Origin of the sequence: Brevibacillus laterosporus DSM 25 (genome assembly GCF_002706795.1) — a bacterium.
In the GTDB taxonomy this organism is placed as follows: Bacteria; Bacillota; Bacilli; order Brevibacillales; family Brevibacillaceae; genus Brevibacillus_B; species Brevibacillus_B laterosporus.
The window spans coordinates 2,170,001-2,227,671 of sequence record NZ_CP017705.1 but is presented as its reverse complement, the minus strand read 5'-3'; the positions used below and the strand labels follow the sequence as shown (position 1 = coordinate 2,227,671).

The 57,671-nt window shown below is 41.4% G+C and carries 56 protein-coding genes, 1 rRNA gene, 1 other RNA gene and 2 other annotated features (2 of these 60 running past the window's edge); of the genes, 5 read left to right on the top strand and 53 right to left on the bottom strand.

Annotated features, from left to right (window positions below; translation table 11 throughout):
- The 9 genes from BrL25_RS10560 to glmU form a co-directional block, all read right to left on the bottom strand.
- Positions 1–259, bottom strand: the 5' end (the start) of a protein-coding gene (locus BrL25_RS10560; protein WP_018672317.1) for a putative polysaccharide biosynthesis protein. The gene continues 1,391 nt to the left of window position 1, outside the view; 259 of the gene's 1,650 nt are visible here — the first part of the coding sequence; it begins with the start codon at positions 257–259; its stop codon lies off the left edge, out of view.
- Between the two features lie 195 nt (positions 260–454).
- Positions 455–994: a stage V sporulation protein T gene (gene spoVT, locus BrL25_RS10555; RefSeq protein ID WP_018672318.1), complete on the bottom strand. Its 540-nt coding sequence runs from the start codon at positions 992–994 to the stop codon at positions 455–457.
- Positions 995–1,346: 352 nt separating this feature from the next.
- On the bottom strand, positions 1,347–2,450 hold the full coding sequence (locus tag BrL25_RS10550; RefSeq protein WP_018672319.1) for a peptidylprolyl isomerase: 1,104 nt from the start codon (positions 2,448–2,450) through the stop codon (positions 1,347–1,349).
- A gap of 42 nt (positions 2,451–2,492) precedes the next feature.
- Positions 2,493–6,059, bottom strand: coding sequence for a transcription-repair coupling factor (gene mfd / locus BrL25_RS10545; protein ID WP_018672320.1), 3,567 nt, complete (start codon positions 6,057–6,059; stop codon positions 2,493–2,495).
- A 225-nt stretch (positions 6,060–6,284) separates the two neighbouring features.
- A complete protein-coding gene (locus tag BrL25_RS10540) occupies positions 6,285–6,515 on the bottom strand; it encodes an anti-sigma-F factor Fin family protein (protein ID WP_018672321.1) in 231 nt (76 codons plus the stop codon).
- Between the two features lie 76 nt (positions 6,516–6,591).
- Positions 6,592–7,164 carry an aminoacyl-tRNA hydrolase gene (pth, locus tag BrL25_RS10535; RefSeq protein WP_018672322.1) on the bottom strand — a complete coding sequence of 191 codons (573 nt, stop codon included), beginning with the start codon at positions 7,162–7,164 and terminating at the stop codon, positions 6,592–6,594.
- A gap of 150 nt (positions 7,165–7,314) precedes the next feature.
- The gene (locus tag BrL25_RS10530) at positions 7,315–7,938 is read right to left on the bottom strand and encodes a 50S ribosomal protein L25 (protein ID WP_018672323.1); all 624 of its coding nucleotides are present in this window, start codon (positions 7,936–7,938) and stop codon (positions 7,315–7,317) included.
- An 83-nt stretch (positions 7,939–8,021) separates the two neighbouring features.
- Positions 8,022–8,972, bottom strand: coding sequence for a ribose-phosphate diphosphokinase (locus BrL25_RS10525; protein ID WP_018672324.1), 951 nt, complete (start codon positions 8,970–8,972; stop codon positions 8,022–8,024).
- A 24-nt stretch (positions 8,973–8,996) separates the two neighbouring features.
- Positions 8,997–10,376, bottom strand: coding sequence for a bifunctional UDP-N-acetylglucosamine diphosphorylase/glucosamine-1-phosphate N-acetyltransferase GlmU (gene glmU / locus BrL25_RS10520; protein ID WP_018672325.1), 1,380 nt, complete (start codon positions 10,374–10,376; stop codon positions 8,997–8,999).
- Between the two features lie 158 nt (positions 10,377–10,534).
- On the opposite strand from glmU, the gene BrL25_RS10515 reads away from it, so the two are divergent.
- Positions 10,535–11,551, top strand: a complete 1,017-nt coding sequence (locus tag BrL25_RS10515) for a CobW family GTP-binding protein (protein ID WP_018672326.1) — start codon at positions 10,535–10,537, stop codon at positions 11,549–11,551.
- Positions 11,552–11,696: 145 nt separating this feature from the next.
- Here the strand turns inward: BrL25_RS10515 and spoVG are convergent, their stop codons facing one another.
- The 10 genes from spoVG to metG all read right to left on the bottom strand — a co-directional run bounded on the left by spoVG (position 11,697) and on the right by metG (position 21,147).
- Positions 11,697–11,984 (bottom strand): septation regulator SpoVG, encoded by a 288-nt coding sequence (gene spoVG, locus BrL25_RS10510; RefSeq protein ID WP_003343428.1) that lies wholly within the window; start codon positions 11,982–11,984, stop codon positions 11,697–11,699.
- Between the two features lie 176 nt (positions 11,985–12,160).
- Positions 12,161–12,991, bottom strand: coding sequence for a pur operon repressor (gene purR / locus BrL25_RS10505; protein ID WP_018672327.1), 831 nt, complete (start codon positions 12,989–12,991; stop codon positions 12,161–12,163).
- A 62-nt stretch (positions 12,992–13,053) separates the two neighbouring features.
- Complete coding sequence (gene ispE, locus BrL25_RS10500) at positions 13,054–13,932, bottom strand: 4-(cytidine 5'-diphospho)-2-C-methyl-D-erythritol kinase (RefSeq protein WP_018672328.1); 879 nt, start codon at positions 13,930–13,932, stop codon at positions 13,054–13,056.
- 138 nt (positions 13,933–14,070) lie between these two features.
- On the bottom strand, positions 14,071–14,253 hold the full coding sequence (locus BrL25_RS10495) for a small, acid-soluble spore protein, alpha/beta type (RefSeq protein ID WP_018672329.1): 183 nt from the start codon (positions 14,251–14,253) through the stop codon (positions 14,071–14,073).
- A 78-nt stretch (positions 14,254–14,331) separates the two neighbouring features.
- Positions 14,332–14,604 (bottom strand): biofilm formation stimulator Veg, encoded by a 273-nt coding sequence (veg, locus tag BrL25_RS10490; RefSeq protein WP_003333913.1) that lies wholly within the window; start codon positions 14,602–14,604, stop codon positions 14,332–14,334.
- Positions 14,605–14,806: 202 nt separating this feature from the next.
- The gene (gene rsmA / locus BrL25_RS10485; protein WP_018672330.1) at positions 14,807–15,685 is read right to left on the bottom strand and encodes a 16S rRNA (adenine(1518)-N(6)/adenine(1519)-N(6))-dimethyltransferase RsmA; all 879 of its coding nucleotides are present in this window, start codon (positions 15,683–15,685) and stop codon (positions 14,807–14,809) included.
- 3 nt (positions 15,686–15,688) lie between these two features.
- Entirely contained in the window at positions 15,689–16,246 is a 558-nt protein-coding gene (gene rnmV / locus BrL25_RS10480) for a ribonuclease M5 (RefSeq protein WP_018672331.1), read from the bottom strand.
- 182 nt (positions 16,247–16,428) lie between these two features.
- Positions 16,429–17,472, bottom strand: a complete 1,044-nt coding sequence (locus BrL25_RS10475) for a resuscitation-promoting factor (protein ID WP_018672332.1) — start codon at positions 17,470–17,472, stop codon at positions 16,429–16,431.
- A 717-nt stretch (positions 17,473–18,189) separates the two neighbouring features.
- Complete coding sequence (locus BrL25_RS10470) at positions 18,190–18,969, bottom strand: TatD family hydrolase (RefSeq protein WP_018672334.1); 780 nt, start codon at positions 18,967–18,969, stop codon at positions 18,190–18,192.
- 144 nt (positions 18,970–19,113) lie between these two features.
- Entirely contained in the window at positions 19,114–21,147 is a 2,034-nt protein-coding gene (metG, locus tag BrL25_RS10465; protein WP_018672335.1) for a methionine--tRNA ligase, read from the bottom strand.
- Positions 21,148–21,200: 53 nt separating this feature from the next.
- Positions 21,201–21,453 (bottom strand) — a binding site (T-box leader).
- Between the two features lie 442 nt (positions 21,454–21,895).
- Between metG and BrL25_RS10460 the strand changes: the two genes are divergently transcribed.
- The gene (locus BrL25_RS10460) at positions 21,896–22,165 is read left to right on the top strand and encodes an AbrB/MazE/SpoVT family DNA-binding domain-containing protein (protein ID WP_018672337.1); all 270 of its coding nucleotides are present in this window, start codon (positions 21,896–21,898) and stop codon (positions 22,163–22,165) included.
- A 73-nt stretch (positions 22,166–22,238) separates the two neighbouring features.
- Here the strand turns inward: BrL25_RS10460 and rsmI are convergent, their stop codons facing one another.
- From rsmI to BrL25_RS10390, 13 genes are all read right to left on the bottom strand, one after another.
- On the bottom strand, positions 22,239–23,117 hold the full coding sequence (gene rsmI / locus BrL25_RS10455) for a 16S rRNA (cytidine(1402)-2'-O)-methyltransferase (RefSeq protein WP_018672338.1): 879 nt from the start codon (positions 23,115–23,117) through the stop codon (positions 22,239–22,241).
- A 12-nt stretch (positions 23,118–23,129) separates the two neighbouring features.
- Positions 23,130–23,462: a GIY-YIG nuclease family protein gene (locus BrL25_RS10450; protein WP_018672339.1), complete on the bottom strand. Its 333-nt coding sequence runs from the start codon at positions 23,460–23,462 to the stop codon at positions 23,130–23,132.
- A complete protein-coding gene (locus BrL25_RS10445) occupies positions 23,416–24,183 on the bottom strand; it encodes a tRNA1(Val) (adenine(37)-N6)-methyltransferase (RefSeq protein WP_018672340.1) in 768 nt (255 codons plus the stop codon). Before BrL25_RS10445 ends, BrL25_RS10450 begins: the two co-directional genes overlap by 47 nt.
- A gap of 103 nt (positions 24,184–24,286) precedes the next feature.
- Complete coding sequence (gene yabA, locus BrL25_RS10440) at positions 24,287–24,673, bottom strand: DNA replication initiation control protein YabA (protein WP_018672341.1); 387 nt, start codon at positions 24,671–24,673, stop codon at positions 24,287–24,289.
- Between the two features lie 26 nt (positions 24,674–24,699).
- Complete coding sequence (locus tag BrL25_RS10435; RefSeq protein WP_018672342.1) at positions 24,700–25,515, bottom strand: PSP1 domain-containing protein; 816 nt, start codon at positions 25,513–25,515, stop codon at positions 24,700–24,702.
- A 3-nt stretch (positions 25,516–25,518) separates the two neighbouring features.
- Entirely contained in the window at positions 25,519–26,502 is a 984-nt protein-coding gene (gene holB, locus BrL25_RS10430; protein WP_018672343.1) for a DNA polymerase III subunit delta', read from the bottom strand.
- A 10-nt stretch (positions 26,503–26,512) separates the two neighbouring features.
- Entirely contained in the window at positions 26,513–26,956 is a 444-nt protein-coding gene (locus tag BrL25_RS10425) for a YaaR family protein (protein ID WP_018672344.1), read from the bottom strand.
- A gap of 33 nt (positions 26,957–26,989) precedes the next feature.
- Positions 26,990–27,319: a cyclic di-AMP receptor DarA gene (locus BrL25_RS10420; protein ID WP_003333929.1), complete on the bottom strand. Its 330-nt coding sequence runs from the start codon at positions 27,317–27,319 to the stop codon at positions 26,990–26,992.
- Positions 27,320–27,718: 399 nt separating this feature from the next.
- A complete protein-coding gene (gene tmk, locus BrL25_RS10410; RefSeq protein WP_018672345.1) occupies positions 27,719–28,342 on the bottom strand; it encodes a dTMP kinase in 624 nt (207 codons plus the stop codon).
- Positions 28,343–28,367: 25 nt separating this feature from the next.
- On the bottom strand, positions 28,368–29,852 hold the full coding sequence (locus BrL25_RS10405; RefSeq protein WP_026315221.1) for an aminotransferase class I/II-fold pyridoxal phosphate-dependent enzyme: 1,485 nt from the start codon (positions 29,850–29,852) through the stop codon (positions 28,368–28,370).
- Between the two features lie 108 nt (positions 29,853–29,960).
- Complete coding sequence (locus BrL25_RS10400; protein ID WP_081621625.1) at positions 29,961–30,143, bottom strand: sigma factor G inhibitor Gin; 183 nt, start codon at positions 30,141–30,143, stop codon at positions 29,961–29,963.
- A gap of 36 nt (positions 30,144–30,179) precedes the next feature.
- Entirely contained in the window at positions 30,180–31,280 is a 1,101-nt protein-coding gene (locus tag BrL25_RS10395) for a hypothetical protein (RefSeq protein WP_018672349.1), read from the bottom strand.
- Positions 31,281–31,307: 27 nt separating this feature from the next.
- A complete protein-coding gene (locus tag BrL25_RS10390) occupies positions 31,308–32,423 on the bottom strand; it encodes an alkaline phosphatase family protein (RefSeq protein ID WP_236847624.1) in 1,116 nt (371 codons plus the stop codon).
- A 535-nt stretch (positions 32,424–32,958) separates the two neighbouring features.
- On the opposite strand from BrL25_RS10390, the gene BrL25_RS10385 reads away from it, so the two are divergent.
- Entirely contained in the window at positions 32,959–33,483 is a 525-nt protein-coding gene (locus tag BrL25_RS10385) for a hypothetical protein (RefSeq protein ID WP_018672351.1), read from the top strand.
- Between the two features lie 3 nt (positions 33,484–33,486).
- Here the strand turns inward: BrL25_RS10385 and BrL25_RS10380 are convergent, their stop codons facing one another.
- The 8 genes from BrL25_RS10380 to ffs all read right to left on the bottom strand — a co-directional run bounded on the left by BrL25_RS10380 (position 33,487) and on the right by ffs (position 39,985).
- Positions 33,487–33,756: a pro-sigmaK processing inhibitor BofA family protein gene (locus BrL25_RS10380; RefSeq protein ID WP_018672352.1), complete on the bottom strand. Its 270-nt coding sequence runs from the start codon at positions 33,754–33,756 to the stop codon at positions 33,487–33,489.
- Between the two features lie 17 nt (positions 33,757–33,773).
- Positions 33,774–34,010: a DUF2508 family protein gene (locus BrL25_RS10375; RefSeq protein ID WP_018672353.1), complete on the bottom strand. Its 237-nt coding sequence runs from the start codon at positions 34,008–34,010 to the stop codon at positions 33,774–33,776.
- A 32-nt stretch (positions 34,011–34,042) separates the two neighbouring features.
- On the bottom strand, positions 34,043–35,008 hold the full coding sequence (locus tag BrL25_RS10370) for a CPBP family intramembrane glutamic endopeptidase (RefSeq protein WP_018672354.1): 966 nt from the start codon (positions 35,006–35,008) through the stop codon (positions 34,043–34,045).
- Between the two features lie 145 nt (positions 35,009–35,153).
- Positions 35,154–35,750, bottom strand: a complete 597-nt coding sequence (gene recR, locus BrL25_RS10365) for a recombination mediator RecR (RefSeq protein WP_018672355.1) — start codon at positions 35,748–35,750, stop codon at positions 35,154–35,156.
- 37 nt (positions 35,751–35,787) lie between these two features.
- Entirely contained in the window at positions 35,788–36,099 is a 312-nt protein-coding gene (locus BrL25_RS10360) for a YbaB/EbfC family nucleoid-associated protein (protein WP_018672356.1), read from the bottom strand.
- Positions 36,100–36,133: 34 nt separating this feature from the next.
- The gene (gene dnaX / locus BrL25_RS10355) at positions 36,134–37,915 is read right to left on the bottom strand and encodes a DNA polymerase III subunit gamma/tau (RefSeq protein ID WP_018672357.1); all 1,782 of its coding nucleotides are present in this window, start codon (positions 37,913–37,915) and stop codon (positions 36,134–36,136) included.
- 171 nt (positions 37,916–38,086) lie between these two features.
- On the bottom strand, positions 38,087–39,520 hold the full coding sequence (locus BrL25_RS10350; RefSeq protein ID WP_018672358.1) for a PAS domain-containing sensor histidine kinase: 1,434 nt from the start codon (positions 39,518–39,520) through the stop codon (positions 38,087–38,089).
- Positions 39,521–39,719: 199 nt separating this feature from the next.
- Positions 39,720–39,985: signal recognition particle sRNA large type (gene ffs, locus BrL25_RS10345), an RNA gene on the bottom strand.
- Positions 39,986–40,177: 192 nt separating this feature from the next.
- Here ffs and BrL25_RS10340 point away from each other — a divergent pair.
- Entirely contained in the window at positions 40,178–40,906 is a 729-nt protein-coding gene (locus BrL25_RS10340; protein ID WP_018672359.1) for a pseudouridine synthase, read from the top strand.
- A 14-nt stretch (positions 40,907–40,920) separates the two neighbouring features.
- Here BrL25_RS10340 and tadA read toward each other — a convergent pair whose 3' ends face one another.
- The 12 genes from tadA to guaB form a co-directional block, all read right to left on the bottom strand.
- Positions 40,921–41,421 carry a tRNA adenosine(34) deaminase TadA gene (gene tadA / locus BrL25_RS10335; RefSeq protein ID WP_026315223.1) on the bottom strand — a complete coding sequence of 167 codons (501 nt, stop codon included), beginning with the start codon at positions 41,419–41,421 and terminating at the stop codon, positions 40,921–40,923.
- Between the two features lie 239 nt (positions 41,422–41,660).
- A complete protein-coding gene (locus BrL25_RS10330; protein ID WP_018672361.1) occupies positions 41,661–42,452 on the bottom strand; it encodes a sigma-70 family RNA polymerase sigma factor in 792 nt (263 codons plus the stop codon).
- Positions 42,403–42,903 (bottom strand): anti-sigma B factor RsbW, encoded by a 501-nt coding sequence (rsbW, locus tag BrL25_RS10325; RefSeq protein ID WP_018672362.1) that lies wholly within the window; start codon positions 42,901–42,903, stop codon positions 42,403–42,405. The genes BrL25_RS10330 and rsbW overlap by 50 nt, the downstream gene beginning before the upstream one ends.
- The gene (locus BrL25_RS10320; RefSeq protein ID WP_018672363.1) at positions 42,900–43,256 is read right to left on the bottom strand and encodes an STAS domain-containing protein; all 357 of its coding nucleotides are present in this window, start codon (positions 43,254–43,256) and stop codon (positions 42,900–42,902) included. Before BrL25_RS10320 ends, rsbW begins: the two co-directional genes overlap by 4 nt.
- 173 nt (positions 43,257–43,429) lie before the next feature.
- Positions 43,430–43,756, bottom strand: coding sequence for a YflT domain-containing protein (locus BrL25_RS10315; protein ID WP_018672364.1), 327 nt, complete (start codon positions 43,754–43,756; stop codon positions 43,430–43,432).
- Positions 43,757–44,147: 391 nt separating this feature from the next.
- Positions 44,148–45,431: an isocitrate lyase gene (gene aceA / locus BrL25_RS10310; protein WP_018672365.1), complete on the bottom strand. Its 1,284-nt coding sequence runs from the start codon at positions 45,429–45,431 to the stop codon at positions 44,148–44,150.
- Positions 45,432–45,454: 23 nt separating this feature from the next.
- On the bottom strand, positions 45,455–47,068 hold the full coding sequence (gene aceB, locus BrL25_RS10305; protein WP_018672366.1) for a malate synthase A: 1,614 nt from the start codon (positions 47,066–47,068) through the stop codon (positions 45,455–45,457).
- 451 nt (positions 47,069–47,519) lie between these two features.
- A complete protein-coding gene (gene serS, locus BrL25_RS10295; RefSeq protein ID WP_018672368.1) occupies positions 47,520–48,803 on the bottom strand; it encodes a serine--tRNA ligase in 1,284 nt (427 codons plus the stop codon).
- 49 nt (positions 48,804–48,852) lie between these two features.
- Positions 48,853–49,092, bottom strand: a binding site (T-box leader).
- Positions 49,093–49,201: 109 nt separating this feature from the next.
- Positions 49,202–49,804, bottom strand: coding sequence for a pyridoxal 5'-phosphate synthase glutaminase subunit PdxT (gene pdxT / locus BrL25_RS10290; RefSeq protein WP_018672369.1), 603 nt, complete (start codon positions 49,802–49,804; stop codon positions 49,202–49,204).
- Between the two features lies 1 nt (position 49,805).
- Positions 49,806–50,690, bottom strand: coding sequence for a pyridoxal 5'-phosphate synthase lyase subunit PdxS (pdxS, locus tag BrL25_RS10285; RefSeq protein WP_018672370.1), 885 nt, complete (start codon positions 50,688–50,690; stop codon positions 49,806–49,808).
- 156 nt (positions 50,691–50,846) lie between these two features.
- Entirely contained in the window at positions 50,847–52,142 is a 1,296-nt protein-coding gene (locus BrL25_RS10280) for a D-alanyl-D-alanine carboxypeptidase family protein (RefSeq protein WP_018672371.1), read from the bottom strand.
- Between the two features lie 378 nt (positions 52,143–52,520).
- On the bottom strand, positions 52,521–53,981 hold the full coding sequence (guaB, locus tag BrL25_RS10275; protein ID WP_018672372.1) for an IMP dehydrogenase: 1,461 nt from the start codon (positions 53,979–53,981) through the stop codon (positions 52,521–52,523).
- 178 nt (positions 53,982–54,159) lie between these two features.
- On the opposite strand from guaB, the gene BrL25_RS10270 reads away from it, so the two are divergent.
- Positions 54,160–55,191 carry a YaaC family protein gene (locus BrL25_RS10270; protein WP_018672373.1) on the top strand — a complete coding sequence of 344 codons (1,032 nt, stop codon included), beginning with the start codon at positions 54,160–54,162 and terminating at the stop codon, positions 55,189–55,191.
- 99 nt (positions 55,192–55,290) lie between these two features.
- Here the strand turns inward: BrL25_RS10270 and BrL25_RS10265 are convergent.
- A 23S ribosomal RNA gene (locus BrL25_RS10265) occupies positions 55,291–57,671 on the bottom strand (it continues 548 nt past the right edge of the window).

Genomic DNA, 57,671 nt, shown 5'->3' with positions numbered 1-57,671 from the left:
TTCGTGCACCCAGATGGTCCTCGACTGCTAATCGTTCTGAGACGATTTTGGAAATGGCGATAGGAAAACCCGCTGTTGCCAAAATCAATAAGGCTGTGTACAACGGATACACCTGCATGTACACATATAACCCAACATCACCTGTGATATTTTGATAAGGTATGCGATAGATCGCTCCGAGAACCTTGGAGAGCAAGCCGGCAATACCTAGAATAGCAGCACCTTTGACAAAATGATTTGCACTTCTCTCTCCTGCCATACAGTATCTATTTCTCCTCTTACAAAAAAGTCTACGTTCAGAAACTTTGTCCATTATACCACACAGAGGAAGTGAGTAATCAAGGGGGATGAGATGTGCATTCTTCGTGGTTTACTTGCATGTAGTAGAGAAAGTCAAAAAAAACAAGCCTTACACAAGAGGCTTGTTTTTTTGACTTTCGTTATTTAATCACTATTATTGTTCCATTTGTTTGGCTAAGAATCCAGCGGCTGTTTCTGCCATTTTCAGCTCTAAATCGCCCATTTTAGCTTCTGCTTTGTTGACCAGGATCACTGCACCAATCGGGTCCCCACCTGCAACGATAGGAGCCACTACATAAGATGAGTATTGTTCCGGCATATCACGACATAATTCATATTGACCAGAATTTTTTTCTACCCTACTCTTACGCTCTTCCAACGATTTTTCTACTAGACTACCAATCGGTTTTTCCAAGTATTCTTTCTTGGAAGCACCAGCTACTGCAATGACCGTATCTCGATCGGAAATAATGACAATATGATTTAAGCTTTCGTATAAAGAGTCAGCATATTCCTTAGCAAAATCAGCTAATTCTCCAATTGGAGAATATTTTTTAAGGATTACTTCCCCATCACGATCGACAAAAATCTCAAGTGGATCCCCCTCACGAATACGAAGTGTGCGACGGATTTCCTTCGGGATTACGACCCGTCCGAGGTCGTCTATACGACGAACAATTCCAGTTGCCTTCATAATCTTGTTGCCTCGCTTTCTTGAGAAGACTGATTTTGTGGTTTTTTGAGGATTTACTCCTATGATTTCCTATCTTCTCGCTTTTTACTAATATCTTGTATTTGTATTTGTTACCAATAAGCCTTGCTTTGTACTCTCCCCCGGGCGGTAGCGAGTGATAATAGTATTTGCCTTGGCAAGAAGAATATGCGATCAAAACAAAATTAAACCAGCCTTTTTTATTTCAAGGTAACCCTTTGATGAATTTCACTTGCACCGACATTTACACAATAAAAAAAAGCTCCTCCTGCAATCGACCACAAACTGTAAACACAGTTCGTTTGATTACAAAAGGAGCCACTCTTTATCTATGCTATTTTGTTTCAGGAGCAGGGGTTGGAGCTGGAGTAGCTGGTGCTTTTACCTCTGGAAGAGATTTTTTCGTAATAATCGCGTCCAGATCCTTGGTAACATATTGCTCAAACTTCTTCTCCAAAACTTGCTGCTTCAACTGATCTTTTACTTCATCAAATGTTTTTACTTTACGATCTTCTACTTTAACAATGTGATAGCCATATTCAGTCTTTACTGCTGGTTCACTGAGCACTCCAATCTTTTGAGTTAGAGCTGCCTTCTTAAATTCTGGCACCCAGTTGTTTACGTCAGCATTTGCATACAATCCACCGTTTGCTTTACTACCTTCGTCCTCAGACACTTGTTTTGCAAGAGTAGCAAAGTCCTCCCCTTTTTTCAAACGGGCAAGATAATCTTTTGCCAACTTGTCTGCTTCCTCTGGCTTACGGTTCTCGAATTTAACCAAAATATGACGTACAGAAGCTGTTGTATACGCAGATTTATCTGCTGTATCATATTCTTTCTTCAAATCTGCATCTTTTACTTCACTTTCCATAACCTTCACAGAAGCATTAATACTTGCTAGCTGTTTAACAATCGCTTCCTTTGTGATGTTATGATTCTTCATCAATTGATTAAATTTATCCTCGCTACCAAGAACTTGAATATACTGGCCTTTTAGCGATTCAAAAGATTTATCCGCTTCTGTAGCTGCTGTTTTCTTAATCGCCTCGTCAGCCTTTTCCGCTTTTAGCTTAGTAGCTAGGTATTGACGAGCATAGTTATCTATCATCTCTTGTGTGGAAACTCCAATGGCATAGGCTTGCGGAGGATTCATGAAGCCAAGTGCACGCAAGAAGTCCTCAAACTCCTGACCTGTTAGCTTCCCACCCTGATATTCAAAAATAGAAGCATTCGGATCAACTGTAAAAGGCAATTTAACTGGCGGGAATTGTGCCAGGGTATCTTCCGTATCAGCCGGTTGTTCCGCCCCCGGTTTAGCTGGTTGGGCTGTTTCAGCCTTATTAGTCGTTCCGCAGCCACTCAGAATCGCTAGCGTTAATGCCGTGGTGGAAAGTAGGGCCAACACACGTTTACCCTTCGTAAATGTTGTTTTTTTCATGAAACAAAACTCCCTTCTCGGCACCTTTAGCACCTTGTGGATTTAGTGTAATGAGGGATCAGGACTCTTACTCTTTTCAATCAGATGGAAGTCGTTAATTAAGTCTATTACCATCTTGACCCCAGCCTCAATCTTTAACCCCTTAACTTTAACAGTTACGATGATCTGTTGTCCACCTGGGGTCGTTGAAAGCCCAATACGTCGATCATATTTACTAGACAAGCCAAATAAAGCTCCACCATCAATGTTAGAGGTTTGCTGTTCTGCCAAAATGATTTTAATAACATCAGGATCTTTCTGACTAATCTCAACAATATGATGTACCATCGCTTGAATACGTAAACGTGAAATCATCAGCAAGTTGTCCACTGGATATGGGATATTACCAAAACGGTCGATCAACTCATCAGCAAGATCATCCAGCTCCTCGATTGTTGAGGTTGCTACAAATTTTTTGTACATCTCGATCTTCTGACGACTATCAGTAATGTAATCAGAAGGTAGGTACGCATCAACTTGTAAATTGATTTCGACTGGTGGAACAGGGGCAATCTCTTCTGTCCTTACTTCACCACGTAAATCATCAATCGCTTCCTTAAGCATTTGTGTATACAAATCAAATCCGACAGTATTAATGAAGCCATGTTGCTCTGCTCCCAATAAATTACCTGCCCCACGAATAGATAAATCTCGCATGGCAATTTTAAAACCAGATCCAAGCTCAGTGAATTCTTTAATAGCCTGTAACCGTTTCTCAGCTACCTCTGTCAATACCTTGTCACGTTGGTATGTGAAGTAAGCATAGGCAATTCGATTAGAACGACCTACGCGCCCACGTAGCTGATACAGCTGAGACAGTCCCATTCTGTCTGCATTATAGATGATTAACGTATTAACGTTTGGGATATCGACACCAGTTTCAATGATCGTTGTACTTACCAGCACATCATAATTCCCGTCTAAGAAATCGAGAATAATTCTTTCTAGCTCACTTTCATTCATTTGTCCATGAGCAACCGCTACCCTAGCATCAGGAACTAGAGCAGAAATATGCTCAGCCATTTGTTCAATACCTTGTACCTGATTGTAAAGGAAGAATACCTGTCCTTCACGGGCCAGTTCTCGTTCAATCGCTTCTCGAACCAGAGCTGGACTATAATCTAATACATAGGTTTGTACAGGAAAGCGATTTTCTGGCGGTGTCTCAATGACAGATAAATCACGTACTCCTAGCATGGACATATGAAGCGTACGCGGAATAGGAGTAGCTGTAAGCGTTAGTACATCTACATTGGTTTTTAATTGCTTCAATTTTTCTTTATGGCTTACACCAAAGCGCTGCTCCTCATCGACAATCAATAACCCTAGGTCGCGGAATAAAATATCCTTCGACAGCAATCGATGCGTACCGATCACCACATCTACCGTTCCTTCTTTTAGACCCTTCATTGTTGCATTTTGTTCCTTTCGAGAACGAAAACGGCTCAAAACCTCCACTCTGATCGGAAAATCAGAGAAACGCTCTTTAAAAGTTTCAAAATGCTGTTGAGCTAGAATTGTGGTCGGTACAAGTAGAGCTACCTGTTTTCCGTCCATAACCGATTTAAAAGCGGCACGTATCGCTACTTCTGTCTTTCCATACCCTACATCCCCGCAAACCAATCGATCCATAGGGCGCTTGCTTTCCATGTCAGCTTTCACTTCTGTGATAGCACGCAATTGATCCACAGTCTCCTGATACGGGAACATAGCCTCAAATTCTCTTTGCTCCAAGCTGTCCTTGTTAAAGCTATAGCCTACAGCTTGTTCTCGTTGCGCATACAGCTTGATTAGATCCTCGGCGATATCTTTTACCGATGTTTCTACCTTGCTCTTAACACGTTTCCATTCATTCCCACCTAAATTATAAATTTTAGGCTGAGCTTCTTCACTGCCCACATACTTTTGTACATGATCGATTTGATCAATTGGTACAAACAAACTATCTCCGCCTGCGTACTGTACATGTAAATAATCCTTATGAATACCTAGGATTTCCTTTGTTTCAATTCCTAGATATTTACCAATCCCATGATTAATATGTACAACAAAGTCACCAGGCTTTAATTCCATGTAGTTCTTGATGCGCTCGGCATTGCTCATGTTTTGATTTACTTTGCGAGCTTTGCGCTGTTTTGCTGTAAAGACTTCCCCTTCCGTAACAACAACCATTTTGCTTAATGGCATCTCAAAACCGCTTTGAATATTTCCAATAATAATAGTAGGTCGGCCTGGAGGAATTGTTCGTACCTCTTCTAGCAGCAAATCAGCTTCCATCTCATAATCATCTAATACTCGTTCCAAACGCTTGGCACGCTCCGCATCGGCAGCAGCAAAGATGATTTGATGTTGACCCTTTATCCATCGTTGTAGCTCGCTTTTTAATACGTTCATTTGCCCATGAAAATTTTGCATCGTACGACAGTTCATGTTGACGATATTTTGTGGATGCGTTTTTGGGGTTTGACGTAAAAATAGCGACAAATAAACAATCTGTCTCTTCTGCTCATGAATTAGCTCATCATACGACCGCGACAGAATAAGATTTGACATAAAATCGCCTTGCTCAATACGACCAGTGACCCACTCTGATTCGTCCTTTTGCAGTTGAACCGCAGTATCAATAACACGGGACGGTTCATCAATAATCAATAACGTATCAGAAGGTAGATAATCCAGGATGGTTTCCATCTCAGGATATAGGACGGATAAATAACTGTATAAATTTGCTGGTCGGCTACCTTGGCGCATGATTTCAATATCGCGTCCTATTTGCTCCATCAATCTTTCTTTTACAACTTCATCCTTAGTGTTACCTAATGTTTCACCTAGTTTTTTCTCTAAGTGAGTAGCACTCTCAACTAATTTTGATGAAAAAACGATCGTCTCTTTTACCGGGCCAATCACATATTGTTCCAAATGTTCTTGAGAACGCTGAGTACCCATATCAAATGTTCGTATAGAATCAATCTCTTCATCAAAGAGTTCAATTCGAATCGGCCAGTCCGAATCAATAGGAAATAAGTCAACGATTCCACCACGAATACTTAATTCACCTTTACGCTCAACCATCTCAACGCGTTCATAGCCTAATTCGACCATTCTCTCTAAAAAGTCATGTAAATCTAGTGTTCCTCCACGACTGACAGTCATTTGAGCCTCTTTCCATACTTCGTGAGGCACAGTTAAGCGGCGAATGCCTGCAAAAGGAACAACCAAAATACCCGTGAAGCCATTCGCTAAACGGTTAAATACTTGAATACGTTGTGCTAATGTCTCTGGACTCGCAATTGCCATCTCTGACCCAATCAGCTCATTACCCGGATAAAGCATGACTTCTTCTGGGGAAAGGAGTTCTGCTACGTCCTCATACACTTTTTGCGCTTGAAACATATTATGCGTCACAACACACAAGGGGCGCTTACTCTCTTGATAAACAGCTGCCATAAAAATATGACGCGCGGAACCAGATAATCCGGCCATCAACTGTTCGTGTAAACCTTGTGACAAACCAGCAAGAATGGTTCCGAAATTGGAATCTTCTTTTATACGATTAATGATGACTTGCATCCCTAATCTCCTCTCCAACCTTACTCTCCTATTACTACATAGGTTACAGCACTAAAACTGCGGCGCAGATCAACCTTCCCACATCGCAGTTTGTACAAAAAAGTTATTTATTTATTCAATCGATAAAAATCCACAGGTAGCCTTAGCTACCCAAAAAGCTAAGACTACCTAAATTTGCATGCCTTGTCATTTTGAAAAGGTAAAAATTCACAAGAAAAATAGTTGCTACTGTAGTGGATTACCTACAACGGACAGATCAGGATTTTGATCAAGGGCTTCTTTACAATAATCACAAACAACGCGAACAACTGTATTCCCTATCTCATCCTTGGATATTATATGTTGGCGCTCTTGTTGGGTCAAGAATTGAAAGCCTAGCTGCCATTCGGATACATCCGATTGCTGAATTTCTCCCACTTTCATTCCACAACAACGACATACATAGCGGTAACTCATATGATTACCCCCTAAGTGAAAATATAGTACTTTCTTCCACTTAGTATGGGCATCTTATAGCTATTCGATACTGTACCTACCCACGTGTTGGATTATAGTGGTTCATAACTGTCAGGAAGCTATCACCCTTGATCCAATCCTCACTGGCTTTTGCTGCTGATTGAATTGCATCCTGGATATGCGGCCAATCACTTTTTGGAAATGAGTGTAACACATAGTCACTCACACTTTTGCCTGGCTCAGGACGATCAATACCAATTTTGATGCGGCTAAAATCTTGGGTACCTAAATGTGCAATAATAGATTTAATTCCGTTATGTCCTCCTGCACTACCCTTTTCCCGCAGTCTCAGCTTGCCTACCGGTAAGTCAAGATCATCATAGATGACAACTATATCCTGTGCCGTCAGTTTATAAAAAGAAACGATTTGTCCTACCGTTTCTCCAGATAGGTTCATGTAGGTTTGTGGTTTTACTAGTAAAACCTTTTCTCCTTGTACATTTCCCTCTCCTATAATGCCACGAAATTTCATCGTGGTTAACGGAATTTGTAATTCTTTACTTAATGTATCTATTGCAAGAAACCCTACATTATGTCTGGTATCCTCATATTGTTTACCAGGGTTCCCTAACCCAATGATGACTTTCAATGAAATTACCTCCAAAGCAAAATAACCTACTTATTTCTATTGTACATGAATGTAAGCCTTTTAAAAAGAAAGGGAAGTCGACTTCTTCCGTCAAAAACCGGCATGCCCATACATAGAAAGAGCCTCCCAAATGGATTGGGAGGTCACTGGTTATACTTTTTCCGCTTCGGCTACAGGAGCTTTTGCTTGTTCTGCAACTTCCATAGCGCTTTGCTGAGCTTCAATTGATTCATCCGATTTTGCTTTTGGTGGGAGTACGCTAATTACTACTTCCAGCTCATCAAGATGCACTTCTACGTTTGGAGGTATTTGCAAATCTTTAACAAGTACAACATCTCCTATATGTAGTCCATCTGTATCTACAGATAGTGTTGCTGGAATATCTGTAGGTAAACAAGAAATCTCTACACTATGACGTACCAATGTAGCAACTCCTAATTCAGGATCTCCCGTCATAGTAATAGGCACAGACGTATGAATTTTTTCTTTCATGTCAATCTGTTTAAAGTCAGCATGCAAAATTCTACCTTGAACCGGATGTCTCTGAAGCTCATACACCATCACATCATATTCTTTTCCATCTACTTGTAACGTAAAGGGAACGTTGGTGTTTTGCTCACGTAAGGCTTGATCCAGCTCAAGCGCAAGTATCTTTACTTCCTTATTCCCTACATCTGTTCCGTATAACATAGCAGGAACCCAGCCCGCGCGACGAATCGCTTTAGCTGTAGTTCTATCTTGAGCTGTACGTACCTCTGCTTTAATTGCTACCATAAAAAAACCTCCTCTGACCAAGTAGATCTAAGACAGTTCTAGCTTGTCCAGAGGAGGTTGTGTTTATCAACTATACTGTAATTTTAATCGAACAATTTACTAATTGACAATTCTTCGTGAACACGGATAATCGCTTCTCCAATCAATGGAGCCACAGACAATACCTTCACCTTATCAATTAATTTGTCTGAATCTAAAGGAATCGTGTTTGTGACAATCAATTCCTTAATCATGGAATTTTGGATACGCTCTATAGCAGGACCAGAGAGTACAGGATGTGTGCAGCAAGCATACACTTCACGAGCACCTGCATCTACCAATGCATTAGCAGCTAAAGTAATCGTTCCGGCTGTGTCAATGATATCGTCAATGATGATAGCTGTTTTACCTTCAATGTTACCAACAATATTCATAACCTCAGCTACGTTTGGTTCAGGACGGCGTTTATCAATGATGGCAATTGGGGCTTCTAATCGTTCAGCCAGTTTACGAGCACGTGTAACTCCTCCGTGATCTGGTGATACAACAACAACGTCTGAGAGATTTTTCTCTTGGAAATATTTAGCCAAGATTGGGACTCCCAACAGATGATCTACAGGGATATCAAAGAAACCTTGAATTTGCGTTGCGTGTAAGTCCATTGTAATCACACGCTGCGCCCCTGCTGTTTCGATAAGATTTGCCACTAATTTCGCTGTGATTGGATCACGAGAACGCGCTTTGCGATCTTGTCTTGCATATCCATAATACGGAATCACAACGTTAATGCTTTTGGCAGAAGCACGTTTTAGAGCGTCGACCATAACCAGTAACTCCATCAAGTGTTCGTTAACTGGTGCGCAAGTAGGTTGGATAATGAATACGTCTGATCCACGCACACTCTCATTTAGCTTGATTTGGCACTCACCGTCGCTGAATCTTGCTGTCTCCATGTTGCCCACGTTTAAGCCGATATGTTCAGCAATCTCCTGAGCCAATTTAGGATTGGCACTGCAAGTGAAAACCTTCAGCTTCGGGTCACGATAATTAGCCATCTTGTTAAAAGCCTCCCGTTATTCTTATTCGCTTTGTTTACGTGGTAGTTTTACCGCGTAGTCCAGTTTATTGGTTTGGCGTTCACGCGCAATGGCAAACGCTCCATCTGGTACATCTTGATTAATGGTCGAACCGGCAGCAACGTAAGCATCATGACCTACCGTCACAGGTGCAACTAAGTTTGAGTTGCATCCGATGAAGGATCGATCGCCTACTATCGTCTTATGCTTCTTCGCTCCATCATAATTCACGGAGATTGTTCCGCATCCAACATTAACACCTTGACCAATCTCTGCATCTCCTAGATAGCTGAGATGAGGAACTTTACTTCCTGCACCAATTTTAGCATTTTTCAGCTCCACAAAATCTCCAATTTTTACCCGAGAGCCAATATGTGTCTGAGGTCGTACATACGCAAACGGACCAATTGTAGCCTGTTCATCCACTTGGCTGTCCACTAGTACGGAATAAGAGATACTTACACTATCCGCCACTTGCATATTGGTTAGTTCAGTCTGTGGGCCAATTTTGCAGTCTGTGCCAATAACCGTTTTTCCTCGCAAATAGGAATTCGGTTCAATTATTGTATCGGCTCCAATCACTACATCTGCTTCAATATAGGTAGAAGCTGGATCAATGATAGTAACACCGTTCTTCATGTGTTCAATAGCAATGCGTTTACGCATATAAGCTTCTGCCTCAGAAAGCTGAACGCGATCGTTAACCCCCATAGTCTCATCGGGGTCTTGGGCAGCATAAGCCGATACTTTCTCGCCCGCTTCTCGTAGAATACCCACACAATCGGTGATATAGTATTCACTCTGAGCATTATCATTTTTCACTTTGGATAATGTTTCCCAAAGCTTACGATTATCAAAGCAATAAATACCTGTGTTAATTTCTGCAATGTTACGTTCCTCGTCCGTCGCATCCTTATGCTCAACGATCCGTAACACTTCATTTCTTTCATTTCGAACAATACGACCATATCCAGTTGGATCGGCCATTAAAGCGGTTAAAACGGTAGCAGCAGCGTTCTGCTCTTCATGATAAGCCAATAGCTTGGCAAGTGTTTCCTTTGAGAGCAATGGCACGTCCCCATATAAAAGCAGGGTCGTTCCTTCTTGGTCCTTTAAGAAATCCTTGGCTTGCAAAGCTGCATGAGCTGTTCCCAATTGTTCTGCTTGCATGGCGTATTGAACACGGTCTTGTAGCGTATCACGAACTTTATCAGCTCCGTGTCCTACTACTACAACCACATCGTTTACTTGCATGGAAGCCAAAGTATCCACAACATGCTGAACCATTGGCTTGCCGCATACAGGATGCAGTACTTTATACAATTTGGATTTCATACGTGTTCCCTGACCAGCAGCAAGAATTACCGCATGTATAATAGACATGTTAACCCTCCAACATACTGAAGTTCCATCATGACTATATCTTAAAATAGGTGTTCATTTCAAGACATGATGAAACTTTTCCTATTTGATAACTCTCCATAAAACAACTACTATTTAAGTAACATACTCTATTTTATTCAAAATACAAGGAGGATGAAATGAGTACAGATGTATATATATTGACAGGTTATCTGGGTAGCGGAAAGACGACTCTGCTACAACAACTGCTAGCCTATCTGCGTGATCAGAGCAGTAATGTTGTTGTCATGATGAACGAAATGGGAGAAGAAGATGTAGATGGGGAGCAAGTCGAGGGATTTGGTTTTCCAGTAAAAAAAATGCTAAATGGTTGCATCTGTTGCTCCATTCGCGGAGAGCTGACAGAAAATCTCAAGGAAATCATGCAAAATATAAAACCAGAGCACCTCATCATTGAAACAACAGGTGTAGCCGATCCCATTGAAGTAGTTGATGCCATGACGCATCCCGAGCTTTATGACAAAATGAATTTAAAAGGAATTATCAGTGTCATAGATGCTTCGAGGTATCTAGAGCTGACTTCTTTTTTTCAAGCCGGTGGAGCTTTAATTAAAACGATTCGGAATCAGGTTAAATATGCTGACCTATTAATCATAAACAAAGTTGACTTAGTGGAAGAAGATATATTAACAAAAGTAAAAGCAAAGCTTCAGGAGGCAAACGCCCATGCTCCTATACATGTGACGATACGTACAGAAATGGATTTGGAGAAGCTGCTACAAGTAAAACGGCTTGCTCAAAGTAGGGAAATGTCAAATGTATCCCCCTCTATTCCTGTTCAAAAAACGATTGGCCGATTTTCTCCATTAGATAAATTAAAACAAACATTAGGATTTAAACCAAACCAGCCTTCCCTTTTTCATTCTATTGATACATTTTCATACCATTTCAGGGGTCCAGTTGACGCTGAAGCCTTTGAAGACTTTCTGTACGATCTTCCCAAAACAATCTACCGCGCCAAAGGATACGTGCAATTTATTGGACAAGATGACCTAATTTCTTTCCAGCAAACTCAAACACAGGTACACTTATTTCCTTTTACCAATTTCGGGCCAAAAATGGTGGCCGTCTTCATTGGAGAGGGGTTTGATAAAGACAATATTATAGAAGCCCTAGAAAAATGTTACCGCACTTAATAAATGAACCAGTTATGCCGAAAAAAATAAAAAAGCACCTAAAAACAGGTGCCCTTTTATTTCATTTTTCATTAATTTCAGAATTAGGACGTTTGTAAAATGCCTAGGCATTCACCGATACAGGGCGAATGCCAGCTCTTTTTCATCATGCTCCCGCTTCAATCTGCGCTTCTTCTTCAACTCCGACACGCTCATATTCAGATAGAACTGCTGCCTGAATTTTTTCGCGAGTTGTTGAAGAAATTGGGTGGGCAATATCTCGGAATTCACCATCAGGAGTGCGTTTGCTAGGCATAGCCACAAACATTCCGTTGTTCCCATCAATTACGCGGATATCATGAACCACAAACTCGTGGTCGATGGTAATTGAGGCAATCGCTTTCATTCTGCCGTCCGTATTAACACGGCGAAGTCTTACATCAGTTACTTCCATCATGTTCACTCCCTTTATCTATGTCGGATAGCGTATATTTTCAACGTGATGGTTAAATATTCCTGCTTTTTTTCCGAAAAATTGTAAAAAATATTTTTATCTGTCTTTTCTTTATTTTGATATAGAAAAGGGTCCCATTCATAGCTAAGCTATAAGGACCCATTACATCTAGTGTATTATTCTTCTTTATTGGAAAAATAACTACCTAGTTCAATCATTATTTGTTTTTCTTTGACATCTACTTCTTGTAGCTTAGCAAGTGAAATATAATCTTCAATTAAGCGATCCTCATCATCTGCTGTTTCTACAAACACGCCACAACCCACAACCGTAGCCTTGAACTCCTGCAACAGGTCCATCATACCTTGAATGGTTCCACCTGCTTTCATGAAATCATCCACAATTAGGACACGAGACTGTTCTGGGAGTGCACGTCTGGCAAGAGACATCGTCTGAATGCGTTTACTGGAACCAGATACGTAATTAATACTTACTACTGAGCCCTCTGTTACCATATTGTTTCTTCTTACCACCACCACAGGGACATTCAAAAAGCTTGCGGTCGCATAAGCAAGCGGAATACCCTTTGCTTCTACCGTCATTACTACGTCTACATCACTTTGACGAAAAGCCGAGGCAAGTAACTTTCCAATATGATTTAAGGTTTTAGGATCGCCAAGAATATCAGACATATACAAATATCCGCCTGGCAATAAACGCTCAGGTTTAGCCAATTCCATAATCAATGTTTCCATAAACGCTGCGGCATGTTCATGAGTGGTTCGTGGGATGTATTTAACTCCTCCAGCCGCACCTGCTAACGTACGTAGGTCACCGATTCCCTGAGACTCAAATGCTTCTTTGATAATGGACAAGTCTTCACTGATAGAGGACTTGGCCGAACCATATTCTTCTGAGAAATATGTCAGGGGAATCAATGTGTGTGGATGAGCTAACAGATGTTGTGTCATGTCCACTAACCTCGCGCTTCTGCGCAATTTTCTCATCAATTCTTCCTCCAAACAAAAAGCCGTATATTATTACCATAATGTAACATTAATGTACGTGTTTAATCAAGTATTTCCATCTCTGCTTCGCCTAACATTCGGACTGCATACACATCTTTGACAAATCCTCGCAATGCATTATAGATCCGATGCACCTTAGCTTCTTTTTGTACCAAAGCAAATACCGTGGGTCCACTTCCTGACATCAGTACACCATCTGCCCCTGATTCTAGCATAAGCTCTTTAATTTGACGGACTTGAGGATAACGAGTAAGTGTAACCTCTTCCAAGACATTACCCAACGATCTTGCCATTAAAGAAAAATCTTGCTCGCCTATAGCTTGTAGCATCTTTTCTGTCTTTGGATGCTTCTTAATCTGATCGACCCGCAAGTTTCCATACACATCTGCTGTGGAAACACCGATCGGCGGCTTGGCCAATATCACCCAGCAGGGGGTCGGACTGATCATGTGTCTGAGTTTTTCTCCTCGGCCTTTAGCCAGGGCTGTCCCTCCGTACACACAGAAAGGTACGTCAGAACCGATCTCTTCCCCAATCAAAGCCAATTCATCCAGACTTAGCCTCAAATTCCACAAACGATTCAAGCCTCTTAGCGTTGCAGCTGCATCGCTGCTTCCTCCTGCTAAACCTGCTGCAACAGGAATTTGTTTGTCTATATAGATATGGACACCTTTATTGACCGAATAACGCTCTTGTAATAGCTTGGCTGCCTTATATGCATGATTTCGCATATCATTTGGAACAAAGCTTGCGGAACAATCGATTAGGATATCTCTTGACTCCAACAATGTCAGGTCAACGCGATCGGCCAAGTCAACCGTAGTCATAACCATCTCAACTTCATGATAACCATCTGGTCGCTTGGAGAGTACGTCCAATGTAAGATTTATTTTTGCGGGAGCTTTGATTGAAACTCGCACCGTGTTCACCTCAGCTTATCCTAATCTCTTCTTCTGATTTTATCACAGGCAGAAATAAGCTTGCCACTTGCGAGTGGGAAAGTCAATAAGAAACAAAAAAGCCGAGGGAATTCCCTACGGCTTTTGGATGTCAGTAAGTTATTTTGTCGATTGTCTAGCTAATGCTTCTTCGGCAATTTGAATTGCTCGTTTCACCATGTTACCAGCATCGCGGGTTGTAATGCCACCCCAGCCTTCGCTTTTGACGGTGTCGTAAAAGCCCAATTCCTTGGCTAATTCATTTTTGAACTCCTCGGACATGATGCCTCTTCTTCGACTCATCGTGCTTCAGCCTCCCTTACTTACTGACAAAGTTAGTATGATCAGTAAAGGGTAAAACAAAACAGTAGAACATAGGCTCTACTGTTGAATAAAGGTAATCTTTATGTGTGTATCGTCTCGACATACCATTAGTTCTACGGTTTCCGTCAAAATATCAGCATAGCTGTAAGAAACTCGTTCAAATAACTGGTCGTCATCAAGCTTAACTACAAATACTGAGGGGTATGTCTCTTCTAGGATGCCAGTCCGCTCGACGGTCTTACGACGACCGCCATTGGCCTTAAGCATGATACGTTCTCCAATGTGTCCGTCCAAACTGCGTTTAATATCAACTAACGCGTTCCTAGCCATTCCAATTATCCACCTCGCTTATGTACAAGTATAACAGCCTATCCTTAGTTTGTCAAACAAACGAAAAATTATATCAACCAAATGAGCTTTTTGTCAATGAATTTTTTAGGACATTTTTGTCATTTCTCATCGAAAAATATCTCACCTTCCATAAAAAATGCCCTATCCTTTTCGTGAAGGATAGGGCATACACTTATTTTATCTATAATCGGTGAATGGTATTGGCTAATGTAGCAAATTCCTGAATAGATAGCGTCTCTCCACGTCTGCTTGGCAGAATATTAGCTTCCTCCAGCGCTTGTAAAGCCAGCTCCTTCTTTTCTTTACCAAAATAGTTGGTAACTAAGTTATTCAATAACGTTTTGCGTCTTTGAGCGAAGGAAGCTTTTACAATCCGGAAGAAAAGCTTTTCATCTGCTACCTCTACGATTGGTTGCTTACGAATAGACAGCTTGATGACCGCTGAATCAACATTAGGTCTAGGAATAAATACGCTGGCTGGCACAATCATCTCTATGTTAGTCTCGGCATAGAATTGAGCTGCTACACTTAGCGAGCCATAATCCTTCGTACCAGGTTTAGCGGCAATGCGCTCTGCCACTTCCTTTTGAATCATGACAACAATATGATCAAGCTGAATACCTGACTCCAACAACCCCATAAGAATTGGTGTCGTTACGTAATAAGGCAGGTTAGCTACCACACTTACTCCAGTACACCCAGCTAGGTGTTCTTCTATAAGGGCAGCCACGTCCAGCTTCAATACATCACCATGAACCACTGTGATATTATCGTAAGGAGAAAGTGTCTCCTCCAAAATTGGCAAGAGTCGTTGGTCGATCTCAATCGCCATTACTTTTCCTGCTGCTCGACAAAGCTGCTCCGTCAAAGCTCCAATACCTGGTCCTATCTCAATAACAGCTTTATCTTTAGAGAGCTCCGCAGCATCTATGATGTTATGCAAAATGTTTATATCGGTTAGAAAGTTTTGTCCCAAGCTTTTTTTTAGGGAAAAGCCATACTTCTCAATGACCTCCCGCGTTCTGGTCGGAGTTGCGATATCTTTATATCCAGCCGTCATCTACTAGCTTCCCCCTTGTTCTGAATCAATCTGGTTCACAGCAGCATCAAATTCTGCCTTACTGATTTGAAACATGTTTAGCCTTTTACCCAGTTGTTTAGCATTAGAGTAACCGATGCCCAATATCTCTCCTAAACGGGTACGACGATGCTTTGTATCCATTCCCGCTACCATTCCGGCTTGCACGAGGTGTTCTAAGGTAATTTCTCCCTGACCCTCTAGGAATTCTGTTTTTACATCAGAAAGAGCCTGTCTAATTACTTCCGGTGTTGCATGCTCCACACCCAGGTTTCTTCCCTTTTTTCTAGCATCCTCTTTTTTTATAAAAGCATGCTTACATCCGGGCACATATTGACTAACAATTTTTCTAATGCGTTCACCCGGATAATCTGGATCGGTAAATATGATCACGCCGCGTTTCTGTTGTGCCATCTTTATTTTTCGAAGGGTTACCTCGTTGATTGCGGAACCACCTGTCTCAATGGTATCAGCATCGACTGCCCGCTTAATTGCGGCCGTATCGTCTCGTCCTTCCACCACGATAACCTCTTTGATCTTCATCCGTTAATCCATCCTTCGTTCTTGTGTACTTGCTTGCAAAAAAAATTTTTTTATTTGTCCTAAAATAGGAAACGAAAGCAAGCTTACTTGCGTATAAGAAGTATAGAGATTCAAACAGCTTACCACATTTATTAACAAAACAAAAGACAGGAGAGACTCCTGCCTTTTTCCTAAAGTAGCTGTTACGGCAACTTCGGGCCGATTACATGTACTTTGTATCCTTTTTTTCTACCGAATCTCATTGCTTCTGATTCGCTACCCAAATATACATCCATCTTGTGCCCTTTGATGGCTCCTCCGGTATCCTCTGCACGACGATAACCGATGCCCTCAATATAGACCCACCAGCCTAATGGAACCAATTTGGGATCGACTGCCACTGTTTTTCCAACTGTAGCTTTTACACCCATTGCTGTTCTTCCGTATCCGCCGCCAGCGTTCGGAGCATAGGCTGTAAGAGTTACATTATTCAAGACGCGTTTTGAGCGAATATTTTTTCCACCACGCGAAGGTAGGGAAGCCGCCATAACTTCTTGTTTCTTCGTACCCACTGCCAAAACGCGGTCTTGTTTTTCTGTTACCACGTCGGTTTTCACCAGTTTGCGGGATACCTCTTTACCATTCTCCAGTACTACACTATAGTGCAGTACAGCTTTCCCAGCTTGACCTTTTTTTAATTCACGCACTTCTCCCTTGTTGAGGGAAGTGTCATTTTGGCGTATTTCTCGAAAAGCGATATCTTTACTGACTTGAACTGCTTTTTCTTCCACTCTAATGACAGAAATTTCCGTATCTTTCGTCAGCTTTGAATCTACAGATGGATTTATTTTATCCTTCTGGCTTACTTTGACACCTGCATCCGCCAAAACACCGGCTACTGTACGTTTTGTTGTATGAACCATAGTCTTCTGTCCGGCAATTTGGACAGGTATTGCCCAGCTCGTTTGCAAATCAACGGTCATGGCTTTTTCAACAGATGTCTCCAAGCCTGGTTGAATACTATCTTTATCGGTAAGTTGAATTTGTTTTTCTTGTAATAATTGCTCAACCGTCTTTGCCGTAGTCATGACTTCCTGGGATACCCCATCAATGACTAACGTTACTTGCTTTGGCTGGGTAGATAGGTTAAAGAAGTAGATACCCACTGATAACAACACAAAGGTTGCAGCTCCTAAAATTGAGAGGAACAATCGATTGTGCGGTACCCAGATTTTACCTAATTCCATTCCCCACACTCCTTTTTTAAGCCTGAGAAGGATATTATATCACTTTTTTTCTTTTGTCAAATTCTCCCCCTTTTCCTCTCCAGATTGTGCGGCTGATTTTTTTACGAAAAATCCAGCTATTCCTATGTCTCTCAACATGTCTTTTACCTTACCAAATAAGCCACGGAGAATGAAAGCAGTTTTCTGTCGAGCAATTCTGTCGATTCCTCGCTTTCGTTCGACAGGGCACGAAACACACTTTAAAAAAAGCGTAAGAAAGGGAACCTACGAAAACATGTTATGTCAATATGCAGATCGATAGAACGTATTTAATTTTTACTCATCGCCTAGCTATCATGTGACAATCCTGTAACAAAAAAATAAAAACCCATTAAAAGTTTATATATATTGATACTTTTTGAAATTTCAATAAAATATTTTCTGTTATATACTTGCTTTTATTTGGTCACATTATATTTTGTTTACCAATAATGGAAAATAAACAGGTAAAATTCTCTTTTTTAGTTTTAAATATATTAAAAATTCACTTATACTAATCAATTGAATTTATATCACTTTTTTATACAAAAATAAGAGAATTTTCTTGAAAACATTTTCCAAACATTCTATAGAAAGTACTTGCTAGAAAGCTACTTTTCCACCATGAGACAACACATTCCCATAAAAAAAGCCCGACCAATTTCTAGATGAAATCAATCAGGCTTACCCGTTCCTTCATTATAATATAGTTTCTCTAATGTTAAACAAACGACGTGCATTATCAGCCGTAATTTTTGCCAATTCCTCATATGGCAATCCATGAATCTGAGCCATCTCTTCTGCAACATATTTGACATAAGCTGATTCATTTCGCTTACCTCTAAATGGATGAGGTGTTAAATATGGGCAGTCCGTTTCAATTAAAAGACGCTCCAGCGGAATTTTTGCTGCTACTTCCTTTGGTTTTTTTGCATTTTTAAAAGTAAGAGGCCCTCCAAAAGAAATATAAAAATTCATATCTAAAGCCATCTTAGCCAATTCATAACTACCAGAGAAGCAATGCATAATGCCACCTACTTCTCCTGCTTTTTCTTCTCGCAGGATATCGATAATATCCTGATGTGCATCTCGGTCATGAATAATAATAGGCATTTGTAATTTTCGAGCCAGACGAATCTGTTTACGGAATACCTCTGCTTGTACATCACGTGGTGACGTGTCCCAATAATAGTCCAGACCCATCTCTCCAAGTCCAACAACCTTAGGATGCTTACTCAATTCTTCTAACCATTCTAGGTCTTGTTCCTTCATAGTAATAGCATCTTGTGGATGCCAGCCAACAACTGCGTAAATAAAGTCGTACTTCTCAGCAAGCTCCATTGTTGTAGGGATTGTTTCGCGGTTAAAACCAACGTTCACAATCGTACTTACTCCATTTGCCTGCGCACGAGCAATTACGTCGTCGCGATCTTCATCAAATTGTTCCGCATTCAAATGTGCATGTGTATCAAACAGCATGGATTTCCCTCCTTTATTTCATAACCTGTATTGATATCGTTTACCGTTGAGATCATGACTCAAAAAAGGCAAGCAGTGCGAACGCCACACAAGGCTCCCGCACTGCTTTTAAGCAAAATTCTTCTTATCTATTAGCTTGCTAGTCTATTTTACAACAGAACCATTCGGCATGCTGGCGTCAACAGTAGAAACTGTTAATTGGTCACCATGAGAAGCAGCTAAAATCATACCCTGAGACATTTCTCCACGTAATTTTACAGGCTTCAAGTTTGTTACTACGATAACCTTTTTACCAACTAAATCCTCTGGTTTGTAGTATTTTGCAATTCCTGATACGATTTGGCGTTGTTCATCACCTAAATCAACTTGTAAAATTAATAATTTATCCGCATTTGGATGTGCAGCACATTCTTTTACCTCTGCTACACGTAATTCAACTTTAGCAAAATCATCAATTCCGATTAAATCTTTTGTTTCAGAAGCCTTTTCTTTTGATTCAACTGTCTCTTTTTTCTCTTCGTTCACTTTTCCTTCCCCTTTCAATGCATCTTGTTTCTTTTTATTCTCTTCTGCCTGCTTGCGAGCTTCTGCTGTGCTTGCATCAATATAAGATAGCTCCTGTTCAACATCAAGGCGTGGGAATAACAATTCTCCGCCGCGATTTACCTTTATCCCGACTGGTAATCTTCCCCATTCACCAGCTTGTTCCCATGTCAATACAGACTCTTGTTCTGCAACACCCAGTTGAGCCCAAATTTTGGCTGGAGTCTTGGTCATAAATGGTTGCAACATAATAGAAGTAATGCGGATACTTTCCGCTAAATTATACATGACAGTTGCTAGCCGCTCTTTATTTTCTTCAGATTTAGCCAAAGCCCATGGTTGTGTTTCATCAATATATTTATTTGTGCGGCTCACTAGATCCCATAGATGGCTCAGTGCATTACTAAAGCGCATCTCGTCTAAATGCTCTTCTACATACTGTTTCGTTACAAGCGCTTGCTTTATTAATTGATCATCGAATTCCCCTGATTGACTTGGATTTGGAATGATGCCGTCGAAATATTTTTCAATCATAGCAATCGTACGACTGACCAAGTTACCTAGATCGTTTGCCAAGTCGTAATTTAAGCGTTGTATAAAGCTTTCTGGTGTAAATACTCCATCCTGACCAAAGGCGATCTCACGAAGCAGGAAGTAACGAACCCCATCAGAGCTATAACGCTCAATTAAGAATTTAGGATCGATAACATTCCCTTTCGATTTAGACATCTTACCATCTGGCATCAACAACCAACCGTGACCAAAAATTTGTTTAGGTAATGGAAGATCCAACGCCATCAAGATAATCGGCCAATAAATCGTATGGAAACGCAGAATATCCTTTCCTACCAAATGAACATCAGCAGGCCAGTAACGTTGGTACTTTTCATCGTTGTCAGATAAGTAACCAAGCGCTGTAATGTAGTTAGCAAGCGCATCAATCCATACATAAATCACATGCTCTGGATCTGTTGGTACCTTTACACCCCAATCAAATGTACTGCGAGACACACTCAAATCCTGTAAGCCAGGTTTTAAAAAGTTATTTACCATCTCATTGCGACGAGATTCAGGCTGGATAAAGTCAGGATTTGCCTCAATATGAGCAAGTAGTCTGTCTTGATACTTAGACATACGGAAGAAATAATTCTTTTCCTTTACCATCTCAACAGGACGTCCACAATCTGGGCAGAAGTAGCCTTTATCGGTTTTCGCTTGCGTTTCTGTCCAAAACGCTTCATCTGGCACACAGTAGTATCCTTCATATTCGCCTAGATAAATGTCACCTTGATCGACTAAGCGTTTAAATATCTTTTGAACGATAATTTCATGTCGTTCCTCTGTTGTACGGATAAAATCATCATAAGAAATGTCTAGTTTTAACCATAAGTCTTTAATCCAATCAACTACAGGATCAATAAACTGTAAAGGAGCTAATCCTTCTGCAGCAGCACGTTCTTGCAATTTTTGACCATGCTCGTCTGTACCTGTCAGATAGTATACATCGTAACCACGCAATTTTTTGTAACGTGCCATCGCATCTGCAGCAATCGTTGTGTAGGCATTCCCGATATGTAGCTTATTACTTGGATAGTAAATAGGCGTTGTAATATAAAAAGTTGGCTTTTTCGTCATGTCATGCACCCTCCTAGATATGTTTTTACGCATACAAAAAAGACTCCTCCCCTAATTGGGACGAGTCTTGTACTCGCGGTACCACCCAAATGCTCCGTTTCCTCACAGAAACGGACTCGGTAAGTAGTCAACAGCTACTCTCCTATAACGCAGGAATACGTCGCCCCTTATCCGCCATTTCCTACAATGGCTGTTCATGAACGAAACTCAAGGACCATCTTCCACTTCTTTCGCTTAACTGGCTTTCACCTGCCCCAGCTCTCTAAATAAGCTCTGGAAGTGTACTCTTCCCATCAACGTTTACTATAAAAATGATACTTCTATTGTATACTAAATTATCTGTTCATAAACATAATGTCAAGGGATTTACGATAGGTTTCTTTTTCGCCAAAAAAATGTCGAATCTCCGCATATAATTCGACATTTTTCTATATTAATATCCATTATTAGGTTAATTTGTCGTATGACATTTTCCAGCTTTTATGAAAAAAGATTTCTGACATATTCATATACAAAGGGGTTTTTAGCCTCTAATTTAATATAATTGTTACTGTTATTTCGTGATTATCACGTTTTATTCATGTAAATTGTAATAAATGTAAAAATACCATTGACACCTTTGGTAATCACTGGTATCATAACCTTATAATAAATTGTCGAATATTGACGATTAATAGATAAATATTCGGTATTCATCGATACAGGATCCACCCACTTTTTTTAAGAGTTTGAGAGGAGCTTGAAGGGTATGAAATCAACTGGTATTGTAAGAAAAGTAGATGAATTAGGACGTGTTGTAATTCCAATTGAACTTCGTCGTACACTTGGGATTGCAGAGAAGGATGCACTGGAAATCTTTGTTGACGGAGAACGCATCATCCTTAAAAAATATGAACCTGCTTGTATCTTCACAGGAAACGCTGAAGACCTGGTTTATTATAAAGGGAAAATGATCAGCAAGTCTTGTATTCAAGAGATGGCATCCTTGCTTGACGATAGTTCCCAAACGAATTCATAATAATAAAAGGCTATTGCTCCTTTATAAAGAGCAGTAGCCTTTTTTCTTGAATATCTGACATAATTCTTATCAATTAGTCTTGGTGGTATTCATTATATACTTCTCTACGTGTCAGCTTTCGATCCTCAGCTGTTCTTTTACACGCTTCTTTAATAGACATTCCCTGTTCTGTATAATGATCCACATGTTCTTTGAGACTGAAGGTACTCCACCAAATCTCTGCATCTTCTTCAATTAAAAGTTGACCATCAAAGCCAGAAACAATTATACAAAACTCTCCTCTAATCTCTGCTTGCTCTAGCCACTCAATCAGCTCAGACATCGTGCCTCTGGCAAATTCCTCGTATCTTTTGGTCAGCTCTCTTGCCAGCACCGTCTCACGATCCCCCAATACCTCTTGCATAGCGCCCAACGTTTTCGTAATACGATGGGGTGCTTCATAGAACAGCAACGTTTCTGGGTAAAGAGCTAAACGATCCAGTTCTACCTTACGCTGCTTTTTATCACGTGGTAAAAAACCGCAGAACACAAATTTTTCAGTAGGTAACCCAGAGGCAATCAATCCTGTTAACGCTGCATTAGCACCAGGTATAGGAACCACCGTACAACCAGCGTCAATCGCTTCTCGGACAAGGTCGGCACCAGGGTCGGAAATGGCAGGTAATCCGGCATCACTAACTAGAGCAATGTTTTTTCCATCTAACAGCCAGTTAATTAATTCGGGTCCACTAGCTGCTTTATTGTGTTCATGATAGCTAAGTGTACGTTTTTCTATCTGAAAATGAGTAAGGAGCTTTCTGGTTTGGCGTGTATCCTCACAAGCAATAACATCCACCTCACGCAATGTCTGCAAAGAACGGACTGTTATATCATCCAAATTTCCGATAGGTGTTGCCACCAGATATAGGATACCTGTGCTTTTGTCCTGAGCAAAACTCTTTTGTATATTCATCTATCGTAACTCCTAAATGGTTATTTCATCAATCAAAGTAGATTGAACCGGCGGATTGCCAAATAAAATCAAACTTTCCTTTGCTGAGCGTTGAAGACGTTTAATTTGTTCTTCCCTTTTAAGTCCCCATGATCGATCAGCGCCTTCCTCCCAATACACCAATTCAATAGGACAACGCCCTCTTGTATATTTGGCACCCTTCCCTATTCTATGCTGCTTGAGTCTACGCTGTATCTCCGTTGTGTATCCTGTATACAACGAACCATCTGCACATTGTAACATATATACAAAATGACTTTTATGTGAGGGAATCTCGCTTTCCATAATAGATTTCATATAATTCATCGCAATACTCTTCCCCCTGCTTATACACAATCAGTGGAGGTTGTATACGAAGCTCCGGTTTCCCTCCGCGTATCCCTTCCACAAGTACCATGTTAGGTTCACTGTCTTGGCGGGAATGCACGAACCGCATACGTTTAGGCTCGATTCCATACATTCTCATTCCAGTAACAATATCGATCAGACGAGTAGCACGATGCACTAATGCCAGCTTACCACCATTCTTCAGTAGCCTACTTCCAACTCGTAGTACATCATCTAATGTAAGATGAATTTCGTGACGTGCTATGGCACGATGATCATTTTTACTTACCTCTCCTGTGATCGGAGGCATATATGGTGGATTACAGGTGATGAGATCATATTTACTATCTCCAAATCTCTCTACTGCCTTACGTACATCACCATGATGAATAGTAATACGTTTTTCTAACCCATTCATGATTACATTACGGTCTGCCATGTGAAACAATCGTTCTTGTAATTCAATACCTTCAAATTCGGCAAATGGTGTCCTTGTGCTCATTAAGAGCGGGAGCACTCCATTACCTGTGCAGAAATCTAACACTTTTCCCCTTTTAGGTACCTGTGCAAAACGAGCAAGTAACACTGCATCCATAGAAAAGCAAAACACTTCATGACTTTGAATGATTTTTAATTCGTAGGTTAACAAATCGTCAATCCGTTCTGTATCATACAAGGGAACCTGCTGTTTTTCTGTCATATTGTATCCTCTCTTATCAATCAGAAGGTAGCTATACTATCAATTTATCAGTAAAAAGCGACCCGTCTGTGTAATAGACATCAGGTCGCTTTTGTTTTTCGTATCACTTGTGTCCACCGCTTAAAAAAGATAAGCAGAACAGGCAATCGCCTTCTTTTCTTATACTACCATAATGTACGTTGCAAATATGAAATCCTTCCGCATATAGTCGCGCAAGGTTATCGTATCCTTCGCCCACTATTTTTTGATTGCCTACTATCTTTTGACTGGTTGCTACCCTTTTTTGTTGGCCAGCACTTTGCCTTTTGGAAGTAGACTGATCGACCCTTTTCTGGAATCGGTTACGCAAGTGTTCATTTTCAATGAGAAGCTGAGCATTCTCTTCCAAAAGGTTGACGATCACGTCTTTTAGGCTGCCAATCTCCTGATAGAGTTCGCCCACTCTCTCTTCCATGCTCGCGATTTTAGCGAAGATTTCCTGTTTCTCCAACTTCATCACCTCTCGCTACCCGTCCTCTATCCGATCTCTGGTCGACTTGTTACGATCTCATCAAAAGTAAACTCCATGACTCTTCCTACTTCTAGGAGATCAACCTGAGCCACCCTGCCTAAAATATTCAAGCTTACAACTCTGCCATCCCCCATTGGTGTTTTCACCCATGAGCTTAGTTCAGGTATCTCTTCCTTCGTTGTTTCGTAATTATCATTTTCATACTTCAAACAGCACATGAGACGTCCACACAAACCGGATATTTTAGCGGGATTAAGCGAGAGATTTTGATCTTTCGCCATTTTAATGGATACCGGTTCAAAATCACCCAAAAAGGTGGAGCAGCATAGCATTCGACCACAAGGTCCTATACCGCCAAGCATCTTAGCTTCATCTCGAACACCAATCTGTCGCAATTCAATACGCGTACGAAAAACTGCTGCTAAATCCTTCACTAATTCACGAAAATCAACGCGGCCGTCCGCCGTAAAATAAAAAATAATTTTATTTCGGTCGAATGTATACTCAACATCTACCAGCTTCATTTCCAGTTGATGTTCTCTAATCTTGGTTTGGCACACCTGAAACGCATTTTTTGCAGCAGATCGATTCTCATCGACTTGCTTAGCATCTGAGTCGTCGGCAATTCGAATCACTTTTTTCAAAGGAAGAACAACATCAGAGTCCTCCACTGTCTTTTGTCCGATCACGACCTTGCCATACTCAACACCCCGTGCTGTTTCAACAATCACGTGACTGTCTTTGTCTATCTGCATTTCGTCAGGATCAAAATAATATATCTTACCCGCTTTTTTGAAGCGGATTCCGACCACCTCGTACAAAATTTATCCCTCCTGGATATGAAGAACAAGTCGCTCTAACGCTAATTGTGGGTTAGCATTACGCTCTATCCGATTTCTTGTCTCCATGGCTACATCAATTCCTCGCAATATCTCGGTTTGCGCCCATTGCAAGGCCTGCTCTTCTAATGCATCCTGTTGGTCTATGTTGATGATGTTGGCCCTACGCCCTACTTGAATATAGAGGATATCTCGCAGCCAAAGGATGAGCAAATCCAGAAAGAGAGGAAGTTCTTCTTTTAATCTATCGTTACGTTGAAATTGATCTTGAATCGTAAACAGCGCTTGGGAATCACGTTGTTTCAAATCCCTTCCCAATTGTATCACCATAGCTTTAAGCTGTGCAAACCATTCTGATTGGCTTAATAGCCGGGCATCGTCCAGATTTGTTGTAATTTGGGAAGCAACTTGGGCTAAGCCCTTCGTAATTCCTTCGTTTACAAGCGATTGCACTATCATTTCAACCGGTAGAGGGTTGAATACTACTGTCTGGCATCTGGATAAAATTGTGGGTAAAATAGCATGGCTGTTTTCAGATAGCAACAAAGCAAGCACACCCACTGGTGGTTCTTCTAAAAATTTCAGCAAACTATTTGCCGCTTGGGTTGTCATTTTATCTACATGCTCTAAAATATAAACCTTATTCTTCGATTCAACAGCACGCATCTTCATTTCTTTTTGCAAGGCTCTTATCTGCTCTATTTTGACAGATGCTCCATCTGGAGAGATTCGATACACATCAGGATGATTCCCTGATTGAATACGTTGACAGTTCAAGCATGTCCCACAAGCATCACCGGGCTGATCTAAGCAAAAAATGGATTTGGTCAAGTGCTCGGCCACTTCCATTTTGCCTACCCCTTTTGGCCCTGTAAATAGATAAGCGTGAGCCAAACGATCATGCTTCATACTATTAGCTAAGATTTCCGACACGCGCTCTTGTTTTTTTGCTACATTACTCCAGCTCATTTATTTTCACCTAAAAATATAAATTAATTAGCATGCCTCTGATTTCTCCAATTCGAGAAAGCATATCTATCAGAGGGGCCTGCTCACTCAATAGATCATCTGCCAATGCCAATAATTCAGCATCAATCTCTTTGATAATTTTATGAATACGACCTCTTCCTCGACGATTGGTTCCTTTACGCTCGTCGAGAGTAATTCCAAACCGAACGGCTTCCTCCATAAATCGCTTGATAAGATTACGATACGAATAGTAATCTCGTACATTGCGGGAGCGAGCCAAAATATCTCCATGTTTATCTATTTCAGTAAGCAGAAGCTGAAGTCTTTCCTCGTTCAATCTCTGCCCTTCACCTTTAACCATATCTCGAAAGTTCATCTTTTCCACAGATACATCTCTGCGTTGACCTATCCCTTTTACTTCAAATGTAGGTCTGATGCCATTATCAATTTTCACTTGGTCCTCACTCCCGCTCACCTTTACCCGAAACTAAAAAGAATGGAAATGCTCTACGTCCATCACAAATACGGCTGCGCCCCCCACTTGTACTTCAAGTGGATATGATAAAAATGAATCCACTCCACTTCCAAGTGGCGACACAGGGGTCACCATCTGTTTGCGGGATTGGCAGTTCTGTTCAATGATGGTAATAAGCTCTGTTACACGACCATCATCGGTCCCTACAAGAAACGTTGTATTCCCAGCGCGGAGAAAGCTTCCTGTACTGGCCAATTTTGTAGCACGGAATCCTTTTTTCACAAGGGCTTGTGATAAACGCCCACTGTCTTTATCCTGCACAACAGCGATGACCATTTTCATAGTGATTTCATCCTTTCTGCTTCGCAATTGTAGTGCTTAGCTCTCTTACCAGTAACACCATGTAATTACTCTGGCTATAATTCGATTGAAGGGTACCACTTTCCTTTAGAAAAGTGCATTACTTAATCGGAAAAATCAAATAAAATCTGGTAATTTGTTATTTTTAAGGGGCTTACCTTATTGTTATGTCAAAACAGCTACTTGGTGTAATTTTTGTAGCTTTCACACAAGGAAATCTTCCTTAGTGCTTTTTCCTATTATACAGCATGTACGACCTATTTTTCATTCAAACAAATTTTTCTTACGACGAAAAAAAGAGCCTCTCATCATTGTTGCTTTTCACCGTCTGGCGAGGAAAACACTGTATGATGCGTCTGCTCTTTGTTTCGGGTTATCCGTCTATGCTTTTTTTATTTTTTCTTGCATAATAGTAAGCATTTCGTCTACTACCTGCTCTATTGGTTGGTCAGCATTAATACGAACAATCCGTTCTGGGAATTTAGTAATCAATAGTTCATATCCTTCACGTACCCGAGTGTGAAATGACACTTTTTCCAAATCAAGACGATTTTTTTCCCGATTAGAATTAGCTTCAATTCGAGCTAGTCCCACTTCTGGGGATACGTCAAGATAAAAGGTAAGATCAGGCATACGATCCTGAATAGCAAATTGATTAATGGCAAATATTTCGTCTGTAGGTAGCCCTCGCGCCACTCCCTGATAAGCTAAACTACTATCAATGAATCGATCGCAAAGTACAATTTTACCTTGCTCTAACGCTGGGATCACCTTTTCAACAAGATGCTGGCGTCTCGCTGCTGCATATAATAACGCCTCTGTTCGCCCATCCATTTTTGTATTTTCTCGATTCAATATAACTTCACGAATTTGTTCAGCGATATCAACCCCACCTGGTTCACGTGTGACTAAAACCGCCAATCCCTGTTCTGTTACTCTTTTTTCTAAAAGCGCAATTGCAGTGGATTTTCCTGCACCGTCTCCACCTTCTAATGAAATAAACATGCCTGCGTTCACCATACCCCTTCGTTTAACAATGTTTACCTTTTATGACTTGAATGGTTTTTACAGTAGCATCCTTCACACCATGAAAGCGAGCCTCTCTTCTCTGTAATTCCTGCAAAAGAGAAATCACTTGTTCATCTAGGACTTCACCTGGAACAATCATAGGTATACCTGGTGGATATGGAATAACCATCTCAGCACAGATGCGTCCCTGTGCTTCTTCTAGTAGTAGAGATTCCGCTTCCTCGTCTACAGCTACATGCATACTCATAGCTACTTTACGTAAAAAGCAGGAGGAGACTAATCCCGTTTCAAAAGCACGCAGACCTTCTCCCCTCACTTGTTTTGACAGCTCCTCCACAGTAGCAAGTAACCTTTTACAATCCATCTCTGTTGTGCCTGTGGACCCTAGTAGCAAAAGATGATGCAGTCCCGCTAACTCTGTATAAATATAAGCTTCTTCTAGCTTTGTTTGCAATTCAAACCCTGATAGCTGAGATGAATGTAAATTAATTACAATTCGTAGCGGATCTAGTGTCTGGTACCCTGTTTGTTTTTTCCACCCAGCTACTGTAAACCAATCGAAATGGCTAAGGCGTTCTTTCGTTTTTTCAATAAGCCCAATAGCCTTCTCCAGCTCTTGTTGTCCCTCTAGCACCATATGCCGACGTGCTAAATCAAGAGATGCCATTAGCGGATAAGATGGGCTAGAAGACTGTAGCATCGCCAGATAACGATACAACCGACTACGATCAACAAGCTCTCCTTGGGCATGTAGCATTGATCCCATTGTAAAAGCGGTTCCCATCTTATGCGTAGACTGAATTGAAATATCTGCCCCACTCTGCATGGCTGAGGCAGGTAAGTCGGGGTGGAAACCATAGTGAGCACCATGTGCTTCATCGATGATTAATGGAATATGATAACGATGAACAACGGTAGCCATCTTTTCTAAATCAATACCCATTCCATAATAAGTCGGATTGGTAAGAAAGACAGCCTTGCATTCTGGATGCTCAAGCAAAAGTCGCTCTACGTCTTCACGTCGCACACCTGCTGCAATACCAGTCTCTGCATCGACCGCAGGAACAACAAAAATTGGCTCCGCTTTCGCAAGCATCAATCCATGGTAAACCGATTTATGACAATTACGCTGAACAATAATTTTATCTCCAGGTCGACAAATTGACATGATCGTAGCCAAATTACCTACGGTTGTTCCACCTACTAAAAATTTGGTGTCTTCAGCTCCATATGCCTCTGCAGCCAGCTGCTGTGCTTGAGCAATAATATCTTCAGGCTGATGCAAGTCATCTAACCCCGTAATCTCTGTTAAATCAATAGACAAGTATTTTTCAAAAAAAGACCTTGCTTCCTTATCGAAGCTTCTCCCCATCTTATGCCCAGGTACATGAAAAGGATGGGGGGTTTGTCGTGCATGCCTCTGTAGTGCATCAAACAACGGAGCTTGGCGCTGTCTCTCCCAAAAATCTTCCTGATTTTGCATCATCTTTTTCACGTCCTTTTGTTTCGGTACCCCCTATTGTACCATGTTCAAAAGTCCAAAAGCCCATAAGAAAAGAGGCATCGCCCATTGACATGCCTCTTTTTCATGTTATTATGCATTCTTTTTAAACCAGATCTGCCGCATCTGTTTAATATAAAAGGGATAACGTTCGTCACGTACGTCGGTCTTGACCATTTCTTGCTCGCATGTATAACAAATGAATTGGTTGAAAATGGAGATACCAACGGCTTGTTCCCTATTGCAGATAATGCAGCGATGAGAGTGGTCTTCCATATGGGACACCTACCTTTTCGCTAAGCTTATCAACCATTATATCCCATTATAATCTGTTCCATTCCAAACGTTCGGATTTTGACCAAGTGTTCGATAGCATATTTTCTCAAGTTTTGCTTCATATGATGGAAAACAGTCCACTACGTCTAAAACATTGGGCTTAGCCATACTTTCGTATAAGTTGTCTAAACGTATACTTCGAATATCCTGATCATGTCTCAGAATGAGTAGAGCATCAGCCAGTTTTGCTGCTTCAAGCGGAGTATTGCAATAATGCCAATCGCTAGGTAGATTGTTCGTTTTTTGCTGACACGCTTGCAAGTAACAAGAGACTTCCAAGCACGAAAGCTGTGCAAGCATATCACCAGGGATAGGAGAATACCCCCAAATAGCTACACGCTTCACACTCACTTGTTGCAACAAATAATTCCACTCACGCTCAAGCCATTCTTGTTCTTGCTGTAACGTCCTCTCATCATAAACATTTGGGAATAGCCACTCTTGTCCAATTCGTCTGTCCATGCCCAGACCTTGCCCTACAATATTTGCTCTAGCCCCCAGCTCATCACATCGGGAGGCTATCCGATGATAAAATCTTGTTTTCTGATTCAAAAATATCTGGCGTGCCCACGCAATTTCAACTGCTTCTTCATATCTGCACACGAATGAAATATAACCTTGTATGGAAAATGCTCTTCGCAAATGATCATGCCAATTTCGTACTGCAAAATCATTCTCGGCTAGACACTCGCAAATACTGCTACCGAGTATAGCCCTTTTTTGCTCCATCCAGCACAGTAAGCGAATGATTTCAATCGAATCCTTGAAAGGTTGTAGTCGCTTTATAAACTCATACGCCACAATATCAGAAAGATTATCTCCTGCTAAAAGTACAAGATAGGGTCGATTATTTAAGCGTTTATTACGTAAACACCTTGTTATATCACGCTTAAACTGTTGCCACTCTAGGGTGGACAGGCTTTCAGTAAAAAGCCAACCGGATATTTCATCATTTGTCTGCTCCCATTCCTTTGCAGAAATGATATCTATCTCACATGTGCTTAGTACCTCAAGATATTCCCGAGGTAACGATATGGGAGCTACCGAGTGCAGGTACACAAGCGTTGCCTGGCTCACGTATGATCTGCTCCTTCCGCTTGCCTATCATATAATCTGCTCGAATTTATCATTCCCAAAAATGGGGAATTGATGATCTTCGTTTTGATACGTGATCATCCCTTCTAACAAAACAGGTCCCTTTGCTTGCTTCGGATAGGGAACTGCTAAAAGATAAGCAATTGTAGCAGCTACAGAGACTATCGAACGCTTTGTAGTCACGATTTTTCCTTGATGAATAGATGTTCCATGCATGATAAGAGAGGTGTATCGTTCTTTATGACTCAGATGTACTCGTCCACCCATTCCTGTCGCTACTCCATGATCAGAACAAACAATAAATACGGCTTGATTTAGCTTCCCAAGCTTGTCTAATGTATGATAGAACTGCGCGATCATTTGATCTGTCTGGTTTATTTTTTCAACATATTCGTCACAAGAGACCCCACATGCAATCCCTGTTTGATAGATATCTGTCATTTGCACAAGAAGAAATTCTGGATTGTCTTGATCTATGATTTGAATAGCTTGCTCTATTCGATAGTTATCAGGCTGTTGACTTTCCTGTACATAAGCATGATGAGCTTTTTCATCAAATAGGCAGCTTATCCTCTCCTCAGCCAATATCGTCCCTAACTTACCTGCTTGTTGTAAAACATCAAAGATTGTCTCTCTCTCCAATGTCCTTCGAATACCGAGATGGCTATTTATCTGGTGTTCAGACGGATAGGTTCCTGTTAAAAGAGAGCAAAAACAAGCCTTTGTATCAGCCGGATATACGCTCTCTACCTTATCCCAACTAGTTCCTGTTCGTTGCAGCCAATCAAGAAAAGGGGTGTGAGCTTCGAATAATCGTTCCTTATTACAGCCATTCAATACCACTAGATAAACTCGCTCAACCGGAAAAACATACTGTGTAGTAATCTTATTAGCATTATTAATATTCTCAACAGGCTTCCATGTAAAAAACAATTGATGAACCGTATAACTGTAAAAAAATAATACAAACGCAAATACAAAGTGAGATAGGATACTCTCACTCACCGTCCATTCTTGCCATGCCACAGAGGCTTCCTGCATCGCTATTAGTAAGATCCAGGCTTTGGGCAATTGTTCAAGTATATTACCACTGCTTGAATCACTAGCCCTAGTTAGCCTTTTCATAAAGCGTATCCATTGGATAGGAAAGCTGATATGCTTACCTCCATAGAAATAGGAAACACCCCATAACACGGTAACCCCTAGTAGATAAAGACAGACCGCATATAAAGTCATACTAAGCAATAATGATTTATACCATAGGAGGCCTGCAAAACACAGTGGTCCTAGCAAAAACCAACGTATATGTAAGGGGTACTCATAGAAAAACAATAATAAGAAAATAGGAAAACATAATAGTAGGGATATAAAAAAGCTTTGCCAAAACACCATATCGAACCATTCAGAGAAATGAAACCACAAAAAAGCAACCACCACGAATAGGAGAGTAAATATGTTTCCCTGTCGGAAAATACTCCAGCAGACCATGGCGATTCTTTCCTTGCTGAAAGCTGTACTCATGGCATCTCCACTCCGTCTTCCTGACATTACCAATTAATCCCTATGATAATAACCCTATATTTTCCTGTCAATTGGAGGATACAATTATCTATACAACCTACCGATAATACTATAGAACGAACAAAAAGGAGGCCTGTTGATGAAAGAACAGACCATTTACAGCTATCGCTTACTATATCGTTTTCGTTGGGGAATTAGCGGTTATCTGTTACAACTAATTGGGATCATTACGGCCACTTTTATTCTGGGCCTCTGGCAAGCTCTGACTTGGTATTCTTTCATTCTTTTCCTTTGTTGTCTTATTTTCATCCCACTTTTACATATGACAGCCTTTTGGGTGTATGCCTCTATTCTATCCCGGCCATTTCAACTATCTAGCTTGTCTTGGTTGTCTCCTTGGTGGGGCGTTACTCATTCGCTTATGGTGTCACTGGCAAATTACAGAAAAATGGAGACAGTGACTTGTCTAGGTGTATTTTTTACTTGTTTAGCTATTTTTCCATGGTCGTCTTTTCCCTACGGACATTTTTTTGTAATCATAACCATGTTTAGTTTACTTCCACGTCTGATTCCTTTGCTTGTTTCATTCCGCCATCCACGGGAAGCCTATGTGAAATATGAAAAAGCAAGCCTTGCGTTTCTGATGACTGATGGAAAGAGTTAATGTTTAGCCTAGCAGAAATAGCCGAATGACGATCAGCGCAAGTAAGCCGGGAATTCGTAGAAATCCTGCTATAATAGCTGTTACTGGATTAATCGGCACATAAAATCCCGCCATCTCACCAAAAAAATTAGAGAAGTACAAGAGGATCGCTCCAATAATAACATTGAGCGCAATAGTTCCCGTCCAACGCAGTGGACGGGAAACTGATCTACTAAGCGCCACCAAAACCAGGAACCCAATGATAATCCCAGCTATCATGATTTCCGTGTTCATTTTCCCATCCTCTCCCTCTACGCTTCTCTTTGTTTCTCATTTTGACGGCGTATTTGCTTGAGTAAATACATATAGCGCTTCTCAGCAAGACGGTATTGATAAATAAAATGGTCAACCTGTTGGACGCCCTCCGAGAAATCCACATGACGCTGGGCATTTTGCCAATACTGTAGAGCACTAGCAATCGCATTCTGTAAATGATAAGGATGTACCTGTTGCTCTTTCATGCTCGCGTTCCTTTTCAACCATTTCATATAAAAATCCCCCTTCCATTCATTCATGAGGTTTATGATTGAGAAGAAAGAATGACACTAACTACATTGTTTATTGAATGTAATATAATCGAAGCCCACAGTGAGTGAAAGCGATGACGGACGATTCCAAGCGATAAACCAATCATGAATAAAGGCAGAAACAAAGCTAAATCAATATGAATAATAGCAAACCAAAAGCTAGCGATCAGAATTCCCCATAGAGCACCCCACTTTTTCACTAAATAAGTCTGAAGGACTCCGCGAAACATCATTTCTTCGGCGATCGGTACAAATAAGCCAGTCATAAAAAAGGAAAAGAAAATCGTTATCAAACTATTTTGCTTGGCATCTTTTATTTCGCGGCTGATCCCTTCTTCACGTGCGGAGCTTAATGATATTTGAAAAAGGTCAGCCAATGGCGCCACCACATAGCTTAGCAGGAATGTAATACCCAAATAACAGCCTATAATAAATAAAAACATTCTTCCTATATCAGTCGGATTTTTAAAACCTATCGACTCTAAGCGACCTCGAAACCAAATAAAACAAAACATACACAAGACAATTTGCAAGGAAGCAGATTCTAAAAGTCCTCCTATACTTCCCACTGTAAAAAGTGGATAGGTCACGATCCCCGTCCCATATAAGAAAATGGAGGCATTATAAAAGACTTGCATAAATGCGACTGCATGAATAAAATCTGTACCGTTTACCTGTGTATGACTAGTCGAAGTAGAGAATCGCCGATCTCGAATCAAAGCAATAAAAAACAGGGTACTCGTCAGTAATGTAAGAAATATATTCCCCCATAATACTAAAGCTTGTATCGTTCCCATATTGGCTAACATATGGATTTCCCAGGTACCGTCTGCCCTTCGCAAGATTAATGTTGCTGATAATTGAATACTTATATACAGAACATATTGAAAGGTTAATATCCAAGCCCATTTTACAGAGTGCCTTCTTATAGTTGGCATCAATTGCATATATGGTTGCATTCATTCACTCTCCTACTCTTTAGGTTATGCCTCGTCCTAGTGAAAAAGCACTTTCTTTCATTTCAACCTTAAAATATCTTATATTATCTCATATAACAAATAACAAAAAGGCGCATGATTTCTCATGCACCTCTTATCCCTATTATTATAATTCTCGGCGACCTTCTAACGCTTTGGTCAATGTTACTTCATCAGCATACTCTAAATCCCCACCTACAGGTAGACCATGAGCAATACGTGTGACACGAATGCCAAAAGGTTTTACTAAACGGGAAATATACATTGCTGTAGCTTCCCCTTCAATATTAGGGTTTGTAGCTAAAATCAGTTCTTGTACTTGTTCATCACCTAACCGTTTGAGCAGATCGGGAATATGAATATCTTCAGGACCAATCCCATCCATAGGTGAAATAGCACCATGCAGAACATGATAATATCCCGTAAATTCTCTGGTTCGTTCCATGGCAACCAAGTCTTTTGGTTCTTGAACTACACAGATGATAGAACCATCACGGCTTTTATCGCGGCAAATCTGACATGGGTCCGAATCGGTGATATTATTACAAACCGAGCAGTAGTGCAGTTGCCGTTTGGCGTTAACCAATGCTTTTGCTAAATCAAGTACGTCATCTTCCTTCATGCTTAACACATGAAAAGCTAACCGACTTGCTGTTTTTGGTCCAATGCCCGGCAATTTCATAAAACCTTCTATTAATTTCGAGACGGGCTCTGGATAAAACACAACGACCTACTCCTTTACGGGAGCTTATGCTGGTAAATTAGAACAATCCAGGAATGTTCATACCGCCAGTAAAGCGTCCCATTTCTTTTCCAACTACTTCATCGACATTTTTCATAGCATCGTTAATGGCAGCAAGTACTAGATCTTGCAGCATTTCCACGTCTTCTGGGTCAACTACTTCTGGATTGATTGTTACATCAATGACTTGCTTATGTCCATTCGCTTTTACAACTACAGCGCCACCGCCAGCTGTACCTTCTACTACTCTGTCTTTCAATTGTTCTTGTGCTTTTTGCATCTCATCCTGCATTTTTTTTACTTGTTTCATCATTTGTTGCATGTTTTTCATTCGTAATTCCTCCTTTAAATATATGTTTTCTGCTTTATTCCTTAATGTGAGTCAATCTTTCTCCAGCGACTCGAATCGCTTCAGCTATAAACGGGTCCTCTGGAGGCTGATCTGATCCTGTGGAATTTGAATGCGTTTGTTCTCCCCGGACATTTTCCCACTCTTCTTCTGTTATGGATAGAAGCTGGAGTGGTGTACCTGATACAGTAAGAAACGCACGCTCTACAATACCTCTTAGCTCTGGTTCCATTGTTTTTTCACAATGAATCGATCCTTTAAAAGTAACAATAACAGCATCAGAGCTAGCAACAGTCGGCTGACCGCTTACGACCCATGCATGATATTTATAGTGAACTTTTTTCACTTCTGATAAAATTTGGCCCCACGAACCACGAATTTTTTGAGAAAGTCCCTCATCCACTTGTCGAACGGTTTCGCGTACCTTTGTCATAGAAGTCTTCGAGCCGCCTGTAACCGGCATAGCCCGTCGGACTTCTCGTTGTTTCCCATCCTCTGAAGGCGACTTTCCTCCTCCTACAAGGTTCCCCTGTAGAATTTGATTCAGTTTCTCTTCTAGCATTTTTACACGCTCTAAGAGAGGAGTTACATCTGGGCTAGAAACCGCTCCAGTCCCTCCAGAAGCAAGGTTTGGTTCAGATACCACACCTACTCCATGACCAGCCTCCAATACTTCTTGCCCTGTAGATACAGGAACAGCTTTGGAAGTTGGGGCAGATAGGTGGCATAAGCGAACTAATGTCATCTCTACCAAAACTCGTGCAAACGTCGACCATTTAAGTTGAGTCAAGGCCTGATTAAGCTGCTCTATTACTTCATATAAAACAGGCAGAGCAAATCTGTTGGCTACATCTGGGAATTTTTCATCAATGAGTGTACGTTCCATAATTTCTTCCAAATTAGGGGCTGTTTTATATAACAACATATCCCTAAAATAGAACAATAGATCTTGTAAGAACTGTTCAGGGTCTTTTCCCTGAGACATAATCTTCTCCAGCTCTTCCATTACCCCAGTTACATTTTGTTCAGAAATCATATGACCAAGAGTAGAAAAATAAGCTTGTGACACAGCCCCTGTAATCTTTAACACATCGGATGCACTCACTTGATTCCCGCTATAGCTAATCGCCTGATCTAGCAAGCTAAGTGCATCACGCATTCCACCCTCAGCCATTTTAGCAACCAACTGGAGTGCTTGTTCCTCAGCTTCAATTTGTTGAGCATCACATATATGCTGTAAACGGCGGGTCATTTCAGCTAGTGATATGCGATGAAAATCAAAGCGCTGACAACGGGAAATAATGGTTGCTGGTAGCTTATGTGGCTCGGTCGTTGCTAAGATGAATAGTACGTGCCCAGGTGGTTCTTCTAATGTTTTTAACAGTGCGTTAAACGCCTCTGTTGTCAGCATGTGTACTTCATCAATAATGTACACTTTATATTTTACTTCGCTTGGTGCAAATTTGACCTTATCACGTATATCTCGAATTTCTTCTACACCACGATTTGATGCAGCGTCAATCTCCAAGACATCGGTCACTGAGCCTTCTGTAATTGCTATACATGCTGGACATTGGTTACAAGGTTCACCAGCCTGTGGATTCTGACAGTTTACTGCTTTTGCCATAATCTTAGCTGCACTAGTCTTCCCTGTTCCCCTTGGTCCATTAAACAGGTAAGCATGCGAAAGTCGCCCCTCGCGAAGAGCATTTTGCAAGGTAGTTGTGACATGAGTTTGTCCAATCACATCACCAAAGGTTTGCGGTCTATATACCCGATATAGCGCTGTATAAGCCATCCTTGCTCACTCCTTCTCACCTGTTTTGTCAAACCTTCTGATCTTATCTATTATACTATAAGCAATAGCCTTTTTCCAAAGTTGGTTACGCCAACCCATATTTGAACTCAAATAACATAGCACTCAGATACATCTCACTATACATGAGGACGCCCCGAGCGCTATGTTTTTTTACATATATGATAATAAAATGTGAAAGGTCGTTCCAAATCCTTTAGAGGAGACACGGATTTGTCCTCCAATATCATGAATGATTTTTTGGCAAACAGATAACCCTAGCCCAGTCCCTTCATCTTTTGTTGTGAAAAAAGGATCGAAAATCTTATCAATTAAATATCCAGGTATCCCAGGTCCTGTATCTTGAATATTTAGACTAATCTTGTTGGAATCCTCTTCGTAATGGTATGATACCGTCAGGGTTCCTTCATTTCCCATAGCTTCCATTCCATTTTTACAGATATTTAAGAAAACCTGCTTTAATAGTTCAGCATCACCGACAACCATCGGTAAGGCCTCTGTCCCTGTGTAACGAACCTCAATTCCATGCAACAAAGCTTCATTCTCGACGATAGGCATGATTTCTTCAAAGACAGTATGTAAACTGATCATTTGATATTGAACATCGCGAGGTTTGCTCAGAAGCAGAAATTCACTGACTAATGAATTAATCCGATGCAATTCAGTTAACATAATATCAGTAAAAGTCTTTTCTTTATCCATCCCGTTTTCCTTAAAGGATTGCTGAAACATTTGTAAAAAGCCTTTGATTGAAGTTAACGGATTTCTTATTTCATGAGCAGTCCCTGCTGCGATTTGTCCGATCATCGCAAGCCGGTCACTCCGCTCAATCTTTTGTTCCAATGAACGCATATTGGTCACATCTTTAAAGATAACATAAGCTCCAACAATTTGACCTACTTCATTATGCAAAGTATTAGAGTCTACTAAAAGCTCGTAACGTTGCTTTTGATTTGTCCAAGACATAGCTTTATTTTGGAATTTTACCCCCTCTAAAAGCTCTCGTTGTACTAGTCGCTGCTCCTCAGGAATCCCTGCAAAAACCTGATCAATATGCTGATTTAATACAAGCATTCGTTCTACACCTAATATTTTACAGGCTACTTGACTTATATCGACCAATCGAGCCTGAACATCTAGAACGACGACACCCAGATTAATTTCAGAGGTGAGTTGGTTAGCCATACGTTGGGATAGGGATATGGATAAATCTTTGGTTAGCTGGAATAAATGGAAAAAATAAATCGGCTCCTCATTTTTATAAGAAGTAGTAATCATAACAGGTGTTTTTGATTTTTTACCCTGAACATCTTGATAAATCATTTCTGTTGGTTTTAACGACTGTTTTTCTTTGTCTAATAAACTATCGTAAAGATGACTCACAGAATTCATATACGGTATTACTTTTTGAAATGGTGCAGCGATGATCTGTTCATAGCTAAACCCTGTTGCCTGTAATAAGGCTTCACTCACTTCCAAAATGAGACCCTGTCCATCAACAATGAGTAAAGCGTGCTTGATGTGTTGTGAGTATTGCTTTAGTCTTGAGAAAGCATGGCACTTCTGTGACGTTATTATTTTCTCCAACTGTCGCCTCTCCCCTTCCCCATTACTTTCAGTAAGCGGTTTTTACTTTTAGTAGACTTCAAATACAGATTCGGCAACAAAATGGTAAGCCCCTGCTTGTATGGAATAGTTTTCCTCCAAAATATATCGCTAGCCTTCGCCAGGTAACAACAAAAAACGCCACTTATCAAAAGTGACGTTCTAGTTATATGTATAGATGCCGTGCACCTATCATTGATACATTCCATCCGAGCGTTACTTATACAATCGACTCAGACCAGGCTACCCTACGGCACACGCAAGGTCCTACTTATGGCTGCTTCCTTCCGGACCTGACCAGGTTCATAGGTTCACGTTGCATAGGACCCAATCCTCAACACCGATGGTATAAGGCAGACCTCACATAAAATGACCGCTGATAGGAATTCAATCCTGCTACTGCGGATTGCAGGTTACAGGGCACCGCAACCTCCCCATCTAGCACGGCAAACTTTATAAACAAAGTACTTGAAAATCTTTTGCTCACTAAGCATACCATAATAGAATTGGGATAAGCAAGCGATAAACAAATCCAGCACAGGAAAAAGCAAGCAAGTGTATTTCCAGAGTGTCTCCTTGATTTTCGTTATCAGATCAGCCAATATAGGGAGAAAGGAAGAACAAAGTGAGGCTGAATGAATGAAACGTGAACGTCTAGATAAAATATTAGCTAACACAGGAAAAGGAACTCGTAAGGAAGTAAAACAACTGATCAAACAGCGCATCGTTACTGTTGATGGTATCGTGGCAACCGATCCTGGTATGCACGTTATTCCAGAACAACAGCATATAGAAATTGATGGTGTTCCGCTTCTATTTAAACGTTGGGTATTCGTTATGCTTAATAAACCAGCAGGTGTTATTTCAGCAACTGAGGATGCCCTACATGAAACGGTTGTTGATTTGTTACCTGATGAATGGAGACACAAAGTGCACCCTGTAGGTCGTCTCGATATCGACACAGAAGGTCTTCTCCTTCTAACCAACGATGGGCAGCTCTCCCATAGCCTGCTTTCTCCTAAGAAGAAAGTGGACAAAGAATATTTTGCCCGTATTGAGGGACGCGTTACAGATGAACATATTGCTGCATTCAAGCAAGGTGTAACATTGGACGATGGTTATGAAACCATGCCAGCTACTCTGGAAATCCTCCAATCAGGGGACATCTCTGAAATTCATGTGACCATCATGGAAGGGAAATACCATCAGGTAAAGCGTATGTTTGCCGCTTTCGACCTTAAAGTTGTCTACTTGAAACGAGTGCGTATGGGTCCTCTCTTACTCGATGAATCACTTGAGCTAGGTGAATTCCGTGAGCTAACGGAAGAAGAATTGAACTCCTTACGTAAAGGACAAGAAAACGAGTAAGATAAAAGCGGTTTTTAATTCGTTTGTCTGAGGGAGATGCTCTTTGCATCTCCCTTCTTCTTTTTTCGCAGTTGTCGAAAAAAATCTTTAAGCATCATCTGGCATTCTTCTTGTAAAATCCCTGCCCAAACAGGTACCTGATGATTAAATCTTGGTTCGTCGCATAAATTCATCAATGTTCCTGCACAGCCCGCTTTTGGATCAGTTGCCCCGTAATAAACCTGTTCGATCCGGCTTTGTACAATGGCGCCAGCACACATCGGACATGGCTCTAGAGTCACATATAGGTCACATCCGATTAACCGCCATCCCCCTAAGTTTTTACTCGCTTCACGTATAGCAATCATTTCGGCATGTAAGGTCGGGTCCTTTTGTGTTTCACGCAGATTATATCCCCTGCCGACAATCTCTCCCTTTCGTACGATAACCGCACCAATCGGAACCTCTCCTAATGCTGCTGCCTTTTTTGCTTCATTCATCGCTTCTCTCATAAACCTCTCGTGGTTTGGTTCCATCTATCATCACTACTTTCCGTACCCATTTCTATTATTCTTCAGTATAGCTCGCGATGTACTTAACTTCAAACCTCACTCTGGTAGATCCACACTGCTTTCTCGGTAACTCCACTCGCCATTCCTCAGGGAAGTATCTCTGTTAGAGGAGAAGTGGCTAGTACCGAAGCATGAGCCGAGAGAAGCTCGCGTTAAGAAAATAGACCATACAAAAAAACACGCTATCAAATAACGTGTCTTCTCTATTTTTTCGAAACAATATGTCCTGTCGATAAAATATCGCGCAGCTTCTTTACCGCTCTTTTTTGAATACGACATACACTCATCTGTGAAATTCCCAATTCATTAGCAATGGTTCGCTGAGATAAACCGTCTATGTATGCAGAATATATGACTTTTTGCTCCTCTTCCTTTAATTGTTCCATCGCCTCCCCTAAATCTAACTGATTTTCAAGCGCTCCAAAATCGTCTACTGGGGAACTAACTAAATCCCCAATCGTTGACCCGCCCTCGTCTGTACTTAGAGGAGCATCAAGAGATGTTAGTTGGTAATACTCACGCCCAGCTAATACCTCAATGGCTTCCTCTACAGACATTTCCATTTTATCGGCAATTTCCTGAACATCTGGAGAACGCTCCAATGTAATGGTTAGCTCATCAATAACCTGTTGAATACGTGCTCCCTTCTCCTTAATTCGACGTGGCACTTGGACATACCAAGATTTATCTCTCAAATAATTCTTCATATGCCCAATTAAACTTTTCATCGCATAAGGTTCAAAAGCAAATCCTAAACTAGCATCAAATTGCTCTAATGAGCGCAGTAATGATATCTGCCCAATCTGATATAAATCCTCATAAAAATCCCGACAGTTACGAGAGATCTTTTTAGCCGCCATTTTAATCATAGAGTCATAATTAACTAACAAATCGGTAGCTAGTTCTTGGCAGCTGGTTTCCTGATACCTTCGTATCTTTTCTAGATCACTCTCTGCTATCCCGGGAGATGACGCTAACATTGGATTCTGCTGCATGCGTATTCCCTCCTAGACTTCCGCCAAGCCATTTAGTAAGTACCACCTCTGTACCATTTTCATTTGATACCTCAACTTCATCCGTCAGCGCTTGCATCATGTAGATTCCTAAACCGCCAGCTTTTACATCTGCTATTTCTTTATCATGTAAAGAGCTCGCTTTTTCAGACACCGTTTTGTAATCAAAGCTCTCCCCATAGTCTTTAATGACAATACGCAAACTCTCAGGAGCTGTCTCGAACGCCACATCAATAAAACCATCTTCCACTCCTTCATAGGCATGAACAATCACATTATTACAAGCTTCAGATACAGCAACCTTCATATCTTCAATATCTTCAAAAGAAAAACCCATTCTAGTTGCTAATCCATATAAAGAGAGCCGAACTACATCGATAAAGTCAGCATGAGCAGGTATGGTCATACGGACTAATTTATTTTGAGCAATCATGCCGTTCCTCCTGTCTTATCCATACGTGATTCCTTTTGTGGCATTAAAAACTTAGTAATCCCAATCATATCGAACAGACGCTGGGTTTTAGGAGAAACTTCCTCTACATTCAAAGTTGTTCCCATTTCATTCCGCATTTTTAGAAAGGAAATAATAATGCCTATCCCTGTGCTATCGATATATCGTAAATCTCGTAGATTTAAGGTTAATGTTTTATCTTTTTGTATAGCGAGGGGCTCCAAAACCGTTCGAAAATAAGGAGCCATCGATAAATCAAGCTGACCTTGCAGAAATACAATTGTGCCTGACTCTGTTTCCTGCTGTGTCATTTCAAAAACATTCGTTGGGTTCATTCTCATTATCACCTCTGCATTAATAACTGATCTTTTATCATGTACCCACATTTATCTGTTATTGAATCAATATAAAAATATTTGATACATCACTAGAAGATGCCAAAGAATGGGGAGAACCCATCCCATGTGACTCTCCCCTTTTGTTTTTCATCCTTTGGCTCTTCTTTATTTTAATTTGGTTTTGCCACTACTAATACACGACCATTGTCCAATTCACGCTCATAACGTTCTGCTTCTGATTTACTCAATCCTAGCGATTCCATTTTAGAGCGCAATTCGTCCCCACGAGAACGGAATAAATTTGCGATACTACCAAATACTCCTTCCTCGCTTACTCCTATTTCCTCCGCTTCTGTAGTTTCTGCAAGGGTATGGGTCCGCTTTTCATCATGGGCTAGTACATAAATATGATCAGGAGCGTATCCCAAACGGTCGAATTGTTGAATAACTTCTTTCACCTGTACTCCGTTTTCTACTACATGAACTTGTGGTACCATTGTTCATTCCTCCTTCAAATGTTTATGTTTCTTGCTTGCCCTTTACTTACCCTAGCTTTTTTTGACTGAAACAAAAATAACTGCAACGAATCGCTCTCGGTTAGCTTGTTTCAGCTATCTATTAGTAGGGTAAAAAGTAAGCACTCACCCCTAAAAACAGCGCAACGAAAGCATCCACGCCTCTTCATCGTCGCTATAACAAAGGGATTATCAAGAGTTAATTTAGATGATCATTATAAGGAGGAATTTCCAATGAATAAGTCTACATGGATATCTCCGCCACCAAATAGAAAAAGAGCAGGTTATCTTTTTAAAGGAACCTGCTCTTTTTTCTGTATGCATGTAGCCTGTTTGTACCACATTGTACTAGATTATAGCCAAACTCTCTCTCCTATCTACTACCTGAAAATTGTTCTTCTTCTGTTGATCCATGCAAGGCAGTCGTAGAAGAATTACCGCCTGAGATGACTTGTGCAACTTCGTCGAAATATCCTGTTCCTACTTCACGTTGATGCCTTGTTGCGGTATACCCCTTTTGCTCACTAGCAAACTCTTCTTGCTGTAACTCTGAGTAAGCCGCCATTCCTCGATCTCGATAGCCGTGAGCTAGCTCAAACATACTGTGGTTAAGCGCATGGAAACCAGCCAGGGTAACAAATTGGAACTTATACCCCATCTTCCCGATTTCCTGCTGGAAGGAAGCGATGGTATCCTCATCTAGTTTCTTTTTCCAATTGAAGGATGGTGAGCAATTATAGGCTAATAATTTGTTTGGATATTTCTCATGAATGGCTTCGGCAAAACGTTTAGCTTCTTCTAAATTAGGCTCTGACGTCTCGCACCAAATAAGATCTGCATAAGGAGCATATGCTAGTCCTCTGGCAATCGCTGCATCTAGTCCTCCACGTATTTGATAGAATCCTTCCGCTGTACGATCCCCTGTCAAAAATTCCTGATCTTTCGGATCAATGTCACTTGTAAGTAGGTAAGCGCCATTGGCATCGGTACGAGCTACCACTATGGTTGGCACCCCCATTACATCAGCAGCAAATCGTGCGGCTACCAAATTTCTGACGGCTGCTTGAGTAGGAATTAAGACTTTTCCTCCCATATGACCACATTTTTTCTCAGAAGCTAATTGATCCTCAAAATGAACACCTGCAGCGCCCGCCTCAATCATGGCTTTCATTAATTCAAATACATTAAGTGGCCCACCAAACCCAGCTTCCGCATCGGCTACGATTGGTGCAAACCAGTTGATGTCTTCTTTTCCTTCCGAATGAGAAATTTGATCTGCCCGCTGGAAGGCTTGATTAATTCTTTTTACCACTTGTGGCACACTGTTAGCTGGATATAAGCTTTGATCGGGATACATGTGACCAGATAGGTTGGCATCAGCAGCGACTTGCCATCCGCTTAAATAGATGGCTTTTAACCCGGCCTTCACTTGCTGGATCGCTTGATTTCCCGTTAAAGCCCCTAGTGCATGAACATAGTCCTCGGTATGAAGCAGATTCCAAAGTCGATCTGCTCCCAGCTTTGCCAATGTATGTTCGACTTGAATAGAACCACGTAAGCGTACTACTTCCTCAGCCGAATAAGGTCTCGTAATTTCTTCCCAACGTTTAGACTCCCAAGACTGTTCCAATTCCTTGATTTGCTTCAATTTGGTCATTGCTCCCCACTCCTCTTCCTTTTTTAGATGTGCTCATACGCTGGTATCGTAATGAAAGGCATAAATTTTTCCGCCTGAACGACTTCTTTAAACAAAGCAATTGCTCTTGAAAACTCCCCTGCCTCAAAGCGTTCAGAACCGATTTCCTGCTGTAAGGTAGCGATTTCTTCATGGATCAATTCCTCTACCCATTCCCATGTGATTTTACGACCATCTGTTACTATTCCATCGGGATGCCGAATCCATTGCCATACTTGGGCACGAGATATCTCCGCCGTAGCCGCATCCTCCATGAGATTGTTAATGGGCACTGCACCCATTCCCCTCAGCCACGCCTCAACATATTGAATAGCTACACTGATATTTGTCCGTAACCCCTGCTCTGTAATCGTACCCTCTGGAACAGCTAATAAGTCTGCTGGACATACCTGTACGTCGGTTCTCTTTAGATGTAGTTGATTAGCAGAAGGCATGATTTGATCAAATACACTCATTGCAACTGGCACAAGACCAGGATGGGCAACCCATGTACCATCATGACCTGCTAGTGCCTCCCTTTCTTTATCCAGCCTTACCTTCTCGAAGGCAGCTTCATTGGCCAATACATCATTACGAACAGGAATCTGTGCTGCCATTCCCCCCATTGCATGAGCATTTCGTTTATGGCATGTCTGAATGGTTAGATCGCAATAAGCTTTCATAAAAGGAACAGCCATGGTTACTTGAGCACGATCAGGGAATATTATCCTTTTGTTTTTGCGGAATTTTTTGATAAAACTAAAAATATAATCCCATCGTCCACAGTTAAGTCCAGCACTGTGATCTCGTAGTTCATACAGAATTTCATCCATCTCAAAGCTAGCAAGAATCGTTTCTATGAGCACTGTTGCCTTAATCGTACCTTGTTCAATTCCTAGCCTTTGTTGGGCGAATACGAAAACATCATTCCATAGCCTTGCTTCTTCGTGCCCTTCTATCTTCGGAAGATAAAAATAAGGACCCGATCCTATTTCCAATAGCTTTTTGGCATTGTGATAAAAATAGAGACCAAAGTCCACAAAACTAGCTGACATAGGGTGACCATCTACATAAATATGCTTCTCTTGTAAGTGCCAGCCACGTGGTCTCACTAACAATGTAGTAATCTGCTCATGTAGCTGATATGATTTCCCCTCTTTACTAGTAAAGGAAATGGTACGGTTAATGACATCTCTCATGTTGATTTGACCTTCTATCGTATTTCTCCAAGAAGGTGAATTGGCATCTTCAAAATCGGCCATAAAAGCTTTAGCTCCTGAGTTACAAGCGTTGATGACCATTTTCCGATCTGAGGTGGGGCCAGTAATTTCAACCCGACGATCCTGTAAATCAGCAGGAATAGGGGCAATCGTCCAATCCGCTTCTCGAATGTCTTTGGTTTCCTCTAAAAAGTGGGGCATCATTCCCTGATCAAATTCCTGTTGTCGTTTTTCTCTCTTTAGCAAAAGCTCCTGTCGTCTCACCTCAAATGTTCTTGATAGATCAGCTAGAAAACTCAATGCATCTGGTGTCAATATTTCTTGATACCGCTCATTCATCTCTCCAGTAATCTGAACACCAGCTGGATACGGTTGAATTTCAGTCAAAATTCTTTCCATTTTCAACACTCCCCTCCGTGTAACTACCTCCACTTATTCAACTAATCCTGATCCACTACATGTACAACAACTTATACAACCATGTCCTTGGCATGAGACACAGTAATCCCCTTCGTGTGTATGACCTTTTCCCTTACAATGCGGGCAGTCATTTTCGCCATTTCCATTGCATTTGTAGCAGTCCATCTTCCATCCTCCTTATCCTGTAGTAATTCTGTATTATAACAATAATCTTTTATATGAATTAATATATAACAGTTAGTTCTGAATTGACAATCTTTTTTAAAATTATTTTCCAATAAATTCTTTTTTATCATAAAAATTCTTATTCCAATTGCTTTTTACGATGCTAAAAACCATAAAAAACTGGTAGCTGTCTATTGAATAGACGACTACCAGTTTTGCTTTTACCTATGAAGTTTTATACAGCCATTAAACAGTACCTACTCTGTTATTTCTTAGCTGTAATTCGTTCTACTCCACCCATGTAAGGACGCAATACTTCTGGAATCACAACAGAGCCATCTGCTTGTTGGAAGTTTTCCAGAATAGCTGCTACTGTACGACCTAATGCCAAACCAGAGCCATTCATTGTATGCACGAATTCCGGTTTGCTTTTTGCATCGCGACGGAAACGAATATTTGCACGACGAGCTTGGAAATCCTCAAAATTAGAACAAGAAGAAATCTCACGGTAGGTGCTATAGCTTGCAAGCCATACTTCCAAATCGTACTTTTTCGCAGCTGTAAAACCAAGGTCACCTGTACACATGCTCATGACACGGTATGGCAAGCCAAGCATTTGCAACACGGTTTCCGCATTGTTTACCAGCTTTTCTAGCTCTTCATATGAATCCTCAGGTTTCACGAACTTCACAAGTTCAACCTTATTAAACTGATGCTGGCGAATTAATCCACGTGTATCACGTCCTGCTGACCCCGCCTCAGAACGGAAGCATGCACTGAATGCATTGTATTTAAGCGGTAGTTGAGCGACGTCAATAATCTCGTCACGATGCATATTGGTAACAGGTACTTCAGAAGTTGGGATCAAGAAATAATCAACTCCATCTACCTTAAAAGCATCCTCTTCAAACTTAGGCAATTGTCCTGTCCCGGTCATGCTAGCGCGATTAACCATATATGGTGGTAATACTTCTTCGTATCCATGCTTGTCTGCATGAAGATCCATCATAAAGTTCATTAGGGCACGCTCTAAGCGAGCACCCATGCCTTTATAGAAAACAAAACGGCTTCCTGTAACTTTGGACGCTGTTTCAAAATCAAGAATACCTAACGCATCGGCTACTTCCCAATGTGGCTTTGGTTCGAAGCTGAAGGTTGGAACTTCTCCCCACATCCGATGCACTGCGTTATCATCTTCTGTTGTACCTATTGGCGTGCTTTCATGTGGCAAATTAGGAAGGCTTAATAGAATGATATTTAGCTGTTCGTCTAACTCACGCAGTTCTTCATCCAACGCCTTAATGCGTTCATTAACTTGCTTCATCTCAGAAATCAGATGATCTGCATTCTCTTTATTACGCTTTAATACGGCTACTTGCTCTGATACTGTATTACGTTTATTTTTTAGCGTATCCCCTTCTTGAATAAGCTGTCTACGTTTTTCATCCACTTCTGCAAACTGATCCAGTGCGGAGATATCCTCGTTACGGTGCGTCAATCGACGTCTTACTTCTTCAATATCTTGACGCAGTATTTTTACGTCTAACATGTAAAACCCCTCCAAATTTTAGACAAAATAAAAAACACCCATCCCATCTACTAGGGACGAATGTTAACTCCGCGTTGCCACCCTCATTGATAAGCCATATAGCCCGCCTAAATCAAACAAGCTAGTCTTATCCTCTTCATTCCACGTAAATAACGGTACGCACGACCGGGCAAAGTTATGTCCTTTACCACTCAAAGATGGATTCTTCTGCCCATTGGGTCGATTCGCACCAACCATCGACTCTCTTAACCAATAAAAACAGAGTACTATTTCTTATCAACATGTTCTTTATGGGTGTTTTTCTTGTTATTAAATGTACTACATGATGTAATCAATTGCAAACAATGCTCTATGTTCATTTTACACGCTCTGTTTTATTTTGAAAAGAAGAAAGCACCCTATACGGATGCTTTCCCTGTTGTTAGATATTCTTTCACCATGCCTACAAAATATTTATGCATTCGATAATCATCTGTTAGTTCTGGATGAAAGGATGCCGCTAAAAATTGCCCTTGACGAGCAGATACGATATTTTCTTCATGTTTCGCTAACACTTCGCCTTTATCGCCGACTTTTAGGATAAGAGGCGCACGGATAAAGACAGTTGGAAAGTCAGAAGCTACGCCAGCAATTGGCATCTTGATTTCAAAGCTTTCCTTTTGTCGTCCAAAAGCATTTCGCGCCACTTTCATTTCCATTAAACCTAGATGAGCTTCTGGTGCATACTCAATTTCATTTGCAAGTAAGATAGCACCTGCACATGTTCCAAACACAGGCTTCTTCTCATTCGCAAACTGACGAATAGCGTCCATAAAGCCGTATTTATGCATGAGTTTGCTTATAGTTGTACTCTCGCCACCCGGAATGACCAAGCCATCTATCTCAGATAGCTCGTCCACCTTTTTAATTGCGGTAGCTTCCGCACCTGCTAACTCAAGCATGCGCATATGTTCTGCAACCGCACCTTGTAGGGCGAGAACACCGATTCTTGGCTTGCTCATATTACCAACCGCGCTCTTGCATGCGCTCAGCTTGCGGCAACTTAGAAATTTCGATTCCTGTCATCGCAGAACCAAGGTCTTTAGAAACGCGTGCAATCAATTCGTAATCAGTGTAGTGTGTTGTTGCTTCTACAATAGCACGAGCGAATTTTTCAGGATTCTCGGATTTAAAGATACCGGAACCTACGAATACGCCATCCGCACCTAGTTGCATCATCAAAGCAGCATCAGCTGGTGTTGCAACACCACCGGCAGCGAAGTTTACAACAGGAAGCTTTCCTGTTTTGTGAATTTGCTCCAACAATTCATACGGAGCTCCAAGATTTTTCGCTTCAGCCATTAATTCATCATAAGACATGCTCTGTACTTTACGGATTTGCGCTTGCATCGTACGCATATGGCGAACAGCCTCAACAATGTTTCCTGTTCCTGGCTCCCCTTTTGTACGAATCATAGATGCACCTTCTCCGATACGACGAAGAGCTTCACCTAAATCACGCGCACCACAGACAAATGGCACTGTGAAATCTTTTTTATTAATATGGTACAAGTCATCAGCAGGAGTAAGTACTTCACTTTCATCAAGATAATCTACTCCCATAGATTCCAGGACACGTGCTTCTACAAAATGACCAATACGTGCTTTTGCCATTACAGGAATCGTGACGGATTTTAATACTTCCTCTACAATTCCTAGATCAGCCATGCGCGCTACGCCACCGGCCGCACGAATATCAGATGGAACGCGTTCCAGTGCCATAACGGCTACTGCACCCGCAGCTTCCGCAATCTTAGCTTGCTCAGCGTTGACAACGTCCATAATTACGCCGCCTTTTTGCATTTCTGCCATTCCACGTTTAACACGATCTGTACCTACCTGTACCATCAGTGAGCCTCCCCTATAAGTGAACATCCCTACAAAAGGATTAGATTTGAAACATTGTTTTTATTGTAAACCAATCAGAAAAAGTAGACAACATATCTTGACAGAATATTTGCCTTCTTTTAAAGTTCTATTGCTCGCAACGCTACCTCTGCTTCATTAGCCAACAATACTTTTAAACAGATTAGCGATAAATTCAAAGATACTTCTAAAGAATAGGCGAATCCAGCTACCTTCTTCTACATCTTCAGCAGCTATCAAATCTACTCCGCCCTTTAGATTACTTGGCATCAAATAATCGCTTTTCCCTTCTGTATCAAGGTGGACGGTACCAATAACATCACCTTTTTTAATAGGAGCCGTCAAAACTTTATACTCGACACGAGGCGTTGCTTTAGCTTCTTCTCCAATTTTACCCACAACATTAACTGATTTGGTGGTAATAACTGGAACTTCTAGAGCTACACCCTTTTTAACTGGTGCATTTTCAAATCCTGGTACAGGTACGCCTTTTCCCAGCTTCTCTGTAGCTTTGTAGGTGCTATATCCATAATTTAATAACTTTTTCGTTTCTTCAAAACGACTTGTTTTTGTTTTAGCTCCCATAACAACTGTGATTAAGCGCATTCCATCACGATAAGCTGTTCCTGTAAAGCAATAGCCTGCTGCATCCGTATAACCAGTCTTAAGACCATCTACCCCAAGTGTTTCATTTGGCAAACCTGGAAGCATCCAGTTATTGTTTGCTAGCTTGATTTCATCTTTTTGACCCTCACGGAACACCCAGCGCGGTATGTTAGAAATTTTTAATGCCTCAGGATAATCAGTCACTAAATGATCTGCCAGGATAGCTGCATCACGCGCAGACATCACATTATCCTTGCTTGTATCGGCTGGTTTAAAAGGGCCTAATTCATTAGCAGGCAAACCAGTTGATGTAACAAAAAACGTATTTTTCATCCCCAGCTCTTGGGCTTTTTTATTCATCATGTCTACAAAATTGGCTTCAGATCCACCAATCTTTTCTGCTAACAGTGCTGTAGCATCGTTAGCTGAGGCAATCGCCATGGCTTTATATAGTTCACTTACCTTGTGACTTTCCCCAGCATTTAAGTACACGCCTGAGGAGTCCTTTATTTTAGCAATAAAGAAAGCATAGTCACTAACAGGTACAAGTTCATCCTCTTTAATTTTTCCTTTTTTAATAGCCTCTAATACCAGATACTCAGTCATCATTTTAGTCATACTAGCTGGTGGCAATGGAGTGTCTGGATTTTTACTATACAAAATCTTTCCCGTTGATGCTTCTACTAGAATTGCTGAACTCGCCACTAAATCAAGATTGGCAGGCGTGTCAGCAGCAGAAGCCTGCATTGCTCCCCCAACAATGGATAGCATTCCAATCGCACCAGCCAATAAAAGTTTGTTTACTCTCGCTGTCCATTTTTGCATCATGTCTACAATCACTCCCCTACTTTTTAAAAATATCCTTTTTTTTCTTTTTTCCTGTTGAACACAGTCTTTAGTCTATCATACTAAAAGCCGTTGTTTGAAGAGCACCATACGCATCTCAATGAGAAAAATTGCTGGTAATGCTAGCCAACAGAAAATCCCCTCTTTTAACCTGACGTTCTAATAGGATGTTTTGATACAGATTTTATTTGTTTTTTTGGAGACGTAGCTTCTGATTCTACAACCCTTCGTGATAATACGATCTTTTACATCGTATATTTCATTCCTTAGATAGCATAAAAAACAAAAGGACTCCCAAATGGGAAAGCCCTTTTGTCTCACCTTGCTTTTTAGCTTGGTAAACCTATCGTTGCTCTATCCTTATGAAATAGAGTAGTTTGGAGATTCTTTTGTAATTTGAACATCATGTGGATGGCTTTCACGCAAGCCTGCACCAGTAATACGAACGAAAGTAGACTTATCACGCAAGTCGGCAATTGTAGCCGCCCCACAATAACCCATACCAGCACGTAGACCACCAACAAGCTGATACACAACATCAGCCAAAGGTCCTTTATAAGCTACACGCCCTTCAATACCTTCAGGAACTAGCTTCTGAGCATTCTCCTGGAAGTAACGATCTTTACTTCCTGCTTTCATAGCGCCGATGGAACCCATTCCACGATACACTTTAAAACGACGTCCTTGATAAATTTCAAATTCACCTGGAGATTCATCTGTACCTGCAAACAAGCTACCAATCATGATAACAGATGCGCCGGCACCTACAGCTTTCGCTAGATCACCAGAGTATTTAATACCACCATCGGCGATAACTGGAATATTATATTGACGTGCTACAGTGGCGCACTCATAAATCGCTGTGATTTGTGGAACCCCAATTCCAGCAACAACACGAGTAGTACAAATTGAACCAGGACCAATTCCCACTTTAACAACAGAAGCCCCTGCCTCAATCAGATCCTTTGTAGCTTGTCCAGTAGCGACGTTACCAGCAATAATCGTTAATTCAGGGTAAAGGGTACGTACCTTCTTAACTGTCTCTAGAACCCCTTTAGAATGGCCGTGCGCTGTATCAATGACTAACACATCAATTCCTGCTTGTACTAAAGCCTCGGTACGCTCAAAAGTATCATTTGATACCCCTACTGCTGCCCCGCAAAGCAATCGTCCTTGCTCATCTTTCGCTGCATTCGGATATTGAATAAGTTTTTCGATATCCTTAATCGTGATAAGCCCTTTTAAGACATTATTTTCATCTACCAAAGGTAGCTTTTCGATTTTATGCTTCTGTAAGATTTGTTCAGCTTCTGGCAATGTAGTGCCTACAGATGCTGTAACAAGATTTTCTTTAGTCATTACTTCTTTGACCATAATGGAGAAGTCATGTACGAAACGTAGATCACGATTTGTTAAAATACCAATCAATTGATTTTGATCGTTAACGATTGGTACACCGGAAATACGATATTTACCCATGAGGGCATCTGCATCTGCAACAGTGTGGTTTTCAGTTAACGAAAATGGGTTTGTAATAACACCACTCTCAGAGCGCTTTACGCGATCTACCTCACTTGCTTGCTGTTCAATGGTCATGTTTTTATGAATAATACCTAGACCGCCTTGACGAGCCATTGCAATAGCAAGTGCAGATTCTGTTACTGTATCCATACCGGCGCTAATTAATGGTATGTTGAGTTTCACCTTTTTGCTTAATACTGTGGATACATTAACGTCTTTTGGAAGCACTTCTGATTTAGCTGGTACCAATAATACATCATCAAAAGTTAAGCCTTCCTTAGCAAACTTATTTTCCCACACGGTTCAAGGACCCCTTTCAGCCGAAAATCTTTTCATCAGTGTAGCAAACGGCTCAATTTAATGTCAAGGAATGCTTATATTGTTCGCTTTTATAGGAGAAAATATAAATGTTTCTTAGATTACATAAGAATAGTATTTATAAAAATGAATATTCGGAAAATAAAGGGGTAATTTTTCCATGTCTCTTCAAGATGTCTGGCAACAGCTTTCTATTATGGAAACCGAGCCTACTTCACGTTCTTTTCTTACTGCTTCTTATCAAAGAATGGGCTTACCAAATCCTGAAAAGCATGCCTTTCAAAACAGCACTCGTTTTTTATACACTTGGATGCAAGCTAGACATTTTTATGGGATGGCTGAGAAAAGTTCTTTATTAATCAAGCCTCTCCTATTGTTTTACGGATGCGTTCATTTACTTAAGGGCCTAATTCTTACCAAAGATCCAGATTATCCCCAGAACAGTCGCATGTTACAGCATGGTGTTACCGCACGAAAAGTTAAAAAAAACCCTTATCATTTGTTGGATGATGAAATGAAACCTCAAAAGGAAGGTTTCTTTCCCCATCTATGTCGGCTTCTTTCTATAAGTCCCATATCCGATCGTTATCGAGTAGGTGATCTATTTTTATCACTACCTGATCTTCGTGAGGAAATGAAATATTTCCAATTATCAAGTCCTTGGGTGCCTGTATCTATCATGACAGAGCGACCATTTGTGTTTACTCTCCCTCAAGCAGATGAAGGAGCACTCTCTTATTCAGATGAAACCTTGCAACATTATTTAAATCGGTTGTTTTTAGCTACTAATAAACAGGAGTCATCCGCAAGTTTTCCTTCCTTCTGTACACTTAGACAAAACACCGATAAAGCTAGGTTCACTCTACCTCCAGCTTCTTCTTTCTCTAGTCGGATACGTCTTTTTGAGTGTGATGACCGAGTATCTCTATTGGAACATCCCCTATTTTCAATAGACCAAAATAGGAATTTTTATCTTTGGAATGATATCCAGAATCAGCCTATCGCCCTATTTGCCAATCATTATTTATTACTCTATGGTCTAAGCATGCTTTGTCGTTATGAAAGTGAATTATGGGGAGAACTAGTATTGTCACATCAATATGCTGAAAAACTATTAATAGATAAGTTCTGCACGTATCATATGGAGCTTTTTCCATATATGGTAGGCCGGCAATTACAGCTTCTTACGTAATCTGTTAACACATCAAAAAAGCTAGTTATCCATAAATGGTAACTAGCTTCTATCTTTATTCCCTGAAAACTGGATAATAAAAGTCAGCATAAAGGCAATGTGGATAAGTCCTCGACCGATTAGTATTCGTCAGCTCCATGCATTACTGCACTTCCACACCGAACCTATCAACCTCATCGTCTATGAGGGGTCTTACTAGCTTGCGCTATGGGAAGTCTCATCTTGAAGGGGGCTTCACGCTTAGATGCTTTCAGCGCTTATCCCGTCCGCACATAGCTACCCAGCTGTGCCACTGGCGTGACAACTGGTGCACCAGAGGTGCGTCCATCCCGGTCCTCTCGTACTAAGGACAGCTCTCCTCAAACTTCCTACGCCCGCGACAGATAGGGACCGAACTGTCTCACGACGTTCTGAACCCAGCTCGCGTACCGCTTTAATGGGCGAACAGCCCAACCCTTGGGACCTACTTCAGCCCCAGGATGCGATGAGCCGACATCGAGGTGCCAAACCTCCCCGTCGATGTGGACTCTTGGGGGAGATAAGCCTGTTATCCCCAGGGTAGCTTTTATCCGTTGAGCGATGGCCCTTCCATGCGGAACCACCGGATCACTAAGCCCGACTTTCGTCCCTGCTCGACTTGTAGGTCTCGCAGTCAAGCTCCCTTGTGCCTTTACACTCTACGAATGATTTCCGACCATTCTGAGGGAACCTTTGGGCGCCTCCGTTACTCTTTAGGAGGCGACCGCCCCAGTCAAACTGCCCACCTGGCATGGTCCTTCCACCCGATAAGGGCGGCAAGTTAGAAACTCCGTACATCAAGGGTGGTATCCCAACGACAGCTCCACGAAGGCTGGCGCCCTCGCTTCACAGCTTCCCACCTATTCTGTACATGATGCACAAAGTTTCAATACCAGGCTACAGTAAAGCTCCATGGGGTCTTTCCGTCTTGTCGCGGGTAACCTGCATCTTCACAGGTATTATGATTTCACCGGGTCTCTTGCCGAGACAGCGCCCAAGTCGTTACGCCTTTCGTGCGGGTCGGAACTTACCCGACAAGGAATTTCGCTACCTTAGGACCGTTATAGTTACGGCCGCCGTTTACTGGGGCTTCGGTTCAAAGCTTCGCTTGCGCTAACCCATCCCCTTAACCTTCCAGCACCGGGCAGGCGTCAGCCCCTATACTTCGCCTTGCGGCTTCGCAGAGACCTGTGTTTTTGCTAAACAGTCGCTTGGGCCTTTTCACTGCGGCCTCCTCGGGCTATAAACCCTACCGAGGCGCCCCTTCTCCCGAAGTTACGGGGCCATTTTGCCGAGTTCCTTAGCAAGAGTTATCCCGCGCACCTTAGGATTCTCTCCTCGCCTACCTGTGTCGGTTTGCGGTACGGGCACCTTGTTCCTCGCTAGACGCTTTTCTTGGCAGTGTGAAATCAGGGACTTCGGTACTTATATTTCCCTCGCCATCACAGCTTGTGCTTACTGGTGTGCGGATTTGCCTACACACCACACTTACTGCTTAGACGGCCATCCAATAGGCCGCTCACCCTATCCTCCTGCGTCACGCCATTGCTCAAGCGGAACAGAGGTGGTACTGGAATATCAACCAGTTGTCCATCGCCTACGCCTTTCGGCCTCAGCTTAGGTCCCGACTAACCCTGGGAGGACGAGCCTTCCCCAGGAAACCTTAGGCTTTCGGTGGACAAGATTCTCACTTGTCTTTTCGCTACTTACACCGGCATTCTCACTTCCAAGCGCTCCACCGCTCCTCACGATACGGCTTCACTGCTGCTTGGAACGCTCCCCTACCCAGTCCATAAGGACTGCCATAGCTTCGGCGGTATGTTTAGCCCCGTTACATTTTCCGCGCAGAGTCACTCGACCAGTGAGCTATTACGCACTCTTTAAATGGTGGCTGCTTCTAAGCCAACATCCTGGTTGTCTGGGCAACTCCACATCGTTTCCCACTTAACATACACTTGGGGGCCTTAGCTGATGGTCTGGGCTGTTTCCCTTTTGACGATGGATCTTAGCACTCACCGTCTGACTCCCGGATATAAGTACTTGGCATTCGGAGTTTGACTGAATTCGGTAACCCGATGAGGGCCCCTAGTCCAATCAGTGCTCTACCTCCAAGACTCTAAATCCGAGGCTAGCCCTAAAGCTATTTCGGGGAGAACCAGCTATCTCCGAGTTCGATTGGAATTTCACCGCTAGCCACACCTCATCCCCGCACTTTTCAACGTGCGTGGGTTCGGGCCTCCAGTAGGTGTTACCCTACCTTCACCCTGGACATGGCTAGATCACACGGTTTCGGGTCTACGACAACGTACTTTCGCCCTATTCAGACTCGCTTTCGCTGCGGCTCCGTCTCTTCGACTTAACCTCGCACGCTATCGTAACTCGCCGGTTCATTCTACAAAAGGCACGCCGTCACACATAGAAAGTGCTCCGACTATTTGTAAGCACACGGTTTCAGGTACTAT

Coding starts and splice junctions, on each gene's coding strand:
- BrL25_RS10380 (WP_018672352.1), bottom strand. CDS start 33,756: ATGAACACGGAAATCATGATAGCTGGGATTATCATTGGGTTCCTGGTT.
- BrL25_RS10330 (WP_018672361.1), bottom strand. CDS start 42,452: ATGCAGCAGAATCCAATGTTAGCGTCATCTCCCGGGATAGCAGAGAGT.
- tmk (WP_018672345.1), bottom strand. CDS start 28,342: ATGTTTATTTCATTAGAAGGTGGAGACGGTGCAGGAAAATCCACTGCA.
- BrL25_RS10270 (WP_018672373.1), top strand. CDS start 54,160: ATGTCTCTTCAAGATGTCTGGCAACAGCTTTCTATTATGGAAACCGAG.
- BrL25_RS10280 (WP_018672371.1), bottom strand. CDS start 52,142: ATGATGCAAAAATGGACAGCGAGAGTAAACAAACTTTTATTGGCTGGT.
- BrL25_RS10525 (WP_018672324.1), bottom strand. CDS start 8,972: ATGGCTAATTATCGTGACCCGAAGCTGAAGGTTTTCACTTGCAGTGCC.
- BrL25_RS10400 (WP_081621625.1), bottom strand. CDS start 30,143: ATGGAAGACCACTCTCATCGCTGCATTATCTGCAATAGGGAACAAGCC.
- spoVG (WP_003343428.1), bottom strand. CDS start 11,984: ATGGAAGTAACTGATGTAAGACTTCGCCGTGTTAATACGGACGGCAGA.
- BrL25_RS10420 (WP_003333929.1), bottom strand. CDS start 27,319: ATGAAAATGGTCATCGCTGTTGTGCAGGATAAAGACAGTGGGCGTTTA.
- BrL25_RS10405 (WP_026315221.1), bottom strand. CDS start 29,852: ATGATGCAAAATCAGGAAGATTTTTGGGAGAGACAGCGCCAAGCTCCG.
- BrL25_RS10390 (WP_236847624.1), bottom strand. CDS start 32,423: ATGAAAAGGCTAACTAGGGCTAGTGATTCAAGCAGTGGTAATATACTT.
- BrL25_RS10385 (WP_018672351.1), top strand. CDS start 32,959: ATGAAAGAACAGACCATTTACAGCTATCGCTTACTATATCGTTTTCGT.
- BrL25_RS10360 (WP_018672356.1), bottom strand. CDS start 36,099: ATGAAAAACATGCAACAAATGATGAAACAAGTAAAAAAAATGCAGGAT.
- pdxT (WP_018672369.1), bottom strand. CDS start 49,804: ATGAGCAAGCCAAGAATCGGTGTTCTCGCCCTACAAGGTGCGGTTGCA.
- holB (WP_018672343.1), bottom strand. CDS start 26,502: ATGAGCTGGAGTAATGTAGCAAAAAAACAAGAGCGCGTGTCGGAAATC.
- BrL25_RS10320 (WP_018672363.1), bottom strand. CDS start 43,256: ATGAACCCAACGAATGTTTTTGAAATGACACAGCAGGAAACAGAGTCA.
- rnmV (WP_018672331.1), bottom strand. CDS start 16,246: ATGAAGATCAAAGAGGTTATCGTGGTGGAAGGACGAGACGATACGGCC.
- spoVT (WP_018672318.1), bottom strand. CDS start 994: ATGAAGGCAACTGGAATTGTTCGTCGTATAGACGACCTCGGACGGGTC.
- BrL25_RS10540 (WP_018672321.1), bottom strand. CDS start 6,515: ATGAGTTACCGCTATGTATGTCGTTGTTGTGGAATGAAAGTGGGAGAA.
- rsbW (WP_018672362.1), bottom strand. CDS start 42,903: ATGATTGCTCAAAATAAATTAGTCCGTATGACCATACCTGCTCATGCT.
- BrL25_RS10460 (WP_018672337.1), top strand. CDS start 21,896: ATGAAATCAACTGGTATTGTAAGAAAAGTAGATGAATTAGGACGTGTT.
- BrL25_RS10370 (WP_018672354.1), bottom strand. CDS start 35,008: ATGCAACCATATATGCAATTGATGCCAACTATAAGAAGGCACTCTGTA.
- aceB (WP_018672366.1), bottom strand. CDS start 47,068: ATGGAAAGAATTTTGACTGAAATTCAACCGTATCCAGCTGGTGTTCAG.
- BrL25_RS10495 (WP_018672329.1), bottom strand. CDS start 14,253: ATGAGTCGAAGAAGAGGCATCATGTCCGAGGAGTTCAAAAATGAATTA.
- BrL25_RS10530 (WP_018672323.1), bottom strand. CDS start 7,938: ATGGTAGCAATTAAAGCAGAGGTACGTACAGCTCAAGATAGAACTACA.
- mfd (WP_018672320.1), bottom strand. CDS start 6,059: ATGCAAGTCATCATTAATCGTATAAAAGAAGATTCCAATTTCGGAACC.
- tadA (WP_026315223.1), bottom strand. CDS start 41,421: ATGGAACCAAACCACGAGAGGTTTATGAGAGAAGCGATGAATGAAGCA.
- BrL25_RS10315 (WP_018672364.1), bottom strand. CDS start 43,756: ATGGTACCACAAGTTCATGTAGTAGAAAACGGAGTACAGGTGAAAGAA.
- BrL25_RS10450 (WP_018672339.1), bottom strand. CDS start 23,462: ATGAATTATATGAAATCTATTATGGAAAGCGAGATTCCCTCACATAAA.
- veg (WP_003333913.1), bottom strand. CDS start 14,604: ATGGCTAGGAACGCGTTAGTTGATATTAAACGCAGTTTGGACGGACAC.
- BrL25_RS10375 (WP_018672353.1), bottom strand. CDS start 34,010: ATGAAATGGTTGAAAAGGAACGCGAGCATGAAAGAGCAACAGGTACAT.
- aceA (WP_018672365.1), bottom strand. CDS start 45,431: ATGACCAAATTGAAGCAAATCAAGGAATTGGAACAGTCTTGGGAGTCT.
- serS (WP_018672368.1), bottom strand. CDS start 48,803: ATGTTAGACGTAAAAATACTGCGTCAAGATATTGAAGAAGTAAGACGT.
- BrL25_RS10340 (WP_018672359.1), top strand. CDS start 40,178: ATGAAACGTGAACGTCTAGATAAAATATTAGCTAACACAGGAAAAGGA.
- metG (WP_018672335.1), bottom strand. CDS start 21,147: ATGACGAAAAAGCCAACTTTTTATATTACAACGCCTATTTACTATCCA.
- pdxS (WP_018672370.1), bottom strand. CDS start 50,690: ATGGTACAGGTAGGTACAGATCGTGTTAAACGTGGAATGGCAGAAATG.
- BrL25_RS10445 (WP_018672340.1), bottom strand. CDS start 24,183: ATGACAGAAAAACAGCAGGTTCCCTTGTATGATACAGAACGGATTGAC.
- purR (WP_018672327.1), bottom strand. CDS start 12,991: ATGAGAAAATTGCGCAGAAGCGCGAGGTTAGTGGACATGACACAACAT.
- dnaX (WP_018672357.1), bottom strand. CDS start 37,915: ATGGCTTATACAGCGCTATATCGGGTATATAGACCGCAAACCTTTGGT.
- rsmI (WP_018672338.1), bottom strand. CDS start 23,117: ATGAATATACAAAAGAGTTTTGCTCAGGACAAAAGCACAGGTATCCTA.
- BrL25_RS10475 (WP_018672332.1), bottom strand. CDS start 17,472: ATGGAATTAGGTAAAATCTGGGTACCGCACAATCGATTGTTCCTCTCA.
- BrL25_RS10515 (WP_018672326.1), top strand. CDS start 10,535: ATGAGTACAGATGTATATATATTGACAGGTTATCTGGGTAGCGGAAAG.
- rsmA (WP_018672330.1), bottom strand. CDS start 15,685: ATGACGGCTGGATATAAAGATATCGCAACTCCGACCAGAACGCGGGAG.
- BrL25_RS10550 (WP_018672319.1), bottom strand. CDS start 2,450: ATGAAAAAAACAACATTTACGAAGGGTAAACGTGTGTTGGCCCTACTT.
- glmU (WP_018672325.1), bottom strand. CDS start 10,376: ATGTCTATTATACATGCGGTAATTCTTGCTGCTGGTCAGGGAACACGT.
- BrL25_RS10470 (WP_018672334.1), bottom strand. CDS start 18,969: ATGCTGTTTGATACACATGCACATTTGAATGCGGAACAATTTGATGAA.